Source organism: Janthinobacterium sp. LPB2021202312-11-4, from assembly GCF_037049705.1.
In the GTDB taxonomy this organism is placed as follows: Bacteria; Pseudomonadota; Gammaproteobacteria; order Pseudomonadales; family Pseudomonadaceae; genus Aquipseudomonas.
Genome location: NZ_JBAGKV010000017.1, coordinates 114,476 through 160,051, shown reverse-complemented (window position 1 = coordinate 160,051; position 45,576 = coordinate 114,476). Strand labels below are relative to the sequence as shown.

The 45,576-nt window shown below is 61.2% G+C and carries 43 protein-coding genes and 2 pseudogenes (1 of these 45 running past the window's edge); 26 read left to right on the top strand and 19 right to left on the bottom strand.

The annotated features are described in order from the left end of the window. The first annotated feature begins 185 nt into the window (after positions 1 to 185). Positions 186 to 1,010 carry a threonine/homoserine exporter RhtA gene (rhtA, locus tag V5E99_RS19155; protein ID WP_499803842.1) on the top strand — a complete coding sequence of 275 codons (825 nt, stop codon included), beginning with the start codon at positions 186 to 188 and terminating at the stop codon, positions 1,008 to 1,010. 167 nt (positions 1,011 to 1,177) lie between these two features. Beyond that, complete coding sequence (locus tag V5E99_RS19150; protein WP_041069802.1) at positions 1,178 to 1,459, top strand: hypothetical protein; 282 nt, start codon at positions 1,178 to 1,180, stop codon at positions 1,457 to 1,459. Here the strand turns inward: V5E99_RS19150 and V5E99_RS19145 are convergent. After that, positions 1,446 to 2,024 carry a TetR/AcrR family transcriptional regulator gene (locus V5E99_RS19145; RefSeq protein ID WP_499803839.1) on the bottom strand — a complete coding sequence of 193 codons (579 nt, stop codon included), beginning with the start codon at positions 2,022 to 2,024 and terminating at the stop codon, positions 1,446 to 1,448. The genes V5E99_RS19150 and V5E99_RS19145 overlap by 14 nt on opposite strands. Positions 2,025 to 2,116: 92 nt before the next feature. Here V5E99_RS19145 and V5E99_RS19140 point away from each other — a divergent pair, with 92 nt between their 5' ends. Further along, positions 2,117 to 2,845 (top strand): SDR family oxidoreductase, encoded by a 729-nt coding sequence (locus V5E99_RS19140; protein ID WP_499803838.1) that lies wholly within the window; start codon positions 2,117 to 2,119, stop codon positions 2,843 to 2,845. A gap of 36 nt (positions 2,846 to 2,881) precedes the next feature. Then, positions 2,882 to 3,472, top strand: coding sequence for a 2-hydroxychromene-2-carboxylate isomerase (locus V5E99_RS19135; protein ID WP_499803837.1), 591 nt, complete (start codon positions 2,882 to 2,884; stop codon positions 3,470 to 3,472). Here V5E99_RS19135 and V5E99_RS19130 read toward each other — a convergent pair. Further along, positions 3,469 to 4,467: a zinc-dependent alcohol dehydrogenase family protein gene (locus V5E99_RS19130; RefSeq protein ID WP_499803836.1), complete on the bottom strand. Its 999-nt coding sequence runs from the start codon at positions 4,465 to 4,467 to the stop codon at positions 3,469 to 3,471. The genes V5E99_RS19135 and V5E99_RS19130 overlap by 4 nt on opposite strands. Before the next feature lie 112 nt (positions 4,468 to 4,579). Here V5E99_RS19130 and V5E99_RS19125 point away from each other — a divergent pair, with 112 nt between their 5' ends. Continuing rightward, positions 4,580 to 5,488, top strand: a complete 909-nt coding sequence (locus V5E99_RS19125; RefSeq protein WP_499803835.1) for a LysR family transcriptional regulator — start codon at positions 4,580 to 4,582, stop codon at positions 5,486 to 5,488. Here V5E99_RS19125 and V5E99_RS19120 read toward each other — a convergent pair. From V5E99_RS19120 to V5E99_RS19105, 4 genes and pseudogenes are all read right to left on the bottom strand, one after another. Next, positions 5,481 to 7,292 carry an aminopeptidase P family protein gene (locus V5E99_RS19120; protein WP_499803834.1) on the bottom strand — a complete coding sequence of 604 codons (1,812 nt, stop codon included), beginning with the start codon at positions 7,290 to 7,292 and terminating at the stop codon, positions 5,481 to 5,483. The genes V5E99_RS19125 and V5E99_RS19120 overlap by 8 nt on opposite strands. A 93-nt stretch (positions 7,293 to 7,385) precedes the next feature. Continuing rightward, positions 7,386 to 8,513, bottom strand: a pseudogene (locus tag V5E99_RS19115) (aminotransferase class V-fold PLP-dependent enzyme); the annotation flags it as partial. 206 nt (positions 8,514 to 8,719) lie between these two features. After that, positions 8,720 to 9,334, bottom strand: a complete 615-nt coding sequence (locus V5E99_RS19110; RefSeq protein ID WP_499803833.1) for a LysE family translocator — start codon at positions 9,332 to 9,334, stop codon at positions 8,720 to 8,722. 101 nt (positions 9,335 to 9,435) lie between these two features. Next, on the bottom strand, positions 9,436 to 9,705 hold the full coding sequence (locus tag V5E99_RS19105) for a hypothetical protein (RefSeq protein WP_499803832.1): 270 nt from the start codon (positions 9,703 to 9,705) through the stop codon (positions 9,436 to 9,438). 434 nt (positions 9,706 to 10,139) lie between these two features. Between V5E99_RS19105 and msuE the strand changes: the two genes are divergently transcribed. The 4 genes from msuE (at position 10,140) to V5E99_RS19085 (ending at position 14,328) form a co-directional block, all read left to right on the top strand. Beyond that, a complete protein-coding gene (gene msuE, locus V5E99_RS19100) occupies positions 10,140 to 10,703 on the top strand; it encodes an FMN reductase (protein WP_499803831.1) in 564 nt (187 codons plus the stop codon). 10 nt (positions 10,704 to 10,713) lie between these two features. Next, the gene (ssuD, locus tag V5E99_RS19095) at positions 10,714 to 11,859 is read left to right on the top strand and encodes an FMNH2-dependent alkanesulfonate monooxygenase (protein ID WP_499803830.1); all 1,146 of its coding nucleotides are present in this window, start codon (positions 10,714 to 10,716) and stop codon (positions 11,857 to 11,859) included. A 155-nt stretch (positions 11,860 to 12,014) separates the two neighbouring features. Beyond that, positions 12,015 to 13,202 (top strand): acyl-CoA dehydrogenase family protein, encoded by a 1,188-nt coding sequence (locus V5E99_RS19090; RefSeq protein ID WP_499803829.1) that lies wholly within the window; start codon positions 12,015 to 12,017, stop codon positions 13,200 to 13,202. Between the two features lie 22 nt (positions 13,203 to 13,224). Continuing rightward, entirely contained in the window at positions 13,225 to 14,328 is a 1,104-nt protein-coding gene (locus V5E99_RS19085; RefSeq protein WP_499803828.1) for a sigma-54 interaction domain-containing protein, read from the top strand. On the opposite strand, the gene V5E99_RS19080 is transcribed toward V5E99_RS19085, so the two are convergent. Continuing rightward, positions 14,325 to 14,690, bottom strand: a complete 366-nt coding sequence (locus tag V5E99_RS19080) for an antibiotic biosynthesis monooxygenase (protein WP_499803827.1) — start codon at positions 14,688 to 14,690, stop codon at positions 14,325 to 14,327. The two genes, V5E99_RS19085 and V5E99_RS19080, sit on opposite strands and share 4 nt — an antisense overlap. A gap of 94 nt (positions 14,691 to 14,784) precedes the next feature. On the opposite strand from V5E99_RS19080, the gene soxR reads away from it, so the two are divergent. Beyond that, positions 14,785 to 15,252, top strand: a complete 468-nt coding sequence (soxR, locus tag V5E99_RS19075; RefSeq protein WP_499803826.1) for a redox-sensitive transcriptional activator SoxR — start codon at positions 14,785 to 14,787, stop codon at positions 15,250 to 15,252. Positions 15,253 to 15,376: 124 nt separating this feature from the next. Here soxR and V5E99_RS19070 read toward each other — a convergent pair whose 3' ends face one another. From V5E99_RS19070 to V5E99_RS19060, 3 genes are all read right to left on the bottom strand, one after another. Continuing rightward, entirely contained in the window at positions 15,377 to 16,147 is a 771-nt protein-coding gene (locus V5E99_RS19070) for a MetQ/NlpA family ABC transporter substrate-binding protein (protein WP_499803825.1), read from the bottom strand. An 85-nt stretch (positions 16,148 to 16,232) separates the two neighbouring features. Beyond that, positions 16,233 to 16,898: a methionine ABC transporter permease gene (locus V5E99_RS19065; RefSeq protein ID WP_499803824.1), complete on the bottom strand. Its 666-nt coding sequence runs from the start codon at positions 16,896 to 16,898 to the stop codon at positions 16,233 to 16,235. Between the two features lie 2 nt (positions 16,899 to 16,900). After that, a complete protein-coding gene (locus tag V5E99_RS19060) occupies positions 16,901 to 18,115 on the bottom strand; it encodes an SfnB family sulfur acquisition oxidoreductase (protein ID WP_499803823.1) in 1,215 nt (404 codons plus the stop codon). A gap of 317 nt (positions 18,116 to 18,432) precedes the next feature. Here V5E99_RS19060 and V5E99_RS19055 point away from each other — a divergent pair, with 317 nt between their 5' ends. The 4 genes and pseudogenes from V5E99_RS19055 to V5E99_RS19040 all read left to right on the top strand — a co-directional run bounded on the left by V5E99_RS19055 (position 18,433) and on the right by V5E99_RS19040 (position 22,323). Next, positions 18,433 to 18,891 (top strand): VOC family protein, encoded by a 459-nt coding sequence (locus tag V5E99_RS19055; protein ID WP_499803822.1) that lies wholly within the window; start codon positions 18,433 to 18,435, stop codon positions 18,889 to 18,891. 188 nt (positions 18,892 to 19,079) lie between these two features. Next, the gene (locus tag V5E99_RS19050; RefSeq protein ID WP_499803821.1) at positions 19,080 to 19,955 is read left to right on the top strand and encodes an alpha/beta fold hydrolase; all 876 of its coding nucleotides are present in this window, start codon (positions 19,080 to 19,082) and stop codon (positions 19,953 to 19,955) included. A gap of 97 nt (positions 19,956 to 20,052) precedes the next feature. Then, a complete protein-coding gene (gene dctA / locus V5E99_RS19045) occupies positions 20,053 to 21,351 on the top strand; it encodes a C4-dicarboxylate transporter DctA (protein ID WP_499803820.1) in 1,299 nt (432 codons plus the stop codon). 56 nt (positions 21,352 to 21,407) lie between these two features. Further along, a pseudogene (locus V5E99_RS19040) lies at positions 21,408 to 22,323 on the top strand (LysR substrate-binding domain-containing protein). Positions 22,324 to 22,413: 90 nt separating this feature from the next. Here V5E99_RS19040 and leuD read toward each other — a convergent pair. Together leuD and leuC are read right to left on the bottom strand one after the other, a co-directional pair. Next, complete coding sequence (gene leuD, locus V5E99_RS19035; protein WP_499803841.1) at positions 22,414 to 23,022, bottom strand: 3-isopropylmalate dehydratase small subunit; 609 nt, start codon at positions 23,020 to 23,022, stop codon at positions 22,414 to 22,416. A gap of 2 nt (positions 23,023 to 23,024) precedes the next feature. Continuing rightward, positions 23,025 to 24,446 carry a 3-isopropylmalate dehydratase large subunit gene (leuC, locus tag V5E99_RS19030; protein WP_499803819.1) on the bottom strand — a complete coding sequence of 474 codons (1,422 nt, stop codon included), beginning with the start codon at positions 24,444 to 24,446 and terminating at the stop codon, positions 23,025 to 23,027. Between the two features lie 390 nt (positions 24,447 to 24,836). On the opposite strand from leuC, the gene V5E99_RS19025 reads away from it, so the two are divergent. The 8 genes from V5E99_RS19025 to V5E99_RS18990 all read left to right on the top strand — a co-directional run bounded on the left by V5E99_RS19025 (position 24,837) and on the right by V5E99_RS18990 (position 31,090). Continuing rightward, on the top strand, positions 24,837 to 26,033 hold the full coding sequence (locus V5E99_RS19025) for a PepSY-associated TM helix domain-containing protein (protein WP_499803818.1): 1,197 nt from the start codon (positions 24,837 to 24,839) through the stop codon (positions 26,031 to 26,033). Next, the gene (locus V5E99_RS19020) at positions 26,030 to 26,572 is read left to right on the top strand and encodes a PA2404 family protein (RefSeq protein ID WP_499803817.1); all 543 of its coding nucleotides are present in this window, start codon (positions 26,030 to 26,032) and stop codon (positions 26,570 to 26,572) included. The genes V5E99_RS19025 and V5E99_RS19020 overlap by 4 nt, the downstream gene beginning before the upstream one ends. Beyond that, on the top strand, positions 26,569 to 26,898 hold the full coding sequence (locus V5E99_RS19015; RefSeq protein WP_499803816.1) for a hypothetical protein: 330 nt from the start codon (positions 26,569 to 26,571) through the stop codon (positions 26,896 to 26,898). Before V5E99_RS19020 ends, V5E99_RS19015 begins: the two co-directional genes overlap by 4 nt. 2 nt (positions 26,899 to 26,900) lie before the next feature. Further along, positions 26,901 to 27,473 (top strand): DUF6162 family protein, encoded by a 573-nt coding sequence (locus tag V5E99_RS19010; RefSeq protein ID WP_499803815.1) that lies wholly within the window; start codon positions 26,901 to 26,903, stop codon positions 27,471 to 27,473. Positions 27,474 to 27,508: 35 nt separating this feature from the next. After that, positions 27,509 to 28,435, top strand: coding sequence for a metal ABC transporter substrate-binding protein (locus V5E99_RS19005; protein WP_499803814.1), 927 nt, complete (start codon positions 27,509 to 27,511; stop codon positions 28,433 to 28,435). A 146-nt stretch (positions 28,436 to 28,581) separates the two neighbouring features. Next, positions 28,582 to 29,280 carry a metal ABC transporter ATP-binding protein gene (locus tag V5E99_RS19000; protein ID WP_499803813.1) on the top strand — a complete coding sequence of 233 codons (699 nt, stop codon included), beginning with the start codon at positions 28,582 to 28,584 and terminating at the stop codon, positions 29,278 to 29,280. Beyond that, entirely contained in the window at positions 29,280 to 30,179 is a 900-nt protein-coding gene (locus tag V5E99_RS18995; RefSeq protein WP_499803812.1) for a metal ABC transporter permease, read from the top strand. The genes V5E99_RS19000 and V5E99_RS18995 overlap by 1 nt, the downstream gene beginning before the upstream one ends. Beyond that, positions 30,179 to 31,090: a metal ABC transporter substrate-binding protein gene (locus V5E99_RS18990; RefSeq protein ID WP_499803811.1), complete on the top strand. Its 912-nt coding sequence runs from the start codon at positions 30,179 to 30,181 to the stop codon at positions 31,088 to 31,090. Before V5E99_RS18995 ends, V5E99_RS18990 begins: the two co-directional genes overlap by 1 nt. Before the next feature lie 252 nt (positions 31,091 to 31,342). Here V5E99_RS18990 and V5E99_RS18985 read toward each other — a convergent pair whose 3' ends face one another. The 5 genes from V5E99_RS18985 to V5E99_RS18965 form a co-directional block, all read right to left on the bottom strand. Beyond that, positions 31,343 to 31,570: an MbtH family protein gene (locus tag V5E99_RS18985; protein WP_007990131.1), complete on the bottom strand. Its 228-nt coding sequence runs from the start codon at positions 31,568 to 31,570 to the stop codon at positions 31,343 to 31,345. An 82-nt stretch (positions 31,571 to 31,652) separates the two neighbouring features. Next, a complete protein-coding gene (locus V5E99_RS18980) occupies positions 31,653 to 33,065 on the bottom strand; it encodes an aspartate aminotransferase family protein (protein ID WP_499803810.1) in 1,413 nt (470 codons plus the stop codon). A 143-nt stretch (positions 33,066 to 33,208) separates the two neighbouring features. Then, positions 33,209 to 33,694: a GNAT family N-acetyltransferase gene (locus tag V5E99_RS18975; RefSeq protein WP_499803809.1), complete on the bottom strand. Its 486-nt coding sequence runs from the start codon at positions 33,692 to 33,694 to the stop codon at positions 33,209 to 33,211. 198 nt (positions 33,695 to 33,892) lie between these two features. Continuing rightward, complete coding sequence (locus V5E99_RS18970; RefSeq protein ID WP_499803808.1) at positions 33,893 to 35,215, bottom strand: ATP-binding protein; 1,323 nt, start codon at positions 35,213 to 35,215, stop codon at positions 33,893 to 33,895. Then, complete coding sequence (locus V5E99_RS18965) at positions 35,215 to 35,895, bottom strand: response regulator (protein WP_499803807.1); 681 nt, start codon at positions 35,893 to 35,895, stop codon at positions 35,215 to 35,217. Before V5E99_RS18965 ends, V5E99_RS18970 begins: the two co-directional genes overlap by 1 nt. Before the next feature lie 190 nt (positions 35,896 to 36,085). Here V5E99_RS18965 and V5E99_RS18960 point away from each other — a divergent pair, with 190 nt between their 5' ends. The 4 genes from V5E99_RS18960 (at position 36,086) to dsbG (ending at position 40,478) form a co-directional block, all read left to right on the top strand. Next, on the top strand, positions 36,086 to 37,039 hold the full coding sequence (locus tag V5E99_RS18960; protein WP_499803806.1) for a tetratricopeptide repeat protein: 954 nt from the start codon (positions 36,086 to 36,088) through the stop codon (positions 37,037 to 37,039). A 90-nt stretch (positions 37,040 to 37,129) separates the two neighbouring features. Continuing rightward, positions 37,130 to 38,866, top strand: coding sequence for a protein-disulfide reductase DsbD (gene dsbD / locus V5E99_RS18955; protein WP_499803805.1), 1,737 nt, complete (start codon positions 37,130 to 37,132; stop codon positions 38,864 to 38,866). Further along, entirely contained in the window at positions 38,866 to 39,732 is an 867-nt protein-coding gene (locus V5E99_RS18950) for a TlpA family protein disulfide reductase (protein ID WP_499803804.1), read from the top strand. The genes dsbD and V5E99_RS18950 overlap by 1 nt, the downstream gene beginning before the upstream one ends. Further along, positions 39,708 to 40,478, top strand: a complete 771-nt coding sequence (dsbG, locus tag V5E99_RS18945) for a thiol:disulfide interchange protein DsbG (protein ID WP_499803803.1) — start codon at positions 39,708 to 39,710, stop codon at positions 40,476 to 40,478. The genes V5E99_RS18950 and dsbG overlap by 25 nt, the downstream gene beginning before the upstream one ends. Before the next feature lie 86 nt (positions 40,479 to 40,564). On the opposite strand, the gene V5E99_RS18940 is transcribed toward dsbG, so the two are convergent. Next, positions 40,565 to 41,371, bottom strand: a complete 807-nt coding sequence (locus V5E99_RS18940) for an alpha/beta fold hydrolase (RefSeq protein ID WP_499803802.1) — start codon at positions 41,369 to 41,371, stop codon at positions 40,565 to 40,567. Between the two features lie 214 nt (positions 41,372 to 41,585). Next, positions 41,586 to 45,576, bottom strand: the final stretch of a protein-coding gene (locus V5E99_RS18935; protein WP_499803801.1) for a non-ribosomal peptide synthetase. 8,993 nt of this gene lie beyond the right edge of the window; the window shows 3,991 of its 12,984 coding nt (coding positions 8,994–12,984); the start codon falls outside the window, past its right edge; its stop codon occupies positions 41,586 to 41,588.

Sequence of the window (45,576 nt, the reverse complement as noted above, 5' to 3'; positions counted from 1 at the left end):
AGCTTTTCTATCAGACCGCTGAAAAACCCTGCTTATATATAGACGCGACCACAACGAATGCGCAGTATATTGCCCAACACATAAAACAACACTTTCTCCACCCATTCGGACGATGCCTCGCAATGAATGACCAACCCCGCAGCCTTGCCTCGACTCTCTTTTCGGTTGGCCTTCTACTAATAGCCATGGCATCGATCCAGTCCGGCGCCTCCCTGGCCAAAAGCATGTTCCCCATCGTCGGCGCCCAGGGCACCACCACCCTGCGGCTGATCTTTGCCAGCGTGATCATGCTGCTGATACTGCGCCCATGGCGAGCGAAGCTCACCGCCAAATCCCTGCGCACCGTCATCATCTACGGCATGGCGCTGGGCGGCATGAACTTCCTCTTCTATATGTCGTTGCGCACCGTGCCACTAGGAATTGCGGTAGCTCTGGAGTTCACAGGGCCGTTGGCGGTCGCCATCTATGCCTCACGGCGCGCCATAGACTTTCTATGGATCGCCCTTGCCGCTGTCGGTTTGCTGCTTTTAATACCTACAGGCGCTACGAATGCCGGCATCGATCTGGTTGGCGCAGGCTATGCACTTGGCGCCGGCGCATGCTGGGCGCTGTACATTCTGTTCGGCCAGAAGGCTGGTGCCGATAATGGCGTAACAACCGCCGCCCTGGGCGTCATGATCGCTGCGCTCTTCGTTGCACCCATAGGAATCGTCCATGCAGGTGCGGCGCTGCTGACTCCTTCGCTGATCCCGGTAGCCATCGGCGTCGCCATTCTGTCCACCGCCCTGCCCTATACCCTGGAGATGGTCGCCCTGACGCGGATGCCCGCCCGCACCTTCGGCACACTGATGAGCATCGAACCCGCATTCGGCGCACTCTCGGGACTGCTGTTTCTCCATGAGTACCTTTCCCTTTCACAGTGGATGGCCATCCTGTGCATCATTCTGGCCTCCGTCGGCGCGACCATGACAATGGGCAGTGCCGCAAAGCCCGCCGTTGCGGCGGATTGATACAGGATTTGACGAAGCTCTGGCATTTGCCGCTCAATTAGGCCATGTTTAGGCCCGCAACCCAGTGCCACACATGGACTTTTTCAGATAGGGACATCGGAGCGCTACAAGCGAATACGAATGCAGCCAGACCTGGGCACAAGATCCGGGCCGCTATAAGGACAGTAATGAAACGAATTTTGATACTGATCGCCGTTCTTGCAGTTGCGGGCTGCGCAGCAACTTCGAAGACCCAGGTCAAACACGGCAAGAAAGGGCTGCATATCAACTGTTCAGGACTCTCGTCCTCCTGGGACAAGTGCTACACCAGCGCCGCCAACTCGTGCGCGCCCAAGGGTTACAAGGTCATCGCCAAGTCGGGCGACGCCGTGGAAGAGCCCGGTGATTATCCATTCGGCCTCAACCCTGCCGGCTACACCAGCCGCAGCATGATCGTCATTTGCAAATAGCTTGAGGCCGCCCGGCAATCTGGCGGCCAATCTCGTCCTGACTGGACTGCAGCACTGTGCGCTGAATATCCGGTGTAGCTAACATCCGCGCCACGACCAGCGCGCCGATGCATTGCGACAGAATCGCCCATGCCAGGCTGTCGCTCTCCAGAATCCGCGCCCAACTCTCCTGAAGCCGACAAATCCATATCTCCGCTTGCTGCCGAACCAACAAGTCCGAACGGGCAATTTCCGCTCCCAGCGCAGGCAGTGCGCACCCAGACTCAGGCTGATCGACATGAGCCATGCTCAGGTAGTGCTTGAGACAGCGTTCGAGCCGAGTACGATCCTGCTCACCCTGCCCGCCCAGCCTAGCCAGGCTTTGACACAACTCTCGCTCGACAATCGCCGCGAACAATTCGTCCTTCGACGAAAAGTGACTGTAGAACGCCCCGCCACTCAAGCCGATTGCCTTCATCAAGCCATCGACACCGACCGTTGAAAAACCAGACTTCTTGGCCGACACCGCACTGCTTTCCAGCAACTTCTCTTTAGTTTCCAGCTTGTGATTGGGCGAGTAACGCATTGCCTTGTCCTCAGGATTGATCACCTTGACGCTGGCCGGATCGTAGCATAACGCTCGTTCAGTTAACGATCGTTTACCAAAGGGATCTACCCATGAATAACAAGAGGGTCGTACTGGTTGTTGGCGCTGGGGATGCTACCGGCGGCGCCATCGCCAAACGTTTTGCCCGGGAAGGCTACATTGCCTGCGTTACCCGCCGCAGTGCCGACAAACTCCAGCCCTTGGTGGATGCGATCAAGTCCAGCGGCGGCGAAGCTCACGGCTTTGCCTGTGATGCGCGCAAGGAAGAGGATGTGATTGCGCTGGTCGAGCAGATCGAAACCGAGATCGGACCGATCGAAGCGTTCGTCTTCAATATCGGCGCCAACGTGCCATGCAGTATTCTCGAAGAAACCGCCCGTAAATATTTCAAGATTTGGGAAATGGCCTGTTTCTCAGGGTTCCTCAACGCTCGCGAAGTGGCCAAGCGCATGGCAACACGCCAACGGGGCACCATCCTGTTTACCGGGGCAACGGCCGGCATGCGCGGAGCAGCAGGTTTTGCCGCTTTTGCCGGAGCCAAGCACGGCATCCGAGCCCTGGCCCAAAGCATGGCCCGGGAACTGGGGCCGATGAACATCCATGTCGCCCACATCGTGGTGGACGGCGCTATCGACACTGACTTTATCCGCGACAGTTTCCCGGAAAAGTACGCGACCAAGGATCAGGACGGCATCCTCAACCCCGAGCACATAGCCGAGAACTACTGGTACCTGCACAGTCAGCCACGGGACGCCTGGACCTTTGAGCTCGATCTGCGCCCCTGGAACGAACGCTGGTAAGCCCTCCCCCACAACAATAAACAGAGCGCACCGACCATGAGCAAAACCGTGGAGTTCTACTTCGATCTCGGCAGCCCCGCTACTTACCTGGCCTATACCCAGCTACCAAAGATCTGCGCGCAGACCGGCAGCCAGTTGATCTACATTCCCATGCTGCTGGGCGGCGTCTTCAAAGCCACCGGCAACGCCTCCCCTGCGACCATCCAGGCCAAGGGTCGCTACATGTTTCAGGACCTGGACCGCTACGCCAAACGCTACAACGTGCCGCTGAAGTTCAATCCGCATTTCCCGATCAATACGCTGATGCTGATGCGCGCCGTCACCGGCATGCAATTGCGTCATCCCGAACGTTTCCAGGCGTTTATCGATTGCCTGTTCACGGCCCTTTGGGTCGAAGGTCGCAGCCTCGATGATCCGGCGACTGTCGCGGCCGTGCTGACGCAACACGGTTTCGACCCGAACGAGATACTGGCCCTGACCGCCGACGAGGAAGTCAAAACCGTACTCAAGGACAACACCGAGACAGCCGTGCAGCGCGGTGTATTTGGAGCACCCAGCATGTTTATCGATAACCAGCTGTTCTTCGGCCAGGACCGACTGGACTTCGTGCTTGAAGCCCTGAGTTAGATCTCGATCACCAACCGACCCTTGGCCGCTCCACTCGCGAGCAAGTCATAGGCAACCTCGGCAGTGGCCAGCGTGAACTGCCGAGGATCGAGCAATGGCTTCAGTTGCTCCGCCTCAATCAACTGCGCCGCCTCATGAAGTATCTCCCCGTGACGCTCGCTACCCTTGCCCGTCAGCAACGGCAACAAAGTAAACACCCCGGAATACGTCGCCCCGCGAAACGACAGTGGCGCCAGGCTGTGTTGGCCCCAGCCGAGACAGCTCACCACATGACCGTGATACACCCGCGCAGCCTTGAATGACGCATCCAGAGTCGCCCCGCCCACCGTGTCATAGACAATGTCGAAACCCTCCCCCGCCGTGTGCTCCGCCACATACTCTTCCACCGAAGACTTGCGGTAATCAATGAAGGTCGCCCCAAAGCCCTCGATGATTGCCTGTTGACCCGCCGAACCGGTAGCAAACACTTCAGCACCGAACGCTCGAGCCAATTGCACGGCCACATGCCCAACCCCACCGGCACCGCCATGGATCAGTACTTTCTGGCCGGCCCGCACCCGGGCACGATCCACCAACCCTTCCCACGCCGTAATCAAAACCAACGGCAGCCCCGCCGCTTCACGCATGCTCAGGTTGGCCGGTTTGCGCGCCAACAGCCGCGCATCCACCGCGGCGAACTCTGCCAGGGAACCCTGGGCACCTCCGATGCCGCTGGCCATGGCGTAGACCTCATCACCCGGCACCCAGCCACTGACACCATCCCCCCCACTTTCAACGGTTCCCGCCAAATCGATGCCCAAAACCGCCGGTAACGCCTGACGCGCATGAGCGGCCTGACCCGCACGGATTTTAAGATCCAGCGGGTTCACCCCACTGGCCTTGATCCGAACCAAGACCTGCCCCGCTCCAGGTATCGGGCGTTGAATTGAAGCCAAGCGTAATGGCCCATTGGCCGCGTCAACAATCAGACAACGCATTTCAATTGAGTCAGTCATTTCGCAAGTTCCTGTCAGAAGTGTGTCACCCATCTTCCTGCAAGCCACTCATGCCGATAAGACGCTATATAGCTATAGTGACCATGCCCATTTGGCATCAATGAGAAACCCCGTGGATAAACTCAACGCAATGGCGATCTTCGTCCGGGTGGTGGAGCGCGGCAGCTTTTCCGCCGTCGCCCGGGAATTGCACACCAGCCAGCCGACCATCAGCAAAGTGCTGCGCGCATTGGAAACCGAACTCGGTGGAAAGCTGATTTCCCGCAGCACCCGACAGCTTTCCCTGACCGACGAAGGTCAGCGGTACTACAGCGAATGTCGACAAATCCTCGCCGCTGTCGATGCCGCAGAACACAGTTTTCAATCCGGGCGCGAAACTGTCGCCGGCAATCTGCGGATCGGCTCATCCGTAAGTTTCGGGCGGTTACAAATCGCAACGCGACTCCCAGGCTTCCTCAAACACTACCCACAGGTGCACATCGACCTGCAATTGAGCGATCAAAATCAGGACCTGGTCAGTGAAGGGCTGGACGTCAGTTTCCGCATCGGCGAGTTGAACGACAGCGGCATGATTGCTCGCCATATCGGCACCACGCACCGGGTCACCGTCGCCGCGCCGGATTACCTCAAGCAACACAAAACACCCCAAACCCCGCAGGACCTGAGCGAACACAACTGCCTGCAGTTCAACCTGCTCAACAGTCAAAACCTGTGGGTTTATGAGAAAGCAGCCCTGCGCCACGAAGTGCGAATCAAAGGCAACGCACAAAGCAACAATTCCGAGGCGATCCGCGAAATGGTCTTGGGCGGATTGGGAATTGCGCTGTCACCGGTGTGGCTGTTCAGCGAGGATCTGAAAGCCGGGCGCGTCACGGCGGTTCTTAAAGACTACACGGCGCAGTCACTGCCGATTCATGCCGTGTCCCCGGCGAATCGTCGCCAATCCGCCAGGGTCAAAGCCTTTGTCGATTACATGAGCCAGGCGCTGGAGGCCGCGCCCGAACTCAAACCGGTCAGATAGCTGCGGTCCGGGTGTTCAGCCATTCCAGCGCGGCACCGTCGAGCAACGGGCTCAGGCGTTCGCGCACTTCGGCGTGGTAAGCGTTGAACCACTGTTTCTCGTCCAGCGTCAGCAGCGACGGTTCCAGGCAACGAGTGTCGATCGGGCACAGGGTCAGGGTTTCGAATTTCAGGAATTCACCGAACTCGCTCTTGCCTGCTTCACGGTTCAACACCAGGTTTTCGATCCGCACGCCCCAGCGGCCTGGACGGTAAGTGCCCGGTTCGATGGAGGTGATCATCCCCGGCTGCATCGCGGTTTGCGGTGCCGTTGCGGCTTGGTAGGCAATCACTTGCGGGCCTTCGTGCACGTTCAGGAAGTAACCGACGCCGTGCCCGGTGCCGTGACCGTAATCCACGCTTTCGGCCCAGATCGGCGCACGGGCGATGGAATCCAGCAACGGCGACAAAATACCCCGAGGGAATTGCGCACGGGTCAACGCAATCACGCCCTTGAGCACCCGCGTGCAATCGCGTTTTTGCTCGTCAGTCGGCGTGCCGACCGGCACCATCCGCGTTATGTCGGTGGTGCCGCCCAGGTACTGGCCGCCGGAGTCGATCAGCAACAGACCGTCGCCCTCGATCACCGCGTGTTCTTCTTCAGTGGCGTGGTAGTGCGGCATCGCGCCATTGGCGTTGAACGCGGCAATGGTGTTGAAACTCAGCGACACATAGTCCGGGCGACGGGTACGCGCGGCGGTCAGGTGTTCGTCGATGGTCAGTTCGGTGATGCGCTCACGGCCCCACGCCGATTCCAGCCAGGCGAAGAATTCGCACAGTGCCGCGCCGTCCTGCTCCATGGCCTGACGAATGTGCTCGGCGTCGGCCAGGCTTTTCTGCGATTTGGCCAGGGTCGTCGGGTTCAAGCCTTCCAGCAGTTTCACGCCGCTGTTCAGGTTATCCAGCAAACCGGCGGTGACGCGGGCCGGATCGACTTGCAGCCTCGCCCCGCTCGGCACCGCGCGCAGGGCATCGGCCACTTCGCTGTAATCGCGCAGGGTCACGCCGTCTTGTTCGAGAATTGCCCGCAGTTCAGCGCTGACTTTGCTCAGCGCCACGAACAAAGTCGCCTGCTGCTGACTGATCAAGGCGAAGGACACGAACACCGGGTTGAACGACACATCGCCGCCGCGCAGGTTGAAAAGCCAGGCGATGTCATCGAGGGTGGCGATGAAATGCCAGTCGGCCCCGCGCGCTTCAAGGGTCTCGCGCAGCTTGGCAAGTTTCTCGCCGCGGCTGACGGTCGCTTGCGGCGGCAAGTGTTGATAGATCGGCTCGTTCGGCAGCGTCGGGCGGTCGCGCCAGACTTCGCTCAACAGATCGATGTCAGTGCGCAGGCGAGCACCACGTTCTTCGAGTTTGCCGCCCAAGGTTCGCGCTGAAGCCACGGCCATCACCGCGCCATCGACGGCCACCACGCCACCTTCAGGGGTTTGTTCGGCCAGCCAGTCCAGCGGCCCCGGCTGACCCGGTTGCAGCTTGACCAGTTCGATGCCGCTGCCCTTGAGCTCCTTGCTCGCTTGCTCCCAATAACGGCTGTCGGCCCAGACGCCGGCGAAATCCGGCGTAACAATCAACGTGCCGACCGAGCCGTGGAAACCCGACAGCCATTGCCGACCTTGCCAGTAACCCGGCAGGTATTCAGACAAATGCGGGTCGGCCGACGGCACCAGCAGGGCATGAATGCCCTCGCGGCTCATCAGTTCACGGGTTTGCGCCAGGCGCTGGGGAACCAGTCCATTGGTCGAAGGCTGCGTACTCATCATGTCTCCTGCTAACCACTTCATCATTATTGTTGAGTGCCGATCCGGGCCGGCGCTCTCATCGTTCTATTGCCAGAACGCCGGTGCACTGGCGTTAGCGGTTTTAATCAATTCGATCGCTTGCTCGATATCCTGCTCGGTGGTGAAACGCCCGAGGCTCAAGCGGATGGTGCGACCGGCCGAACGAGCGTCGAGCCCCAGGGCCAACAGCACATGGGACGGGGCGTTACTGGCGGAATTGCAAGCCGACGTCGCGGAAAACGCGATCGAATGACCCAGCGCCGCAGCATTGAATTCGCCTTCGCTGAAGGTCAGGCTCAGGGTATGTGGAATGCGTTGGGTGGCGCTGCCGTTGAGGCGTACGCCGGGCAGGCTCAGCAGTTGCTCAAGCAAGCGCTCGCGCAGACGAACGATGGTGGCTTTCTCGGCATCGAACTCCGAAGCGGCCAGCGCAAACGCCGCGCCCATGGCCACGATCTGGTGAGTCGCCAGGGTGCCGGAACGCAAGCCGCCCTCGTGGCCGCCGCCGTGAATCTGCGCTTGTAAACGCTGCTGCGCTCGCGGGCCGACGTACAGCGCGCCGATGCCTTTGGGACCGTAGATCTTATGCGCCGAGAACGACATCAAATCCACCGGCCATTCGGCCAGATCGATCACAACCTTGCCCGCGCCCTGGGCCGCGTCGACGTGAAACAACGCGTCACGATTGCGCACCACCTGACCGATGGCCGGGATGTCGTTGACGGTGCCCAGTTCGTTATTGACCAGCATCAGCGACACCAGAAAAGTGTCCTCGCGCATGGCTTCGCTGACCGCTTGCGGGGTAATCAGGCCCTCGGCGTCCGGCACCAGATAGGTCACCGCCACACCGGCGTCCTGCAGTTGTTTCGCGGTATCGAGAATGGCTTTGTGTTCAATCTGGCTGGTGATGATGTGGCCACCGGACACACCTCGGGCCTGGGCGACGCCCTTGAGTGCCAGGTTGTTGGATTCGGTGGCGCCGGAGGTCCAGACGATTTGCTCGGCACGCGCGCCAACCAGTTCAGCCACTTGCTGGCGCGCCTGTTCGACCGATTGCCGGGCCTGCTGGCCGAACGCATGGGAACTGGACGCCGGGTTGCCGAAATTGCCGTTGAAACCCAGACACTCGACCATGACCTTGATGACTCGCTCATCCACCGGCGTGGTGGCGGCGTAGTCGAAATACAACGGACGTTTAATCATAAAAAGACTCGCAGAGCGTGTTCCGGGATCAGGAAGCTCGTGACTGAATAACTCAAAGCGTCGCCTTGTGAGCGACGCCGAATTATCCGCACGCCAGCAATACCTGATCGGAGGCCGTTAAAGAAGAACAACTTCATTTAAAAGTGCGTAGGAACGCTCCTGAAGTCGAGCTTAACAGGCATCGGCCAACCGGTTGAAGCAATGCATCAGCTAAAACTTTCCGCCAGCAACGGATACAGCGAAGCCACCAGCAGCAGGGCCATGCCCCAGTTGAAGATCCGCAACCAGCGGCGATCCTTCAACACATTGCGCAACAACGTGCCGCAACCGGCCCAGACGCCGACGCTCGGCAGGTTGATCAAGGCAAACACGGCGGCAATCACGATCACATTGGTGAAGTAGCCCTGCATCGGCGTGTAGGTGCTGATGGCGCCGATGGCCATGATCCAGGCCTTGGGATTGACCCATTGGAACGCCGCCGCGCTGAGGTAACTGATCGGCTTGCTCTCGCCCTGCTCGCTGTCGGAAACCGGCCCGGAGTGGGCGATTTTCCATGCCAGGTACAGCAAGTACGCGGCACCGACGTAGCGCAGCACGGTGTAGAGCAACGGATAGGTTTGAAACACCGCGCCCAGGCCGAAACCCACCGCGACCACCAGGACGAAGAAGCCGCAGGTGATGCCGAGCATATGGGGGATGGTGCGGTTAAAGCCGAAGTTCACGCCCGATGCCAGCAACATGGTGTTGTTCGGGCCGGGGGTGATGGAGGTCACGAGGGCAAACAGGGCGAAGCCCAGCAGCAGATCGAGCGAGAGCGTCATGGGTGGCAGTCCGTCAGGGTCAGTCAGGTATTGACCCTATCGCACGCCTTGCCCGAAACCCACGGACAGTTGGGTAAAAGTTCGAGCAGTACAGTCGGTACTTAGCTTGGGCGACCGTGAAGGTGTACGGCACGATCAGCGTTCATTTCGCCCTGGCTATCAAAGCCGTAGGACTTCTGTGGCTCGCCCAGCAATGCCGCTTTTTTTGAGTGGTATTCATCGAAGGACAAACCCTGGCGGTTCAACGCTTCCAGCGCCAGTTCCTTGCTTTCTTCGGCGGTGTAGGGCCGCAGTTCTGGCGAAACGTGGCTGGCACATCCGGCGAGAACGGAGATGGCGAGCAGCAAGGAAACAGTGAGTAAGCGGTTCATGAGGAGCGTCCTGACAAAGTTGTGTTTGGCGATGGGTGAAGGCTACGCCCGCGCCTCTGACAGCAGAAATCAACGCTCGTGATAGTGGGTATTGGACTTGGTAGAAACGCTGGGAGATCAAAAGATCGCAGCCTTCGGCAGCTCCTACGGGGGAGGCTTATATATTCAATAAAGATCTATAAATATCTGATTACGGTATTTTGAGGAATAACAGAGAGCCTTTATAACAACCTCATCGCTTCAACCGCTGTTGCCTGCGCAACTGTTTGCCTGGCAACAGTCATTCAACAAACAGCCCTGTTAATCGCACAGTCGAAGTCGCCAGCAGCGCTGAAAGCCCCGTAAAACGGGGCCTTGCAGGATTGGTACAGGTCTTGCTCAAGCCCAGTGACTCTTCACTGCTCCCTGAGCAACTGTTTAAAAAGGAACTGATCATGTCGCGTCCACTGAACGTCGTTGCCCTCTCCGGCGGTACCTGGCGTCCGTCCCGCACCCTGGTGCTGACCCAAGCCCTGTTGGCCGAACTCGGCGAGCAATTGCCGATCGAGAGCAAACTGATCGAACTGGGCGACATCGCCCGGCCATTGGGCGCGGCGCTGTCCCGTCAGGAACTGAGCGCCGAGATCGAAGCCGAGCTGCAAGCCATCGAAGGCGCCGACCTGCTGATCGTCGCCGCACCGGTTTATCGCGGCTCCTACCCGGGCCTGCTCAAGCACCTGTTCGACCTGATCGACCTCAATGCGCTGATCAACACCCCGGTGTTGCTGGCCGCCACCGGTGGCAGCGAGCGGCATGCGTTGATGCTTGATCATCAGTTGCGACCGCTGTTCAGTTTCTTCCAGGCCCTGACCCTGCCGATCGGCGTCTACGCCACCGAAGCCGATTTCTCGAATTATCAAATAACCAGTGAGCCCTTGAAGGCCCGCATTCGCCTTGCTGCAGAACGCGCCGCGCCGCTGTTTGGCGTGCACCCCAACAATCTGCTGAAAATCGCTTAAGGATCTTTTCATGGATGTTTTCTGGTTTCTGCCGACCCACGGCGACGGTCATTACCTGGGCACCACCCAGGGCGCCCGCCCGGTGACGCTCAACTATCTGAAGCAAGTGGCGCAAGCCGCCGACAGCCTGGGCTACCACGGTGTATTGATTCCCACCGGGCGCTCCTGCGAAGACTCGTGGGTGATCGCCTCGGCCCTGGTGCCGTTGACCGAACGCCTGAAATACCTGGTGGCGATTCGTCCGGGGATCATCTCCCCGACCGTTTCGGCGCGCATGGCCGCCACCCTGGATCGTTTGTCCAACGGCCGTTTGCTGATCAACGTGGTGACCGGTGGCGACCCGGACGAAAACCGTGGCGACGGGATCTTCCTCGACCACAGCGAACGCTACGAAGTCACCGACGAATTCCTGCAGATCTGGCGCCGGGTGCTGCAAGGCGAATCCGTCGACTTTGAAGGCAAACACCTGCAAGTGCAGAACGCCAAGGCGTTGTATCCGCCGGTGCAGAAACCCTATCCGCCGCTGTACTTCGGCGGTTCGTCCGAAGCGGCCCATGAACTCGCTGCCGAACAGGTCGACGTGTACCTGACCTGGGGCGAACCACCGGCCGCCGTGGCGGAAAAACTCGCCGATGTGCGTGAACGTGCCGCACGCAACGGGCGCACGGTGAAGTTCGGGATTCGCCTGCATGTGATCGTGCGCGAGACAGCCGAAGAGGCGTGGAAAGCCGCCGACAAACTGATCGAACACATCAGCGACGACACCATCGCCGCTGCGCAGAAATCGTTTTCGCGCTTTGACTCCGAAGGCCAGCGGCGCATGGCGGCGTTGCATGACGGGCGTCGCGACAACCTGGAAATCTCGCCGAACCTGTGGGCCGGTGTCGGCCTGGTGCGTGGCGGTGCCGGGACCGCGCTGGTGGGCGATCCGCAGCAAGTCGCGGCGCGCATCAAGGAGTACGCGGACCTGGGGATCGAGAGCTTTATCTTCTCCGGCTATCCACACCTGGAAGAGGCGTATCGCTTTGCCGAACTGGTGTTCCCGCTGCTGCCGGAACCCTACGCCAGCCTGGCCGGTCGCGGCGTCACCAACCTTACCGGACCGTTTGGCGAAATGATCGCCAATGACGTGCTGCCCACTAAAGCCACGGCCTGATCCCAGCCGCCGGGTCTGCCCCCGGTAGGAGCTGACGAGTGAAACGAGGCTGCGATCTTTTGATCCTGTTTGTAAAAGCAAAATCAAAAGATCGCAGCCTCGTTTCACTCGGCAGCTCCTACAAGGGTTCTGATTGACATATAAGGAACGCCCGCGTGACTGCCAAACCGCAAAACGCCCTGCTATCCCCGTTGCAGACTGCCCGTCAACTGGCCGCCAAATTTGCCCTGACCGCCGTCGAGCGTGATGAACGCGGCGGTACGCCCAAAGCGGAACGTGACGCCTTGCGCAACAGCGGTCTGCTCGCCTTGAGCATTCCCACCCAGTACGGCGGGCTCGGCGCCAGTTGGAGTGACACCCTGACCATCGTGCGCGAGTTCGCCAAGGTCGACAGCTCGATTGCCCATGTCTTCGGCTTTCATCACCTGATGCTCGCCACCGTGCGCCTGTTCGCCAAACCCGAGCAATGGCAGCCCTGGTTCGAACAAACCGCGCGCAAGAATTGGTTCTGGGGCAACGCCCTGAACCCGCTCGACACCCGCACCGTGGTGAAAAACCTGGGCGGCTGGCGGGAGTTTTCCGGCAAGAAAAGCTTCTGCTCCGGCGCCACCGATTCACAAATGCTGATCGCCTCGGCGGTCGACGAAAGTGCCGGCGGCAAGCTGTTGATCGCCGCCATTCCCAGCGGTCGCAGCGGCATTACCTTGCACAACGACTGGAACAACATGGGTCAGCGCCAGACCGACAGCGGCAGCGCAACCTTCGAGCGGGTACGGGTCGAGGAATCGGAACTGCTGCTCGATCCGGGGCCGTTGAGCACACCGTTCGCTTGCCTGCGCCCGTTGATCGCCCAGTTGACCTTCACCCACATGTTCCTCGGCATCGCCGAAGGCGCGTTTGAAGAAGCCCGGCAATACACCCTGACCGAAACCCGGCCCTGGCATAAATCCAGCGCTCAGGATGTGCGTCAAGATCCGTACATCCTTGGCCACTACGGCGAGTTTTGGGTCGCCCTCGAAGGCGTCCGGTTGCTGGTCGAGCGCGCCGCCGACCTGCTCGACAAGGCCTGGGCCAAAGGCCCGAACCTCAGCGCCGAAGAACGCGGGCACTTGGCGACGGCCATCGCCACAGCCAAGGTGGCCGCCACGCGCAACGGTCTGGAACTGTGTAGCCGCTTGTTCGAAGTCACCGGCGCACGCTCGACCCACGCCTCACTGCGACTGGATCGCCACTGGCGCAACCTGCGCACGCAAACCCTGCACGACCCGGTGGATTACAAACTCCATGAGCTGGGTGATTGGGCACTGAACCAGTCCCTGCCGGTTCCGACTTTCTATTCCTGACCTTCTCTTCATGGAGCCTGCCATGCAACTGCTGACCCTACCGCCCTCGCCCGCCCTGGCCACGTCGATTCGTGCCACTGCGCAGGTGTTCGAAGACCCGAAATCCCAGGCCTTGCTCGCGCATTTGCAACAGGTCGCCCCGAGTGAAGCCAGTGTGCTGATCATCGGTGAAACCGGCACCGGCAAAGAGTTGGTGGCGCGGCACATCCACAACCTCAGCGCTCGACGTAACCGGCCGTTCGTGGCGGTGAACTGCGGTGCGTTCTCCGAATCGCTGGTCGAGGCTGAACTGTTCGGCCATGAGAAAGGCGCGTTCACCGGAGCGTTGAGCGCCAAGGCCGGGTGGTTCGAAGAGGCGGATGGCGGCACCTTGTTCCTCGATGAAATCGGCGATTTGCCGATGGCGATCCAGGTCAAATTGCTGCGTGTATTGCAGGAGCGTGAAGTGGTGCGCCTGGGCTCGCGCAAAAGCATTCCCATCGACGTGCGGGTGCTGGCGGCGACCAACGTGCAACTGGAGAAAGCCATCAATGCCGGGCACTTCCGCGAGGATTTGTATTACCGCCTCGACGTGGTCAGCCTGGAGCTGAGCCCATTGCGCGACCGTCCGGGCGACATCCTGCCGCTGACCCGGCACTTCGTCGAATCCTACAGCCAGCGCCTCGGCTACGGCACCATCACCATCAGCAAAGAAGCCGAACTGAAACTGCGCAGCTACAGTTGGCCGGGCAATATCCGCGAACTGGAAAACGTCATTCACCACACGTTGCTGATCTGCCGTAACAGCGTGATCGAACGCGATGACCTGCGCCTGTCGAACATGCGCATCGAGCGTCAGGACGATCACCACGGCAATGTCGATGATTCCCCGGAAGCCTTGCTCGACCGGGCGTTCCAGAAGCTTTTCGAAGAACAGGCCGGGGCGCTGCACGAAAAGGTCGAAGACGCGTTGTTGCGCGCGGCATACCGCTTCAGCCATTACAACCAGGTGCACACCGCTGCGTTACTGGGCTTAAGCCGCAACGTGACCCGCACGCGTTTGATCAAGATTGGCGAACTGGCGGTGAACAAACGCCGGCCGACGGAAAACGTCCAGGGCGAGCGCTTGATGCAGTTATCGATCTAGCTGACCAGGTTGCAGTGCAACGCGTTGTCATGACTGCGTTCCAGGCTGTGCAGCACCTGGAACGAGCCGAAGGTCACGGTTTTCGCCTGATGGGCGCGGATCAGTTGCCAGAAATCCTGCTCGCCGCTTTCAAAGCCCTTGAACGCGGCCTCTCCGGCCTCGCGGGATTGCCATTGCAGGTAATTGAGCACTCGCCGGCCATCGTCGCTGGCCTGGATGCTCGCACTCAAGAACCCGCTGAAATCCTGGGCCAGGCGTTCGGTCTGGGCCGACAGTGCCGACACCAGCGCCGGTTGTTGATGCGGTTCGATCTCGAATTCGATCAGTTGGGTAAAACTGCGGTTTTTCTCTGACGTCTGCATGAATAGTCCCCACTCACCTGTAAGCCGTTTCTTGCGATCCGAAGGCGTGCAGGGTAAAACCTCGAGCTAACTAGAGGTCAAGGGACTTTTTCAAATGATCACCCCGGAGCACCTGCACAAGGAACTTAGCGTCGGCCAGGTCGCCGCCCGCAGCGGCGTGGCCGTCACCGCCCTGCACTTTTATGAAACCAAGGGTTTGATCAAAAGTTATCGCAATCAGGGCAATCAGCGCCGTTATCCACGGGAAGTGCTGCGCCGGGTGGCGTTGATCAAGGTCGCGCAGCGGCTGGGCATTCCGCTGGCGGAGATTGGCCAAGCGTTGCAGAACTTGCCGGACAACCGTGCGCCGACGGCGGCGGACTGGAAGGTGTTGTCAGCGCAATGGAGCCGGGATCTGGATGAGCGGATCAATCAACTGACATTGTTGCGGGATCGGCTCAATGGCTGCATCGGCTGTGGGTGTTTGTCGATGGAAGCGTGTCCGTTGCGCAATTTTGGCGATGTGCTGGGGGAGCGTGGGACGGGGGCGCAGCTGTTGGAATCGGGGGCTGATCCGGAATAGGTGTTGCGGCCTTCGCGGGCAAGCCTTGCTCCTACAAGTTTGGCGGCGTTCACGCGATCACGAACGACACACATCCGTAGGAGCAAGGCTTGCCCGCGAAGGCGTCTTCAAAACTGACCGAAGCTTAGAACCCCGGCGCAATCTGCCCTTTGTAGCGGGTCAGGATGAACTGGCGAACCTCATCGGAATTCAACGCCTTGGCCAGTTTCTGGATGCGCGGGTCGTTGATGTTGTCCGGGCGGGCGACCAGGAACTCGATGTACAGGCTCTTGCCCTTCTCGACGATCAACGCACTGTTGGTGTCGATCCCCGCTTCAAGAGCGTAGTTGGCGAAGACAAATGCCAAGTCCACCTGACTGACCGAACGGGCCAGCAACGCCCCTTCCAGTTCACGAATTTTCAGGTGTTTCGGGTTGTCGATAATGTCGCGCTGGGTGGCCAGGGTGTTGCTCGGGTCCTTGAGTTTGATCAGCCCCGCTTCGTGCAACAGCACCAGCGCGCGACCGGTGTTCACCGGGTCATTGGGGATCGACACCGTGGCGCCGTCCTTCAATTCGCTGATGTTTTTGATCTTGGTCGAGTACGCGCCAAACGGTTCGATGTGCACGCCGACCACCGGCACCAGGTCGGTGTGGCGGGTTTTGTTGTAGTCATCGAGGAACGGCCGGTACTGGTAATAGTTGGCGTCAAGGTTCTTCAGCGCCAATTGCTGATTGGGCTGGATAAAGTCGGTGAAGACCTTGATGTCCAGGTCCACGCCTTCCTTGGCCAGGGTTGGTTTGACGAATTCAAGGATTTCCGCGTGCGGCACCGGAGTGGCGCCGACGACGAGTTTTTCGTTGGCGTGAACGCTGAACGACAGGACGGCAGCCAGAATGGCCAGGGTCTTTTTCATGCTAGGTGCTCCAAGGCAGATTGAATGGCCGTCGTGGGGCGGACGTGGGGCCTGATTGTTTGTTGAATCAAATGGAATTGAATGTTTAGCGTCGGGAGTAGCGCGCCACCAAGCGGTCGCCGGTCATTTGCAGGGCCTGGACCAGGACCAATAACAGCACCACGGTGACCACCATCACGTCGGTCTGAAACCGCTGATAACCGTAGCGAATCGCCAGGTCCCCCAGCCCGCCGCCACCGATCACCCCGGCCATCGCCGTGTAATCCACCAGCACAATCGCGGTGATCGTGACCGCCGCCAGTAACCCTCCCCGGGCCTCGGGCAACAAGGTGTGGCGGATGATTTGCCACATGGTGCCGCCCATCGCCTGGGTCGCTTCCACCACCCCGCGATCGACTTCGCGCAACGCGGTTTCCACCAGCCGCGCGAAGAACGGCGTGCAGCCCACCACCAGCGGCGGAATCGTTCCCGGTACGCCAAGGGAAGTGCCCACCAGCAACGTGGTCAGGGGAATCAGCACGATCAGCAAAATGATGAACGGCAGCGAACGCAGCATGTTCACGATCACCGACAACACCCGGTAAACCCCGACCGCTTCATGCAACTGGCGTTTACCGGTGAGGAACAACACCACCCCCAGCGGCAGCCCGAGCAATACGGTAAAACCGAGGGCCGCACCGAGCATGCTCAAGGTGTCGAGGCAGGCCTGGGCGATGTCGGCCCAGTAGATGTGTTTGAGTAACTCGGCCATGGTCAGGACCAGTCGTGGCGCGGTGGTTTCACGCCGTTGAGCAGCCAGTTGCCGACCACGTGGTATTTCCAGCGCACCGGGTCGTGCAAGGTGTGGACCCGGGCATTGCGCCAGTGCCGGTCGAAATTGTGCTTGCGCAAGGTCGAACGGGTACCGCCGAGTTCGAAGAGTTTGTTGCTGGCCTCAATCGCAATTTCGGTGGTCAGCACTTTGGCTTTGGCCACGGCCAGTGAGGCCTGGGCAACGTTGTCCTCATCCGGTGCCGGACGCGCCGCATCGAGTGCCCGACCGGCCCGCTCCAGCAAGGCTTCGGCCGCTTCCAGGCGAATCTCCAGACCACCGACTTGAATGATGGTCAGCGGATCTTCACTGGCCTTTTCCACCCCGGCATCGATCCATGGCCGAGCGAATTGCTGAACGAAGGCAATGGTGTCGCGCAGGGCCGCCCGGGCGATCCCGGCATCGATCGCGGCGGTGGTCAGTTGGGCGAACGGCCCGGCCAGGGTCGGGCTTTCGTAAGAGCGATAGGTCGGGAACACGTTGAAGGCTGGCACGTGCAGGTCCTCGGCCAGCACGGTGCCGCTGGAAGTGGTGCGTTGGCCGATGCTGTCCCAGTCATCAACGATCACCAGCCCCCTCGTACCGCGCTCGACGAACGACAACTGGCCCTTCTGCTCTTCATCCACGGCCAGCACCGCCAACCAATGGGCGTAGAGCGAACCGGTGCAATAGCCCTTGCGCCCGTTGATCACATGACCGTCGCCATAACGGCGAATGGTCGCCCGAATGTCCTGCACGTTCTTGCCGCCGGTTTCCGACAGCGCGTTGGCAAACCGATGACCTTGCAGCGCCAGGCGGAAGAAATGTGCTTGCTGCTCCGGGGTGCCTTGCAGGCGAATGTCTTCGAGCAGGCAGTAGTGGTTTTGCGGGATCTGCCCCAGGGACGGATCGGCCGCCGAGATGATCGCAATCACCTGCGCCAGCACCGCGTAGGACACCTGCGCACCGCCGAACTCCCGAGGCACGCTGATGCCCCACAAACCGCTGTTGGAATACAGGTCGACGACCTCGGCCGGCACCTGGCGCGTGCGGTCGCGCTCGGCGTCCTGCTCCAGTAAAACGGCGGCGACGCGCTTGGCGACACGCAAGGCTTCGGCCTCGTCGGCGATCCGATGAGCGGCCGACGGGTTGATCGGATAAACGGCAGATTCAGGCATACAAGAGACTCTCGACAACAGTGTTTAAGGGAGTCATTGCAGCTTCTGTGCCGACTGTATCGATCAATGTTTTCGGGGGTTTTAGCGGATTTCGGGATGACAAACCCGGGCAATCTGCTGCTTCACTGTTGATGGCTGAACAGTGGCGTTTTTGCGCCCAAACCCGTAGGAGCTGCCGAAGGCTGCGATCTTTTGATCTAGATTTTTGGTGACGTGGGCATTGAGGAGATCAAGGGCAAAGTCAAAAGATCGCAGCCTTCGGCAGCGCCTACTATATTTGTTGGCTCACGATATTTTTTTCCCTTGGGAGAACCGTCATGAGCGTCAAACCCATTCCAGAGGGTTATCACAGCATTACCCCGTACCTGGGCATCCAGAAAGCAGCCGAAGCCATCGAGTTCTATAAAAAAGCCTTCGGTGCCATTGAAGTCATGCGCTTGAGCATGCCCGACGGCGGCATTGGCCACGCCGAACTGCGGGTCGGCGATTGCCCGGTCATGCTCGGCACGCCGTGCGATCAAGGGCCGTTGAGCAATCCCGACAAGTCACCGTCCGTGGGCCTGCACCTGTATGTGACCGATGTCGACAAGTCCTATGCCAAGGCGATTGCCGCCGGTGCCACGGTGGTGTCCGAGGTCAAGGACCAGTTTTATGGCGACCGCTCCGGGACCTTGAAAGATCCCTATGGGCATTTGTGGTTTTTGGCCACGCGCAAGGAAGACCTGACGCAGGCGCAGATTGAACAGCGGGCCAAGGAGCTGTTTAGTCAGGGTTGAGCCCTGAAAAGATCGCAGCCTTCGGCAGTTCCTACGCCGGACGCATTCCCCTGTAGGAGCTGCCGAAGGCTGCGATCTTTTGACCTTGCCACTACACACTTCATGAACAACCACCCCACGCTTTGCGCCTTGCCGTAACCCCCGAACAATTTCAGGATGCAGGCAACTACAACAAGGAGTCATTCCCCATGTTCGCCGGATTCCTGAAAGACCAGCGCCACGTCAACGGCGTGGACATCGCCTACCGCATCGGCGGCACCGGGCCGGGTTTGCTGTTGCTGCACGGTCACCCGCAAACCCACGTCATCTGGCACAAAGTTGCCGAGCAACTGGCCGAGCATTTCACCGTGGTCACCGCCGACCTGCGCGGCTACGGCGACAGCGCTAAACCGCCGGCCAACGATCACCACACACACTATTCCAAACGGGAAATGGCCAAGGACGGCGTAGAGCTGATGCAGTCCCTGGGCTTCGAACGTTTCTCGGTGTTGGCCCACGACCGTGGCGCCCAGGTTGCCCATCGCCTGGGGCTGGATCATCCCGACAGCGTGCAACGCATGGTGCTGCTGGACATCGCGCCGACCCTGTCGATGTACGCGCAAACCAACGAAGCCTTCGCCCGCGCCTATTGGCACTGGTTCTTCCTGATACGTCCGGCGCCGTTGCCGGAAACCCTGATCGAAGCCGATCCCGAAGCCTATCTGCGCAGCGTCATGGGCAGCCGCAGCGCCGGGCTCAAGCCGTTCACCCCCGAAGCCTTTGGCGAATACCTGCGTTGTCTGAAACTGCCCGGCACCGCCCGGGGCATCTGCGAGGACTACCGCGCCAGCGCCAGTATCGATCTGGATCACGACCGCGCCGACATCGACGCTGGCCGTCACCTGAATCTGCCGCTGCTGGTGTTATGGGGCGCCGAAGGCACGGTCGGCCGTTGCTTCGAGCCGCTCAAGGAATGGCAACGGGTAGCCACCGACGTGCGCGGCAAAGCCCTGCCCGCCGGCCATTACATCGCTGAAGAAGCGCCCGAGCTGCTGCTCGCCGAAGTCCTCGGCTTCCTGCGCTAACAGCCGCAACAGCCTGACCTGAATCCACCTCCCACCGCGGGCCGTCACTGGCCCGTGCGGGATCGGCCTGCCCGAAAAACCTCTGGAGATAATAAAAATGACACTCAGAAAACTGCTGGGAACCCTCTACGTGCAGGTGCTCATCGCCATCGCGATGGGCATTGCGATCGGGCATTACTGGCCGCAAGTCGGCATCGACCTCAAGCCGTTGGGCGACGGCTTTATCAAACTGATCAAGATGATCATCGGCCCGATCATCTTCTGCACCGTGGTCTCCGGGATCACCAGCATGCACGACGTGAAACAGGTGGGCCGGGTCGGCGGCAAGGCGTTGCTGTATTTCGAAGTGGTGTCCAGTATCGCGCTGTTGATCGGCTTGCTCGCCGCCCATGCATTGCATCCGGGCGCCGGTTTCAACATCGACGTGAAGACCCTCGACACCTCGGCCATCGCCGGGTTTGTCGGCCAGGCCCAACACGGCGAAGGCGTGACCGGGTTTCTGTTGCATGTGATTCCGACGACGTTTTTCGAGGCGTTTTCCCAGGGCGAAATTCTCCCGGTGTTGTTCGTGTCGGTGCTGTTCGGGATTGCGCTGGTGATGGTCGGGGAAAAGGGTCGGCCGCTGGTGGGCATCATCAATCAGGCCAGCGAGGTGTTTTTCCGCATCGTCGGCATTATCAGCCGCGTGGCGCCGATCGGTGCGTTCGGCGCGATAGCGTTCACCATCGGCAAGTACGGCCTCGGCTCGTTGTTGCCGCTGCTGAAACTGATCGGCACGTTCTACCTGACGGCGTTTATCTTCGTCGCCTGTGTACTGGGCAGCATCGCCCGTTACGCCGGGTTCAGCATTTTCAAATTGCTCGCGTACATCAAGGCTGAGCTGTTGATTGTGCTGGGCACCAGCTCGTCGGAATCGGCGCTGCCGCAGTTGATCCAGAAACTCGAAAGCCTCGGCGCGTCGAAAGGTGTGGTCGGCATCGTGGTGCCGACTGGGTACACATTTAATCTGGACGGCACCAACATCTATATGACTCTGGCGGTGCTGTTTCTGGCCCAAGCGACCAATATTGACCTGACCCTGGAGCAGCAATTGACCTTGCTGGCGGTGGCGATGCTCACCTCTAAAGGTGCAGGCGCGGTAGTCGGCGCGGGGTTCGTGGCGTTGGCCGCGAGCCTGGCGGTGGTGCCGACCGTGCCGGTGGCGGCGATGGTGCTGATCCTCGGCGTCGACCGCTTCATGGCCGAATGCCGGTCACTGACCAACATCATTGGCAACGCGGTCGCCGCGTTGGTGATAGCCGCGTGGGAAGGTGAACTGGACCGCAGCAAAATGGCGCCGATTGCCCTCAAGCGCGGGCGCCATGCCCGGGCCGCGGCCAAGCTTTCCGCGGAATAATCAACCTGCGCTCCGATGCTATGCTGGCGGCTCATGCCGCCAGTGCTCGTTCTGCCATGACCCTCAAGAAAGACACCGTGCCCCTACCCGAAGACTTGCGCGTTTTACTCACCGTCATCCGCAAAAACGGGTTCGCCGCCGCCGCTGATGAACTGGGGCTGTCCCCTGCCTATGTCAGCAAACGCATCCAGATTCTCGAAACCACCCTCGGCACCCGCCTGCTGCATCGCACCAGCCGGCGCATTGCGCTGACCGAGGACGGCGAGCGGGTGCAGCGCTGGGCCTTTGCGCATTCTCGATGACTTCCAGCAACTGCACGACGAACTCTCCGACGCCCACGACAGCCCTCGCGGGCGTCTGCATCTGTGCAGCAGTTTCGGTTTCGGCCGTAATCATGTGGCGCCCGCCGTGTCGTTGCTGGCCGAGCGTTATCCGGAGCTGGAGATTCGCCTGGACCTGTTCGACCGGGTGGTGGACATCGTCAGCGAAGGCTTCGACCTGGAGATCCGTGTCGGCGATGACATCCCCGGCCAGCACATCGGTCGGCGGCTGGTGAGCAATCGTCGGGTGTTGTGCGCGGCGCCCGGTTATCTGGAGCGACACGGTACGCCGCAAACGCTCAATGATCTGGAACAGCATCATTGCCTGGTGATCAAGGAGCGCGACAACGCGTTCGGCATCTGGAACCTGGAACGCGACGGGGTTCAGGAGAGCGTGCGGGTCAGCGGGCCGTTGTCGTCCAACAACGGCGAGATTGTCTTGCAGTGGGCACTGGATGGGCGCGGGGTATTGCTGCGTTCATTGTGGGATGTGAAGCCGTTGCTGGAGCAAGGCCGGTTAGTGCAGGTACTGGCGGATTACACCCAGAGCGCGAATGTCTGGGCGGTGTATCCGACGCGGTTGGCGTATTCCGGGAAGTTGCGGGCTTGTGTGGAGTTTTTGCAGGAGCATTTCAAGGGGTTGTCGGTTTAGACGATCAAGATCAAAAGATCGCAGGCTTCGCCAGCTCCTACGGGGTTTTGTGTCCCCCTGTAGGAGCTGCCGAAGGCTGCGATCTTTTCCTCAAGACAACCAGGGATTCGCGGCCAGATGATCTCGCTCAAAAGCCTTGATCTGCTCACTACGCTGAAGCGTGCTGCCAATGGCATCAAGCCCCAGCAACAACGCAGTCTTGCGCAAGGCATCAATCTCAAACGGGATAACCTGACCATCGTTCAGGCGAATCTGCTGCGCTTCCAGATCGACGCTGATTTCAGCACTGTCCGGCTGGCTCACCACCCGCCCCAGCCGCTGCAACACCGCCTCGTCCAACGTAATCAACAACACCCCATTCCTTTGGCAATTGTCATAAAAAATCCCGGCAAAACTTGAGCCGATCAAGGCACGAATCCCCATCTGCTTCAAACCCCAAACCGCGTGCTCCCGGCTCGACCCACAGCCGAAATTCGGCCCGACCACCATGAAACTCGCGCCCTGCCAGCCCGGTTGATTGAGCACGAACTCAGGATTGAGCGAACCGTCCGGCAAAAACCGCAGGTCGAAGAACAACCCGCGATCCAGCCCGACGCGGTCGATACCCTTGAGAAATTGCTTGGGCATGATCACGTCGGTGTCGATATTGGCCGCCAGCATCGGCGCGGCGTTGCCGCTGACGTGGGTGAACGGTTGCAGGCTCATGCGCGGTCTCCAAAGTGGCGAATGTCGGTCAGACGCCCGGTGATGGCGGCGGCAGCGACCATCGCCGGGCTCATCAAATGGGTGCGGGCGCCGGCGCCCTGGCGGCCTTCGAAATTGCGGTTGGTGCTGGAGGCGCAGCGGTCGCCCGGCGCCAGCACGTCGTCGTTCATCGCCAGGCACATCGAGCAACCGGACTGGCGCCATTCGAACCCTGCGTCGATAAAGATCGCCGCCAGGCCTTCGGCTTCGGCCTGGTCGCGCACTTCGGTGGAACCCGGCACGATCATCGCCCGCACATGGCTGGCGACATGTTTGCCGCGCACCACACTGGCGGCGTCGCGCAGGTCTTCGATGCGCGCGTTGGTGCAGGAGCCGATAAACGCATGGCTGATGACGATTTCGCTCAGCGGCATGCCGGCCTCCAGGCCCATGTAGTTCAGGGCGCGGCGCATGTCCTGGCGCAGGATCAAATCGCTGACGGCTTGTGGGTCCGGCACCCGTGCGCCAATGGGCGAAGCCTGATCCGGGCTGGTGCCCCAGGTGACCATCGGTTCCAGGGTGCTGGCGTCCAGCGCCACTTCGCGGTCGAATTGCGCGTCCGTGTCCGTGTGCAAGGTGCGCCACTGTTCTACAGCGCGATCCCACAACGCACCTTTGGGGGCACGGGGTTTGTCCTTGAGGTAGGCGAAGACCTTCTCGTCCGGTGCCATAAACGCACCGCGAGCCCCCGCCTCCACCGCCATGTTGCAAATGGTCATGCGCGCTTCGACGCTCAAGGCATCGATGGTCGAACCGCGAAATTCGATGGCGTAACCGGTGGCCCCCGACGCGCCGATCTGGCCGATCAGCGCCATGATCACGTCCTTGGAGGTCAGCCCGGTGGCCAGTTCGCCGTCCACGTTCACGCGCAGGCTTTTCAGGCGTTTGTAGACCAGGGTCTGGGACGCCAGCAGGTGTTCGATCTCCGATGTGCCGATGCCGAAACCGAACGCCCCAAGGGCACCATAAGTGGTGGTGTGGCTGTCGCCCGCAGCGATGACCATGCCCGGCAGGATGAACCCCTGCTCCGGGGCAATCACGTGTTCGATGCCCTGGCGTTTATCGAGGATGTCCAGCAGTTCAATGCCGAAGTCCCGGCAGTTTTCCGCCAGGTACGACACCTGCCGCGCCCCGCCGGCATCCGGCATCGTAGCGATGCGCACCGGCGCGGTGGGGTTGACGTGATCGACCACGGCCAGCGCGGTTTCCGGGCGCCAGACAGTGCGTTTGGCCTCGCGCAAACCGCTGAAGGCTTGAGGGCTGGTGTATTCGTTGATGACCTGGCGGTCGATGTACAACAGGACGTGGCCCTGGTCATCGAGGCGACACACCGTGTGGGCATCGATGTGTTTGTCGTAGAGGGTTCGGGCTCGGGTCATGGCGGTGCTCGCTCGGGGGACGTCTGGGTTCCATCTTAAGGAGCGCGGGTTGGGCATCAATGGGCGGAGGGTGATGGCTTGGAACATGGATCGTGTTGGATCAGAGGCAAGATCAACAGATCGCAGCCTTCGGCAGCTCCTACATGGACCGTGTTCGCCGCAATGGCGGAGACCATCAATCCTGTAGGAGCTGCCGAAGGCTGCGATCTTTTCAAAAACAGGAACGCGAAACATTTACTTTCATATACCCGTTCGGGATTTGCCCTACTCATCCGTCCTATATAGATGCAGTCAGGCCGCGTAGGCAAAAGCCACGGCCGGACCTTTCAGGGGTCACCGTGCGACGAAGCCCGTGGCAGAGGCCCTCTCATCGAAACAAGACCTTCAATCATGTCGAAGAAATCCCGTTCCAAACTCTGGTTTCTGGTCCATAGCTGGCTGGCGCTGCCGATCTGGTTTTTCGTGTTGATCGTCTGCGTGACCGGGACCCTGGCCGTCGTCAGCCAGGAAATCGTCTGGCTGGCCAACCCGCAAATGCGTGCCAGCCCGCCGTCGGACGATGCGCCGCTGCTCAGCTACGACCAGATTCTCGCGGCCATGAAGAAAGCCGAGCCGCACACCCTGGTCCAGGCCATCAGCCGTCCCGACGAATCGCACTTTGCCCTCGACGTCGATGTCAGCTACCCCGACGGGCGCTCGCTGACGGTCTACGTCAACCCCTACAGCGGCGTGATCCAGGGCGTCGCGCCGCAGTTCAACTTCAAGGCCTTCACCCGCGCGCTGCATGGCTGGTGGCTGGTGCCGTTCACCAATGGCTATAGCTGGGGCTGGTACCTGGTGTCGTTCCTCGGCCTGCCGCTGCTGGTGTCGCTGATCACCGGGCTGGTGGTCTACAAGAAGTTCTGGAAAGGCTTTCTGCGCCCGACCCTGCGCATTCGCCATGGCGCACGGATTTTCTGGGGTGACTTCCACCGGCTCAGCGGGATCTGGTCGATCTGGTTCATCGCGGTGATTTCCATCACCGGCACCTGGTTTCTGATTCAGGCCCTGCTCTTCGATAATCAGGTGTCCATCTCCAGCGCACCGATCATTCCCTCCATGGCCCGTGAAGCCGTGCCGCTGTCGCCGGACGGTACGCCGCCCGCGCAGATCGATATCGACCGTGCGATTGAAATCGCCCTGCAGAAGATCCCGGGGCTGGAAGCCAGTTTTATCAGCCTGCCGGGCAATGCCTACAGCCATATGGATGTGGGTGGCCGCGGTTGGTACCCGCTGATGTTCCAGACCGCGACCATCAACCCGTACAACGGCGAAGTCGCCGCCACGCGGCTGATCTCGGACCGAAGCGCGCTGGAGTTTGTAACCGAGTCCATGCGCCCGCTGCACACAGGGGATTTCGGCGGGCTGTGGATCAAGCTGATCTGGTTCTTCTTCGGCCTGGTGCTGAGCATGATGGTCCTCAGTGGCCTGCTGATCTGGACCAAGCGCACCGCCCTGGCCACCGCCAACGCGCTCAAGCGCAGTAAAAAGAAAGAACACAGCGCCTCGGCGCAACCGAGTCGTGAAACGTCGGAGGCCAGCCTGTGAGCAAATCCATCACTGCCCCGCAACCCTCGCGCCTGAGCGTGCTTTGGCACAAATGGCGATTCCATCTGAACATTCTGTTGCTACTGATCCCTTTGGGTTTCATGCCCAAGTACTTCAGTGAAGCCGCGCTGTTTCGCGGTGACACCGGTCTGGGCGAGCGGGAAATCGGCGAGATCCAGGTCGGCCCGTGGAGCCTGCGCCTGGCCGAGTTGCGCGATGAAGGCCCCCGCGCCGATGGCCCGGCCGGTTATCTCAAAAGCTTCAATGCCGCCTTGTGCGACGCCTGCATCGAACCGGTCAAGGCCACTTACCTGCGCATCGGCAAACCCCGCAGCCTGCGCGCCGCCGGGGTGATTTTCTTCGGCACGCCGTACCGCATGGGCGCTTCGGTGCCGGTGCCGGAAAAGACCAAAACCGACGCCGAGCTGTGGATCACCATGGAAGGCTGGGACGGCAGCATGCACCAGGCCTCGATCCCCCTGAGCCAGGCATCCCCGGCCACCATCGCCTGGCTGAACAAACACGGAGGCAAACCATGATTAACGTTCTACGCCCGCTGCGCGCCGCACTGCTGGTGCTCGGCGCCGGTTTCAGCGCCAGCGCCCTGGCCCACAACCCGATGTGCGAGTGCAAGGCGATCGATGCCGAGCAGATCAAATGCACCGGCGGCTTCTCCGACGGCAGCGGCGCGCCGGGGGTGACCCTGGACGTGATCGGCTACGACGAAACGATCCTGGTACCGGGCAAACTCGGCAGCGATTCGACCCTGACCTTCAAGAAACCCGGCGCGGAGTTCTACGTGCTGTTCGACGCCGGTCCCGGCCATGTGGTCGAGATCGACCAAGCCGACATCGAGGCGCCCTGAACATGAGTACGCCCACTACGCAAATCGTGCGCCCGGCCGGTGCCGGCCATGAAACCCTCTATGTGTTGCTGTTGTGCCTGATGATCCTGGCGGTCGCCGGTTCGGTGGTTGCCTGGCGTCATGAATCCCAGGAAGTGAGCAGCGTCGGCAGCCATCAACTGGATGCGCGCCGCGACCTGAGTGCCTCTGAGCAAGGTATCTACGCCGATCTGCGGGTGACCCTGGACGAGATTCACTTGCTGCGTCAGGAGCAAACCGCGCTACCCACGCCTCAAGCCCTGGCCGACGAAGGCTTTGCGCCGTTTGCCCAGGACGCCAGTTCGGTCAGCCGTGGCGGCCATGCCTGGCAGTTGCTGGCGGCCAAGGCGTATTTCGGCCAGAGCCAGGCGCCCACGGTGGCCGGTTCGTTTCTGATGCGCCTGACCGCCAATGACGATGCGCCGGACGTCTGGCTCAACCGTGGCAAAACCCTCAGCGCCCCGACCGACCTGACGGACGCCGCGCTCGAAAGCGCTGGCTGGCAGCAGATCGTCGCGCAATTCGATGCCGGCGTGACCCGCCAGCACCGGCACTGAACCCTCGCCTTCACCCGAGAGAAGACCGTTTTCCCATGCCTATTTCATCTCAACGTTCTTTCCTGCGCCTGTTGTTGGTCGGGTTGTTTGCCCTATTGCTGACGCCCCTGGCCAGTGCCGATCAGGCCAAGCGCCTGCGCATCGGCATCACCCTGCATCCTTATTACAGCTACGTGGCCAACATCGTCGGCGACAAGGCTGACGTGGTACCGCTGATCCCGGCCGGTTTCAACCCCCACGCCTACGAGCCGCGCGCCGAAGACATCAAGCGCATCAGCGGGCTGGACGTGATCGTGCTCAATGGCGTGGGCCATGACGATTTCGCCGACCGCATGATCGCTGCCAGCGAAACCCCGAACATCCCGGTAATCGAAGCCAACGAAAACGTGCCGCTGCTGGCCGCCACCGGCGTCGCCGCGCGCGGTGCCGGCAAAGTGGTCAACCCGCACACCTTCCTGTCGATCAGCGCTTCGATTGCCCAGGTCAACAACATCGCCCGGGAGTTGGGCAAGCTCGACCCGGACAACGCCAAGACCTACACCCAGAACGCCCGCGCCTACGGCAAACGCCTGCGGCAGATGCGCGCCGACGCCCTGGCCAAACTGACCCAGGCGCCCAACGCCGAGCTGCGGGTAGCCACGGTCCACGCGGCCTACGATTACCTGCTGCGCGAGTTTGGCCTGGAAGTCACCGCCGTCGTCGAACCGGCCCACGGCATCGAGCCGAGCCCGAGCCAGTTGAAAAAAACCATCGACCAACTGCGTGAACTGGACGTGAAGGTGATCTTCTCCGAGATGGATTTCCCGTCCACCTATGTCGACACCATCCAGCGTGAATCCGGGGTGAAGCTGTACCCGCTGTCGCACATTTCTTACGGCGAATACACCGCCGACAAGTACGAAAAGGAAATGACCGGCAACCTCAACACCGTGGTGCGGGCGATTCAGGAGTCGGGCTCATGACGGCGAAAGAAACCCTCACCCCGAACAACCCCGAATCCCCTGTGGGAGCGAGCTTGCTCGCGATGGCAGTGGGTCAGCCAACATCATCGCCAAATGACACTCCGCCATCGCGAGCAAGCTCGCTCCCACCGGTACTGGGGCCGACTTTGGATTTTGCGGAGGTCAGCCTGACGTTGGGTCGTACGACGATCCTCGACAACGTGACCTTCCAGGTCCAGCCCGGCACCGTGCATGCCCTGGTCGGCCCGAACGGTGGCGGCAAGAGTTCGCTGATCAAGACCTTGCTCGGGCAGATGCCCCATCAGGGACGCCTGAGCCTGCAATGGCCCGGCGAGCCCGGCACCATCGGCTACGTCCCACAAGCCCTGGAATTCGACCGCGGCTTGCCGATGACCGTTGATGATTTCATGGCCGCCATGTGCCAGCGGCGCCCGGCGTTTCTCGGTGTGAGCAAACACTACGCCGCCGCGATTGGCGAGGCCCTGGAGCGGGTCGGCATGCAGGACAAACGCAAGCGGCGCATGGGCGCCTTGTCCGGTGGTGAACGCCAACGGGTGTTGCTGGCCCAGGGCTTGATCCCGGCGCCGCAGTTGCTGGTGCTCGATGAGCCGATGTCGGCCCTCGATGAAGCGGGCATCCAGGTGTTCGAACGGTTGCTCGGCGACTGGCGCCAAAGCGGCATCACGGTGCTGTGGATCGAGCACGACCTGGAAGCCGTCGGGCGTCTGGCCGACCGGGTCACCGGGCTCAATCGCCGGGTGCTGTTCGACGCCACGCCGAAACAGGCACTGACGCCGGAACGCTTGCTCACCCTGTTTTCGACCCATCCACGGAGCGCTGTCTGATGAGTTATGAAGCCTTTCGCTTGATGGTCCAGGGCTGGGCCTCTGCGGGTTACCTGCCGGAAGCGCTGGCCTATGGTTTTGTGGTGAACGCACTGCTCGCCGGGTTGTTGATCGGCCCGGTACTGGGCGGGTTGGGCACGCTGGTGGTGGTCAAGCGCTTCGCGTTTTTCTCCGAAGCGGTAGGCCACGCGGCGCTGACCGGCGTGGCTATCGGCATCCTGCTCGGCGAACCGTACACCGGCCCATATGGCAGCCTGTTCGGTTACTGCTTGCTGTTTGGCATCTTGCTTAATTACCTGCGCAACCGCACGGGGCTCGCGCCGGACACATTGATCGGGGTGTTCCTCTCCGTGTCGTTGGCACTGGGCGCCAGCCTGCTGCTGATTCTGGCGGGCAAGATCAACGTGCACATTCTGGAAAACGTGCTGTTCGGTTCGGTGCTGACGGTCAACGGTAATGACCTGCTGGTGCTGGCCATCGTCGGTTCGCTGGTCATGGCCCTGGCCCTGCCGCTGTACAACCGCATCATGCTCGCCAGTTTCAACCCGCAACTGGCGGCGGTGCGCGGGGTGGCGGTGAAGACCCTGGATTACCTGTTCGTGATTCTGGTGACGCTGATCACCGTGGCGGCGGTGAAAGTCATCGGCGCGATTCTGGTCGGTGCGTTGCTGGTGATTCCGGCGGCGGCGGCGCGGTTGCTCAGTCAGTCGCTGAAGGGGTTTTTCTGGTGCTCGGTGGCCATTGCGACGATCAGCACCTTGTGCGGGATTCTCGCGCCGATTGTCTTCGACCTGCCGATCCCGTCCGGCGCCGCGATCATTCTGGTTGCCGGCATCGCTTTCGCCCTGTCCGCCATTGCGCGCGGCGTCGTCCCCAGCCTGAAAGGGAACCTCGGATAATGTCTTTTTCTCTACGACAACTGACCCTGGCCATCGCCCTGTGCGGCTTGGCCCAAAGCTCTTTTGCGGCGGACAGCGCCAAGCCATTGCGCGTACTGGCCTCCTTGCCGATTACCTATGGCCTGGGCGAAGTCTTGCTCAAAGGCACCGATGTCAGCCTCGAACGGGCAGCGCCGGACAATTTGCCTGGCAGCCGGCAGACCGCCTACTTCACCGGGCGTGGCGCGCCGGCGCTGGCCAAACTGGCGACAGACGCCGATGCGGTGATCGGCCTGCGTTCGCTGTGGGCGGACGACCCGCTCTACCCCATCGCCCGTCGCAGCAACATCCGCATTGTCGAAGTCGACGCCGCCCGCCCGGTGGACGGCGCCCTGCCAGGCATTGCCGTGCAGCCGGGCAATAAAGTCGACGGTTTGAACAGTCAGCCGTGGCTGGCGAGCAACAACATGGGGCGGATGGCGGACGTGATGGCGGCGGATCTGGTGCGCCTGGCGCCCACCGCCAAACCGAAAATCGAAGCCAATCTGGCCGCCCTCAAACAGCGTTTGCTCAAGCTCAGTGCCGACAGCGAAGCACGCTTGGCCAGCGCCGATAACCTCACGGTGATGAGCCTGAGCGATCACTTTGGCTACCTGATCGGCGGGCTTAATCTGGAACTGGTCGGCCTCGATGCGCGGCCGGATGCCGAGTGGACACCGGAAGCGCTCAAGCAATTGGGCGCGACGTTGAAGGAGCATGATGTGGCGGTGGTGTTGCATCATCGCCAGCCTTCGGAGGCGCTGAAAGCGGTGATCAGCGAGGCCGGGAGTCGGTTGGTGGTGTTGAGTACCGATGCGCCGGACCCGGTGGCCGAACTGGAGGGGAATGTGGATTTGCTGATCAAGGGGTTGAGCGACGGGCCTTCGGCCTGAGATCAAAAGATCGCAGCCTTCGGCAGCTCCTACGGGTGTTGGGTTCGCCTGGGGAATCACGGGGGGCCTTCGGCCTGGGATCAAAAGATCGCAGCCTGCGGCAGCTCCTACGGGTGTTGGGTTCGCTTGGGGAATCACGGGGGGCCACGGTCAATGTAGGAGCTGCCGAAGGCTGCGATCTTTTGATGTTCAATGCCAACAAAAAGCCCGTTGACCTTAGCGGTTCAACGGGCTTTTTGTTACGCGGTAACGTTAGTGAGCCACAGCCGCCTGCTCTTCCATCTTCTGGCGCAAGCTCAGCGGACGCATGTCGGTCCAGGTTTCTTCGATATAGGCCAGGCATTCCTTCTTCAGGCCACTCTTGCCCACGGTACGCCAGCCTTGTGGCACGGCTTTGTAGTCGGGCCAGATCGAGTACTGCTCTTCGTGGTTGACCACGACCTGAAAGAGGATGTCCTCGCGGTCGAATACTGACGTCATGGTGTGTCTCCATCGCTGTAAGGGTGGGCTGCACTGCGCGTGCAGCCGGTATGTAGAAAGAACGTTCGGGGCTCGGAAAAATTTAGAGGCCGGCGGTCGCCGCCGCCAACGCCCGGCCGAAAATTTCCGCGACCTGGTCGATTTCTGCGCCAGTGATCACCAGCGGCGGCAGGAAGCGCACCACCGCGCCATGCCGACCGCCCAGTTCAAGAATCAAACCGCGCTTGAGGCATTCACGCTGCACCAGCGGCGCCAGGCGACCGAACGCCGGCGGATGACCTTGCACGTCTGGCGTCCCGTTCGGATCGACCAGTTCGACGCCGAGCATCAAGCCGCGACCACGAATGTCACCCAGTTGCGGGAAGTCCCGTTGCAGGATGCGCAGGTGTTCGCCCAAGCGTTCGCCCATCGCAGCGGCATGCGCGCAAACGTTGTTGTCGACCAGATAACGCATCACCGCCGAACCGGCCGCCATCGCCATCTGATTGCCACGGAACGTGCCGGCATGAGCCCCCGGCAGCCAGGTGTCGAGCCAGTCACGATAAACCACCACCGCCAGCGGCAGGCTGCCACCAATGGCCTTGGACAACACCACCACATCGGGAACTATCCCGGCGTGTTCAAAGGCAAACATCTTGCCGGTACGGGCAAAACCGCTCTGGATTTCATCGACGATCAACGCCACGCCCGCCTGTTCGGTGATGCGCCGCAAGCCGCGCAACCAGTCGAGATCCGCCGGGATCACCCCGCCCTCGCCCTGCACCACTTCAACAATCACTGCAGCGGGCAATTGCACGCCGGCCTCGGGGTCGTTGAGCAGGTTTTCCAGATAGTTGAGGTTGACCTGCACCCCTTGGGCGCCACCGAGCCCGAACGGGCAGCGGTAATCGTAGGGGTACGGCATGAATTGCACGCCACTGCTGAGCAACGCGCCCAACGGCTTTTTCGGCCCCAGGCTGCCCATCAGGCTCAACGCGCCCTGGCTCATGCCGTGGTAACCGCCCTGGAACGACAACACGGTGCTGCGTCCGGTGGCGGTGCGCACCAGTTTCAGCGCGGCTTCCACGGCGTCGGTGCCGGTAGGGCCACAAAACTGGATTTTCGCTTCCGCCGCCAAGGCTGGCGGCAACAGGCTGAACAGGTCCTGGACAAACTGATCCTTGACCGGGGTGGTCAGGTCGAGGGTGTGCAACGGCAGCTCATCGGTCAGCACCTGCTGGATCGCTTCGATCACCACCGGGTGGTTGTGCCCCAGCGCCAGCGTCCCGGCGCCGGCCAGGCAATCGATGAAACGGCGACCCTCGACGTCTTCGACATAAATGCCCTTGGCGCGCTTGAGCGCCAGGGGAATGCGTCGCGGGTAACTGCGGGCATTCGACTCCTGCTGGCTCTGACGGGCCAGCAACGGCGATTCGTTGAACTGGTAAAGCGTCTCGGCAGGCGTCGGAGCGACCCGGGCCGGCTGATCTTCGATAAGGCTGGTAGCGACTGACATCTCTCGACCCCTCAATACGCTGTGGATAGTGACCAAAACTGCACACCGGGCAGGTGCGCGTTCCGGTCACGGGGCGCACTTGCAGGTTTTCCTGTTCTGGAAACGCATCAGGGGCTCGGGGATTTAGACCTGCGATCAGCTTTCTATGGGAGTGGCGTCAGCACCTTGTGCATGGGAATGGCGTACAGCCCCGCTACGCTGAAGGTTTCGGCGCAGGCGTGATAACCCAGATGTCGATAAAAGGCTTCACTGGTGCGGGTGCTGTTGAGCCGTGCCTGGTGCACACCTTGAGCGAGCAACCAGGCTTCGAGGTCGTGAATCAAGGTGTGTCCGGCGCCACGACGAAACCATTCCGGTTGCACGTAGCAGAACGCTACCCGGCCGCTGATCGAGGCCATGGCCACCCCAATCGGTTTGTCCTGAAGCACCGCGATGGTCAGGTACAACCGTTGGTCGGCCAGCCAGGTGTGGATATGTTCGACGGTTTTGTTGCGGGTCCAGGCGGCGACGACTTTCGCGTCGTTACGGTGGTCGAGTGCGCAACCGACCCGGATCGAACGTTCGATGATCCGGCTGATAATGCCGGCGTCGGCAGGTGTGGCCTTGCAGATGTGCAGGGGTGCATCCATGGCGCTGTTACCTCAATCCATTGAGTCCAAGCTGCCGGAAAGATAGCGCTGCAAACGGCGAGTGGCCAATGGAGAGGCGTTACATTTGATGTGCAACAACGACCCTCCCGGTAGGAGCTGCCGAAGGCTGCGATCTTTTGATCTTGTTTTTAAAAATCAAAGTCAAAAGATCGCAGCCTTCGGCGGCTCCTGCGGGGTTCAGGCCGGCTGTAATGGCATTGTCAGCTCAACCCGCAAGCCGTCCGGGCGGCTGTCGAAGTGCAACGTGCACGCACAGCGCTGAACAATCGCCTGGACGATCGCCAGGCCCAAACCGCAACCGGTGCTCTGGCCGTTGCGCCAGAAGCGTTGGGTCAGGTGTTGCAGGTCATCTTCGGCAATCCCCGGCCCATGGTCGCGGACCACGAAGCGCACGCGGTTGCCGGTGGTTTCCAGGCTCAACTCCACCGCGCCGTCGCTGGGGGTATGACGCAGGGCGTTGTCCAGCAGGTTGCGCAGTGCGGCAATCGACAGCACGGCAGGCATTTGCACCGGGGCGGCGGAAATCTTCGTCGGCGCCTGAAACTTGATGCGCTGGCGATCACCGCTGGCGGCGTCCTGAATCGCCAGTTTCGCCACCTGCTCGGCGCTGCACTGCACGCCATCATCGAACGACAGGCTGCCCTCGACCCGCGCCAGCAGCAGCAATTGTTCAAGGGTGCGATGCAGGCGATCCGCGCCCTCTTCGGCCCGGGCCAGGGATTGGTCGCGAGCCGCGCCGTCGGTCATGCGCGCCACTTGCAGGTGGGTCTTGATCGCGGTCAGCGGGCTGCGCAGTTCGTGGGCCGCATCCCCGGTCAGGCGTCGTTCGCGTTCGATGGTCTTGCCAATGCGCAAGAACAACTGATTCTGAGTATCCAGCAGCGGTTGCAACTCGCTCGGCAACGGCTGGATCTGCAACGGTTCGAGGGAATCGGCGCTGCGCCGCATCAAGGCATCGCGCATCCGATTGAGTGGCGCCAGCCCCTGGCCGATGCCCAGCCAGAGCAGACACAAACACCCCAGCAGGGCCACGCCCACCGGCACCGACGCGGCCAACAGAATCGACATGTTCAAGGCTTCGCGTTCGATCTGCCGATCCGCCGTGGTGATCCGCAGATCACCGCGCGCCAGGGTGAAACTGCGCCACGGTGCGCCATCGATCATCTGATCGTGGAAGCCCATTTTCTCGGCTTCGAGGGTTTGTTGCGGGTCGGTGTGGCTGCGGGCGAGGATTTCGCCACGTAATGAACTGACCTGACAGGCCATGCCGCCGGGCACATTCAATTGCTCGGCGCTGAAATGCGTACCCTCGCCCTTGGTCGGCAGCGCCGGCAGTTGCTCCATCAGGCCGGCGACCATCCGCGCCGACGCCACCAGCCGCTGGTCGAGGGAAAACATCATCTGGTTGCGCAAGTCGCTGAGCATCCAGGCCGCTGCCAGGGCCCAGATCAGCGCAAACGCGGCGCCGAGGGTCAGGCTCAGGCGCAAACGCAGGCTCATCACTTCGATTGATCTCCGCCATCAGCCGGCCCCAGGCGATAGCCCAGGCCACGCACGGTCTCGACAATGCCATTGCCGAGTTTGCGCCGCAGGTGATGGATATGAACGTTGAGGGCGTTGCTTTCCAGCTCATCGTTGAAGCCGTAGACGCTGTCCTTCAACTGCTCGGTGGACAGCACCCGGCCACGGTTATGCAATAAGGCTTGCAACAGCGACTGTTCGCGACGGGACAGGTCCACCGGTTGCCCGGCGAGCATGGTTTCGCGGCTGCTCGGATCATAGGTCAGCGCGCCGTGCTCGATCAGGTTGACGCTGCGCCCGGCCACTCGTCGCAGCAAGGTGTGCAGGCGGGCGGCGAGTTCGCGCAGGTCGAACGGCTTGAGCAGGTAATCGTCAGCCCCGGCTTGCAGGCCGTCGACCCGGTCGGTGACCGAATCCCGGGCGGTGAGGATCAGCACCGGGATTTCCAGGCCGCTGTGACGCAATTGCTGCAACAACTTGAGGCCGTCTTCATCGGGCAGGCCAAGGTCGAGCACCATGACGTCGAACTCGGCGACCTTGAGCATCGCCCGGGCCGACGAAGCGGTGGCGACGTGTTCCACGGTCAGGCCTTGGGCGGTGAGGCCGGCGACGATGCCGCTGGCAATCAGCTCATCGTCTTCGCAAACCAGTACGTGCATGGTGGGACCTTCGCAAAATTGATGATTAAGGGGCATGCCGATTAACCCGGGATTATGACGCCTCACGTGGCGCGCAACGCGAATGCGCAGAATAACGGATGCCATACATATCTACCGCACTCCGCTGTGCCCTTATCCCTAGCCTGTGTCGGGCAGCACCTTCATTTTCCGACTAACACAGGTACACAAAATGTATTCCCAAGTCAGTGCATTAACGACCCTTTTCAGTCTGCGCGACGCGTTGCTGGGGCTGGTCACCCAACTGGACAAACAACAAAAGGAAAGTACCACCAATGGACTGGAGCTCTACAACCTCGGCGAGTTTGTTCAAGCACCGCCCTATCTGACGATTGGCGCCTGCGCCGGTAACCCCGAGGCCCAATATGCGCTGGCGGAAATCCTCAGACGTCAGGACAACACGCTGAGCGATGAAGCCAAAGACTGGTACCGCCGCGCTGCCGCCAAGGGGCATGTCTACGCGATGATGCGTCTGGGCGATGAAGCGTCCCTGAAAAACGCCAAGGCCTTGGCCCAGGCCAGCGTCGAGCGGAACGAAGCCCAAGGCATGCTGACCATGTACGAACTGACCCAGGACATCGCCTGGCTGAAAAAATCCGCCGAGGCCGGTCTGGCCGAAGCCCAGTACATCCTGGCGGACAAGTATTACAAGGACGAAACGCTGATCACCGATGCCATCGTGCGCCGTACCACCATCGATGGCTTGTTGAAAAAAGCCGCGGACGCCGGTTTTTCCAAAGCGATCTTCTGGTACGGCAATCGCCGCCCGGTCGCCCAGGACCTGCATGCCAGGCGCCAGTGGGTGGAAAAACGTGCGCAACTCAATGACGTGAACGGCGTGCTGGATTACGGCCTGGCCCTCACCGGGTTTTACGAGAACGATGAGGGCGTCGATCTCGAGTACGGCTTCGAGAAAGACCTGGTCAAAGGCTACGGCTTGATCTGGCTGGTGATCGAAAGCACCCGCGAGCTGTCTCGGCACAGCATGGCCCGCTCGTATCTGGTCGATCTGGGCACTGAAATGACCGACGTGCAGATTGCCGCCGCCAAGGCCTTCGCCCAGCAATGGAAGGCGAGCCACGGCCCGATGTCCCAATACCGGCTCAGCTATAACGACATCAACTGATAGCCGCGGCATTCGCCAGCGCCCTGTTAACACGGGGTTAATCGCTGCCCATCATGTTGGGCAACGTGTGTAAACCTCAAGGCGTTGTCGATGCGTTATTTTCTTTTCCTGTTTTTTGGGTTGTTTGCCAGCCTGGCCCAGGCCGGCAACAACCCGTTTGACACCAAGCCTGATTTCCTGCCTGTCGGCAAAGCCTTCATCTTCACCTCCGAACGCCTTGAGTCCGGCGAAACCCAGTTGTATTGGCAGATCGCCGATGGCTATTACCTGTACCAAAAACGCCTGAAGTTCGACGGTTTGCCGGTGGAACAACAACCGGTACTGCCTGAAGGCGAAGCCCATAGCGACGAGTTTTTCGGCGCGCAGCAAGTCTATCGCCAGGGCCTTGAACTGAAGATTCCGGCCGGGGCCACGGGTCAGGTCAAGGTGGGTTTCCAGGGCTGCGCCGATGCAGGGTTGTGTTATCCGCCGCAAACTCAAGTGGTCGATCTGGGTGGCGCTGCGGCGGCACCGATTGCCAACGAAGCACCCGATCAAGCCCTGGCCAGCAACCTGCAACAACGGGCACTGGGCTGGAGTTTGCTGGTGTTCTTTGGCCTGGGTCTGCTGCTGGCGTTCACCCCTTGCACGTTACCGATGCTGCCGATCCTCGCCGGTTTGATCGTTGGCAGTGGTGCCTCGCCCAAACGCGGTTTTGCCCTGGCCAGCAGCTATGTGATCTGCATGGCGCTGGTGTATGCGGCGATGGGGGTTCTGGCGTCGATGCTGGGCGCGAACCTTCAGGCGCTGCTGCAAAATCCATGGCTGCTGGGCAGTTTTGCCGCCGTGTTTGTGCTGCTGGCGCTGCCGATGTTCGGCTTCTTTGAATTGCAATTGCCCGTGGCGGTAAGGGATCGACTGGAAAACGTCTCGCGCAATCAGCGCGGCGGCAGCCTGATTGGGGCCGGGGTGCTCGGGGCTTTGTCCGGTCTGTTGGTCGGCCCGTGCATGACCGCGCCACTGGCCGGCGCCCTGCTGTACATCGCCCAGAGCGGCAATGCGTTGCACGGCGGGTTGATTCTGTTCGCTATGGGCATCGGCATGGGCATACCGCTGTTGTTGCTGGTGACCGTCGGCAACCGCTTCCTGCCCAAGCCTGGTGCCTGGATGAATTTGCTTAAAGGCGTATTCGGTTTCCTGTTTCTCGCCACGGCGCTGCTGATGCTGCGTCCGGTACTGGATGAATCACTGTGGATCGGCCTGTGCGGCGCCCTGTTGCTGATCGCGGCCTACAGCGCCTGGAAACAGTCGGAAGGTTTTGGTCGTGTCGCCCATGTGTTCGGCGCCAGTTCGCTGTTGCTGGGCGTGTGGGGCAGCCTGTTGATAATCGGTGCGGCGGGCGGCAGTGATGACCTGTTCAAGCCATTGCAGGTGTACAGCGCTGCCCGCTCGAACAGTGCCGCCAGCCCGGTCGGCCATGACGCGTTCACCACGATCAAGGACCCCGCCGCCCTGCAACGGGAACTCGATGCGGCGCAGGCCCGGGGTCAGTGGGTCTTGCTCGATTACTACGCCGACTGGTGCGTGTCGTGCAAAGTCATGGAAAAACAGGTCTTCGCCAAACCTCAGGTGCTTGAAGCCCTGAGCGATGTGCGCTTGCTACGGCTGGACGTCACCGCCGACAATGCCGCCAGTCGCGAGCTGCTCGGCCGCTACAAAGTGCCGGGGCCGCCGAGTTTGCTGTGGATCGGTGCCGATGGCGTCGAGCGCCGCAGCCAACGCATCACCGGTGAGGTCGATGCCGAGACTTTCCTGCAACGCTGGACCATCACCCGAGATGCCCTTTAATGCTGACCTTTACCCTCGGCACCTTTGCCATCGCGCTTAATCACTTGCTGCTGATCAGTGCCCTGGCGCTGGCAACCTTCGTCGGCTGGCGGGTGGCCAAGCGCGGCGGCGAGAACCCCGAGTCGGTGCTGTTCAGCCTGTTCCTGCTGGGGATGCTGGCGGCGCGGATCAGCTTCGTGATCGCTTACTGGGCGCAATATCGCAACGATCCGTGGCAGATCATCGACCTGCGCGATGGCGGTTTTCTCGCCTGGCCCGGGGTGATCGTGCTGGTGCTGGCCGCGCTCTACCGAGGCTGGCGTCGACCGGGGTTGCGTCGGCCCATGGGGTTCGGGGTCGTCAGCGGTTTGGCCTTCTGGTTGCTCGCGACCTTTTCCTTGAGCCTTTACGAACAAGGCACGCGCCTGCCGGACATCACCTTGCGCAATGCCGCTGGCGAAACCGTGCAACTGACCGATTATCAGGGCGGCCCGCTGGTGATCAATCTGTGGGCCACTTGGTGCCCGCCGTGTCGCCGGGAAATGCCGGTGCTGGAAAACGCCCAGCAACAACGCCCGGACCTGACCTTTCTGTTCGTCAACCAGGCCGAAAGCATGCAAAGCGTCGCCACGTTCCTGGAAACCCAGGGCCTGAGCCTGTCCAACGTGTTGTTCGATGGCAGTGGCCGATTGGGCCAAGCGGTCGGTTCGATGGCGTTGCCGACTACGCTGTTCTATAGCGGCGACGGCCGCTTGCTGGGCAGCCATCTGGGCGAGTTGTCGCAAGCCAGCCTGGCCCGGGCCCTGGAAAATTTCGACAGCCCCCACCCTGCCACACCGGCCACCTCTTCAAGGAAACTGCCATGCCCCGCCTCCGCCACCTGCTGACGCTGACCCTGGGCGCCGCCCTGCTGCACCTGCCATTGGCACAGGCTGCCGAAGAACTGCCGGAGGCGATCAAGAAGATCGAAGCCAAAGGCGCGAAAATCGTCGGGCAGTTCGACGCCCCGGACGGTTTGCGCGGTTACGCGGCGCAATACCAGAACCGCGGCATGGCGCTGTACCTGACGCCGGACGGCAAGCACGTCCTGCTCGGCAACCTGTACGACGCCGATGGCAATGACCTGAGCAGCGCGCCGTTGCAGAAACTGGTCTACGCGCCGATGTCCAAGGAAGTCTGGGGCAAGATGCAAGCGAGCAACTGGATCGGCGACGGCAACAAAGGTGCCCCGCGCGTGGTGTACCTGTTCAGCGACCCGAACTGCCCTTACTGCAACATGTTCTGGGAGCAGGCGCGGCCGTGGGTCAACTCGGGCAAGGTGCAGTTGCGCCACATCATGGTCGGCATCATCCGCGAAGACAGCCCCGGCAAATCCGCCGCGCTGCTGGCCGCCAAGGACCCGAGCAAAGCCCTGGAAGAACACGAAAAATCCGGCAAGGCCAGTTCGCTCAAGGCCCTGAAAGACGTGCCACCGGCGATTCAGGCGAAACTCGCGGCGAACATGCAGTTGATGGAAGACCTGGAGTTGCAGGCCACCCCGGCGATTTTCTATATGGACGACAAGGGCGAGCTGCAGCAACAACAAGGCGCGCCGTCGCCGGACAAGTTGTTGAAGATTCTTGGGCCTAAGTAAGCAAGATCAAAAGATCGCAGCCTTCGGCAGCTCCTACAGGGGTACGCATCCCTCTGTAGGAGCTGCCGAAGGCTGCGATCTTTTTCTTACTTAGCCAAAAACTTCAGCAGTGCCTGCGTCACAAACTCAGCATTCTCCAGATTGGAGATATGCCCCGCCTCCGGCACCAACACACACGGACACCCAATCAACTCGGCCATTTCCCGGGCCTCGGTTGGCGGACGCGGTTTGTCCTGATCGCCGCACATCACCAGCGTGGTTGCGGCATTCAACTCCGACAAACGCGGCAACACATCATCCCGCCCAAACGTAATCCGCCCCATCGGCACAATACTTTCGCGCAGCCGTTCAGCAGGCAACGCCGCCAATGACGCGCGAAAATCCTGGTACAACGCCGACTGTGGATCGATGCCCGGACGGAAAAAGATCGGCACCACGATGTCCAGTAGCTGCGGCGAGATCACGCCGGTGTCTTCGATCTGTTTGAACAGCGAGAAGTAATATTGGCGGGTGGGCTCGGGCTCGACGCCGACGTAGGTGTCCATCAGCACCAGTCCATTGAGCCGTTGTGGTGACGACAGCGCCAGACGCACGCCCCACATGCCACCGACCGACAGCCCGACCAGGGTGACGCGATCAATGTCCAGATGATCGAGCAACGCCAACGCTTGACGCGCAATGTCATCCAGCGAAGTCGTTCCTTCGGGCAATTGACCGGATTGACCGTGGCCCCAGAGGTCCAGGGCGATCACCCGGTAGTGCTGCGACAGCACCGCGATTTGCGGCGCCCACATGGCCTGGTCCCACAGGTAGCTGCCGGCCAGCAGCACCGCCGGGCCGGTGCCTTGGTCAATGTAGTGCAGGGGTTGTCCGTCTATTGTGGCGAAGGGCATCGACTGTCTCCGTTGAAAAGGGTCTACCGAAAAAGCCTTGGCAGGCTGAACCGGTACAGCTCGGCAGTCAACGCGCAAATTGTGGCGACAGCTTGGACGCCATCGCGGGCAAGCCTTGCTCCTACAGGTTTGGGTCGTTCACAAATATCGCGACCGACATCAATCCGTGGGAGCGAGGCTTGCCCGCGAAGAGGCCCTTACAAACGCTAGAGAATCAAAGCCCCTCCAACTCCGCCATCAGGTCATTCAACCGATCCACCTTCTCCTCCGTCATGTCACTCGCCGCCAACCCGTCGATGTACTCGGCCAATTCCTCCACCGTGCTGCACTCGAACATCGCCCGTAGCGGCACATCCCGTTGCAGGGATTTCTGCACCCGCGAAGCAATCTGCGTCGCCAGCAGCGAATGGCCGCCCAGTTCGAAGAAATTGTCGCGAATACCGACCTGCTCGACTTTCAGCACTTCAGCCCAGATATCCGCCAGGGTCTGCTCCAGGTCATTGCGCGGCGCCAGATAATCCTGGCTCTGCAACTGGCCGATCTCCAGCACCGGCAGGGCCTTGCGATCCAGCTTGCCGTTGGCATTGAGCGGCAGTTTGTCGAGCCACAACCAGTGCAGCGGCACCATGTATTCCGGCAGTTCGGCACGCAGACGTTGCTTGATCCGCTCCAGGCGTTCGCTTGGGTTGAGCGCGGAATCCGCCGCCACCAGATAGCCGACCAAATGCTTGCCGTTGACACCTTCCTGCACGCCGACCGCCCCGTCGCGGACTTCCGGTTGTTCGTGCAGACGCGCCTCGATTTCCCCCAGTTCGATGCGGTAACCGCGAATCTTCACCTGATGGTCGATCCGGCCAACGTATTCCAGCACGCCGTCACTGCGCCGACGGGCCAGGTCGCCAGTGCGATACAAACGGTCCCCCGGCTCGCCAAACGGGTTCGGCACAAACACCTGGGCGGTGCGCAGCGGATCACTGACGTAACCGCGACCGACGCCGGTGCCGGCCACACACAACTCGCCCACCGCACCCAACGGCACCAGTTCCAGCGCGCCATCGAGCAGGTACAACCGGTTGTTGTCGGTCGGCGTACCAATCGGCAAATAGCTGCCGCGCGTCGAGGCCATGTCGACGCGGAAGAACGCCACGTCATCGGAACATTCCGCCGGGCCATAGGCGTTGACCAGCCCGATGTCCGGGTAGCGCAACAGCCACTGGTGCGCCAGTTCCGGCGGCATCGCTTCGCCGGTCGGCAGCATCCAGCGCAGGCCGTCGAGGCTCATGCGCTCCTGGGCGAGCATGCCCTGGATCAGCGACGGCACGCTTTCCAGCACCGTGATGCCCTGGCTCTGCACGTGGGCCAGCAAACCTTGCGGATCGTGGGCGATGGTGTTCGGCACGATGTCCACTCGCGCCCCGAACAGCGGCGCGGCGAGGAACTGCCAGACCGAAATATCGAAGCTTTGCGACGCGGTTTGCGCGATCACATCCGCCGCGCTCAGGTTCAGGTACGGCACCTTGCTCAACTGGTTATTCAGCATGCCGCGCTGTTCGACCATCACGCCTTTGGGCAAACCGGTGGAGCCCGAGGTGTAGATCACGTAGGCCAGGTTGTCCGGGGCGCTGTAGATGCCGGGGTTTTGCACCGACGCATCGCTCGCTTGCACGTCTTCCCAGACCAGCAGTTTCGGTCGATTGGCACAGGCAAATTCGTCCAGCAATACCACGGCTTGTTCACGACAGGCCTGGGTGCAGACCAGCAGCGGCGTGCGACTCAGGTCGATGATCCGGCTCAGACGCTGACTTGGCAGGCCCGGGTCCAGCGGCAAGTAACCGGCGCCAGCCTTGAAGCTGCCGATGATCATGCCGAGCAAATCGAGGTTACGTTCAGCCAGCAACGCCACCGGTTGATCCCGCCCGACACCCGCCGCGATCAACGCATGACCGAGACGGTTACTGCGCTGGTTCAGCTCGACGTAACTGTGCAAGCGGTCGAGGCAACTGGCGGCGATGCGCTGCGGATGTTGTGCGACCTGAGCTTCGAACAACTCGACGTAGCTCTGCTGCAACGGGTATTCGTGTTCGCTCTGGTTGCAGCCATGGATCAGGAAATCCTGCTCCTCAGCGCCCAGCAGCGGCAAATCGGCCATGTCGCCATGGAAGCCTTGCACCAGCGCCAGCAGCAAGCGCTTGAACTCGCCGAGCATGCGCTCGACCGTGGATTCGTCGAAATAACGCTGGTCGTAAGACAGGTGCAAGCCGAGGTCATCCCCCGGATAGCAGACCGCCGTCAGCGGGAAGTTGGTGTGGGTGCGGCCCGAATCCGAGGTGGCGTTGAGGCTTTGCGCACGGTCCAGCACCGAGACTTCCACCGGGGCGTTTTCGAACACGAACAGGCTGTCGAACAGTGGTTGGCCTTTGGGCAACTCGCTGTTTTCCTGGATGGTCACCAGCGGCAAGTATTCGTACTCGCGCAGTTGCATGTTGCTGTCGAGCAAACCGCTGAGCCACTGACGCACGCTCACACGCTGGTCGTCTTCCGGCATTTTCACCCGCAGCGCGACGCTGTTGATGAACAGGCCAACCGTGCGTTGCATCTGCGGCATGTCCACCGGGCGCCCAGCCACCGTGACGCCGAACAACACGTCGCGATCACCGCTCAGGCGTCGCAACACCAGGGCCCACGCTGCTTGGGCGAAGGTGTTGATGGTCAGTTGATGCGCTTGGGCCAGTTCACGCAATTGCGCGCCGTCACGGGCATCGAGTCTTGTGTAGCGGTCGCCAACAATCATGCCGCCGCTGTCACCGGCGTGTTCGCGCAGGAACGGCCGGTCACTCGGGATCGGCGTGGTCCGTTCGAAACCTTGCAGGTTGGTTTTCCACCACTGCCGCGCTTCGGCCAGGCTCTGGCGTTGCAGCCAGCCGATGTAGTCGCGATAACGCGGCGGCACGGCCAATTGCGCGTCCCGACCTTCGCCGAGGGCCATGTAGATTTCAAAGAAATCGTTCATCAGCAGCGAACGGCACCAGGCGTCGATCAGGATGTGGTGGTTGCTCATCATGAACCAGTAACGCGCCGCGCCGACCTTGATCAGGCGCAGGTGGAACGGGGCTTGGTTGAGCAGATCGAAACCGGCCTCGCGCTCGCTTTTGAGCAGCGTTTGCAGCGTCGGTTCGTGTTCGGTTTCGGCGACGGCAGTCCAGTCCAGGTACTCGATCGGCGTGCTGCCCGGCTTGTGGATCACTTGCAGCATGTCTTCGCCGACGTTCCAGCAGAACGAGGCGCGCAGGGCTTCGTGACGGGCAATCACCGCTTGCCAGGCCTGGGCGAAACGCTCGGGGTCGAGGTCGCTGTTGATGCGGTAGCGGTCCTGCATGTAGTAGAGGCCGGTGCCCGGTTCCAGCAAGGTGTGCAGCAACATGCCTTCCTGCATCGGGGTCAGCGGGTAGACGTCTTCGATGACCGCAGCCGGAATCGGCAGCGCATCGAGTTGCGGCTGGGTCAACCGGGCCAGCGGGAAGTCCGATGGCGTCAGGCCTCCAGCGTCGTCTTGCAGGCAATGGTCGATCAGGCTTTGCAGCTCGCCCAGATACGACTGCGCCAACTCATTGATGGTCTGCGGGTCGTGGCGCTCGGCGCTGAAGGTCCAGCGCAGCACCAGTTCGCCGCCGTAGACCTGACTGTCGACGCTCAACTCATTGGGTAGCGGCGCGTGGGGATCATGGGCGGCGCCGACCGGTTCATCGAGGGGACGGAACAACGCGTCCGCGCCGAAGCTCTGGTCGAACTGGCCGAGGTAGTTAAAGGTGATCGGCGCCACCGGCAATGCGGCCATGGTCTGGCGGCACAGGTCATCGGCGAGGTAACGCAATACGCCGTAACCCAGGCCTTTGTGCGGTACGGCGCGCAGTTGTTCCTTGATCGATTTGATCGAGGCGCCCTGCTCCTCCATTGGCGCCAAACGCAGTGGATACGCGCTGGTGAACCAACCGACAGTGCGGGTCAGGTCGATCTCGTCGAACAGGCTTTCGCGGCCATGGCCTTCGAGTTGAATCAACGCCGATTCGTGACCGCTCCAGCGGCACATGACCCGCGCCAACGCAGTTAGCAGCAGGTCGTTGACCTGGGTGCGATAGGCGCTCGGGGCTTGTTGCAGCAATTGCCGGGTGCGCTCGGTATCCAGGCGCACGCTGACGGTTTGGGCA

Coding starts and splice junctions, on each gene's coding strand:
- V5E99_RS18970 (WP_499803808.1), bottom strand. CDS start 35,215: ATGAGCCTGCGTTTGCGCCTGAGCCTGACCCTCGGCGCCGCGTTTGCG.
- V5E99_RS19025 (WP_499803818.1), top strand. CDS start 24,837: ATGTCGAAGAAATCCCGTTCCAAACTCTGGTTTCTGGTCCATAGCTGG.
- V5E99_RS19055 (WP_499803822.1), top strand. CDS start 18,433: ATGAGCGTCAAACCCATTCCAGAGGGTTATCACAGCATTACCCCGTAC.
- rhtA (WP_499803842.1), top strand. CDS start 186: ATGGCATCGATCCAGTCCGGCGCCTCCCTGGCCAAAAGCATGTTCCCC.
- dctA (WP_499803820.1), top strand. CDS start 20,053: ATGACACTCAGAAAACTGCTGGGAACCCTCTACGTGCAGGTGCTCATC.
- V5E99_RS19120 (WP_499803834.1), bottom strand. CDS start 7,292: ATGATGAGTACGCAGCCTTCGACCAATGGACTGGTTCCCCAGCGCCTG.
- V5E99_RS19140 (WP_499803838.1), top strand. CDS start 2,117: ATGAATAACAAGAGGGTCGTACTGGTTGTTGGCGCTGGGGATGCTACC.
- V5E99_RS18975 (WP_499803809.1), bottom strand. CDS start 33,694: ATGGATGCACCCCTGCACATCTGCAAGGCCACACCTGCCGACGCCGGC.
- V5E99_RS18960 (WP_499803806.1), top strand. CDS start 36,086: ATGTATTCCCAAGTCAGTGCATTAACGACCCTTTTCAGTCTGCGCGAC.
- V5E99_RS19150 (WP_041069802.1), top strand. CDS start 1,178: ATGAAACGAATTTTGATACTGATCGCCGTTCTTGCAGTTGCGGGCTGC.
- V5E99_RS19050 (WP_499803821.1), top strand. CDS start 19,080: ATGTTCGCCGGATTCCTGAAAGACCAGCGCCACGTCAACGGCGTGGAC.
- V5E99_RS19135 (WP_499803837.1), top strand. CDS start 2,882: ATGAGCAAAACCGTGGAGTTCTACTTCGATCTCGGCAGCCCCGCTACT.
- V5E99_RS18950 (WP_499803804.1), top strand. CDS start 38,866: ATGCTGACCTTTACCCTCGGCACCTTTGCCATCGCGCTTAATCACTTG.
- V5E99_RS19110 (WP_499803833.1), bottom strand. CDS start 9,334: ATGACGCTCTCGCTCGATCTGCTGCTGGGCTTCGCCCTGTTTGCCCTC.
- leuC (WP_499803819.1), bottom strand. CDS start 24,446: ATGACCCGAGCCCGAACCCTCTACGACAAACACATCGATGCCCACACG.
- V5E99_RS19145 (WP_499803839.1), bottom strand. CDS start 2,024: ATGCGTTACTCGCCCAATCACAAGCTGGAAACTAAAGAGAAGTTGCTG.
- V5E99_RS19070 (WP_499803825.1), bottom strand. CDS start 16,147: ATGAAAAAGACCCTGGCCATTCTGGCTGCCGTCCTGTCGTTCAGCGTT.
- V5E99_RS19065 (WP_499803824.1), bottom strand. CDS start 16,898: ATGGCCGAGTTACTCAAACACATCTACTGGGCCGACATCGCCCAGGCC.
- soxR (WP_499803826.1), top strand. CDS start 14,785: ATGATCACCCCGGAGCACCTGCACAAGGAACTTAGCGTCGGCCAGGTC.
- V5E99_RS19010 (WP_499803815.1), top strand. CDS start 26,901: ATGAGTACGCCCACTACGCAAATCGTGCGCCCGGCCGGTGCCGGCCAT.
- V5E99_RS19015 (WP_499803816.1), top strand. CDS start 26,569: ATGATTAACGTTCTACGCCCGCTGCGCGCCGCACTGCTGGTGCTCGGC.
- ssuD (WP_499803830.1), top strand. CDS start 10,714: ATGGATGTTTTCTGGTTTCTGCCGACCCACGGCGACGGTCATTACCTG.
- V5E99_RS19060 (WP_499803823.1), bottom strand. CDS start 18,115: ATGCCTGAATCTGCCGTTTATCCGATCAACCCGTCGGCCGCTCATCGG.
- V5E99_RS18985 (WP_007990131.1), bottom strand. CDS start 31,570: ATGACGTCAGTATTCGACCGCGAGGACATCCTCTTTCAGGTCGTGGTC.
- V5E99_RS19005 (WP_499803814.1), top strand. CDS start 27,509: ATGCCTATTTCATCTCAACGTTCTTTCCTGCGCCTGTTGTTGGTCGGG.
- V5E99_RS18990 (WP_499803811.1), top strand. CDS start 30,179: ATGTCTTTTTCTCTACGACAACTGACCCTGGCCATCGCCCTGTGCGGC.
- dsbG (WP_499803803.1), top strand. CDS start 39,708: ATGCCCCGCCTCCGCCACCTGCTGACGCTGACCCTGGGCGCCGCCCTG.
- msuE (WP_499803831.1), top strand. CDS start 10,140: ATGTCGCGTCCACTGAACGTCGTTGCCCTCTCCGGCGGTACCTGGCGT.
- V5E99_RS19080 (WP_499803827.1), bottom strand. CDS start 14,690: ATGCAGACGTCAGAGAAAAACCGCAGTTTTACCCAACTGATCGAATTC.
- V5E99_RS18965 (WP_499803807.1), bottom strand. CDS start 35,895: ATGCACGTACTGGTTTGCGAAGACGATGAGCTGATTGCCAGCGGCATC.
- V5E99_RS19085 (WP_499803828.1), top strand. CDS start 13,225: ATGCAACTGCTGACCCTACCGCCCTCGCCCGCCCTGGCCACGTCGATT.
- V5E99_RS18995 (WP_499803812.1), top strand. CDS start 29,280: ATGAGTTATGAAGCCTTTCGCTTGATGGTCCAGGGCTGGGCCTCTGCG.
- V5E99_RS18940 (WP_499803802.1), bottom strand. CDS start 41,371: ATGCCCTTCGCCACAATAGACGGACAACCCCTGCACTACATTGACCAA.
- V5E99_RS19105 (WP_499803832.1), bottom strand. CDS start 9,705: ATGAACCGCTTACTCACTGTTTCCTTGCTGCTCGCCATCTCCGTTCTC.
- dsbD (WP_499803805.1), top strand. CDS start 37,130: ATGCGTTATTTTCTTTTCCTGTTTTTTGGGTTGTTTGCCAGCCTGGCC.
- V5E99_RS19130 (WP_499803836.1), bottom strand. CDS start 4,467: ATGACTGACTCAATTGAAATGCGTTGTCTGATTGTTGACGCGGCCAAT.
- V5E99_RS18980 (WP_499803810.1), bottom strand. CDS start 33,065: ATGTCAGTCGCTACCAGCCTTATCGAAGATCAGCCGGCCCGGGTCGCT.